This window comes from Massilia sp. CFBP9026 (assembly GCF_034045165.1).
GTDB lineage: Bacteria > Pseudomonadota > Gammaproteobacteria > Burkholderiales > Burkholderiaceae_D > Telluria > Telluria arenae.
On sequence record NZ_JAXCWH010000010.1, the window covers coordinates 114040 to 171710 of the forward strand.

Genomic DNA, 57671 nt, shown 5'->3' on the forward strand with positions numbered 1-57671 from the left:
CGACCATCCGGTGCTGCGCGACCTGCGGATCGGCGTGCGCCTCACCGACCGCGACGCCAAGACCATCGTCTCGAATCCCGACTACCACTGGGTCGGCATCTCGCAGCGCTGGATGATGCCGTGGCAGATCAATAACCTGGCTTATCTAAGCGACCCGCGCTTCCAGGCCCCGACCACCGTCAATCAGTTCAACAACTTCTTCAACGGCGACGCCAGCGTCCCGGCGATCATCTTCCCGGCAGCCTCGGTGACCGCCGGCTTCCCCGCCAGCTACTCCCAGCTGCACAGCTTCCATGACATCCTGTGCGCCGAAGCCGGCAACAGCTGCACGCCATGGACGCCGGCCGCCTTCGGCGAAGCCAACCCGTCGGGCGACAACGAGCAGTCCGAGAAGACCAAGGCGGCCTACGCCCAGTTGCGCTTTGCCTTCGACGACCTGCGCTTCCCGGTGGACGGCAACGTCGGCCTGCGCTACGTGAAGACCGATTCGGATTCGTATGGCTACACCGTCTACAACTCGACCTTCGTCGTTCCGCCGGGCGGCACCACGGGTCTGCCAGTGCCAGTGATCGCCCCGTTCGCCGGCCGCGACGACTACAGGAACAGCTACCACAACTGGCTGCCGAGCCTGAACCTGCGGCTCAAGGCCAGCGACGAGCTGCAGTTCCGCTTCGCCATCGGCAAGGGCATGTCGCGCCCGAACTTCGACCAGCTGCAGGCCTATACCACCCTAAGCCAGAACGTGACCAGCACCACCACCGGCACCGGGGCCGGGCAAGTCACCAACGTGACCTCGATCGGCCATGTCGGCGAGGCAAAGGGCAACGCGCTGCTGCGTCCGATCACCTCGCGCAACATCGACCTGACCGCGGAATGGTACTTCGCCAAGGCCGGCTCGCTCACGGTCGGCCTGTTCGACAAGCGCCTGCGCGACATCATCATCAAGCAGAGCTCCTTCTATCAGCTGACCGACTCGGCCGGACGTGCAATCGATTTCAATGTCTCCACGCCGGTGAACGGCGCACGCGGCAGCGCGCGTGGCGTCGAAGTCGCCTACCAGCAGTACTTCGACCGCCTGCCGGGCTGGCTGGCGGGCTTCGGGGTGCAGGCCAACTACACCCACGTCAAGACCAAGCGCGACCTGTACAACCCGGTGTTCTCGCCCTGGTGCACGGCTGGCAACAATGCGGCCAACCTGAACCTGAACCTCAACGGTTGCGACACTGACGGCCGCACCTTCGGCGACCTGCCGCTGGAATACATGTCGCGCAACTCCTACAACCTGGCGCTGCTGTACGACCGCGGTCCGTGGTCGGCGCGCCTGGCCTGGAGCTGGCGTTCCAAGAGCCTGCTGGGCAACAATAACAACGGCACCAATGGCACGAACGGTGTCGACAGCAACCCGGACAGCCCGACCTTCGGACAGAGCGTGGTCGCCTGGGGCCTGCCGATCTGGGCCGACGACTATGGCCAGCTCGATGGCGGCGTCAGCTACAAGTTCAACGACAACTACCGCATCGACTTCCAGGCGCAGAACCTGACCGACGCGAAGTACAAGCAGATCATGACCCACCACATCGGCGACAAGGGCCGCGCATGGTTCGTGACGGGGCCGCGCTACAGCGTGCGTCTTGGAGTGTCGTTCTAAGTTGAGCAAGCCGGCCGCGCGCGTCCTTCATGGGCGGCGCGGCCATTAAACAAGAAAATAAGGAGACAACAATATGCAGCAAGCTTTGCCGAACGCCCGCTGGGCCATTGCCCTCGCCGCCGCCTGCGCCGTCCAGTGCGCGCAAGCGGCCCCCGACGACGCCCAGCAACGCGCGGCAAAACTGGTGAGCCAGATGACCATCGACGAAAAGATCGGCATGGTGTTCGGCCAGTTCGGCACCGAATTCCAGGGCAAGCAGCCGCCCGCCGAGGCGCTGGTGCAGTCGGCCGGCTACATCAAGGGCATCGAACGCCTGGGCATCACGCCGCAGTGGCTGACCGACGCCGGCATCGGCGTCGCCTCGCAGCCGGGCAAGCAAACGCGCCTGCGCACCTCGCTGCCGGCGGGGATCGCCACTGCCGCCACCTGGAACCCGGCGCTGGCTTTCAAGGGCGCGGCCATGATCGGCAAGGAAGCGCGCCTGTCGGGCTTCAACGTGATGCTGGGCGGGAGCGTCAACCTGGCGCGCGAGCCGCGCAACGGCCGCAATTTCGAGTACACCGGCGAAGACCCGCTGCTGGCCGGGATCATGGCCGGCGAACAGATTCGCGGCGTGCAGTCGAACCATGTGATCTCGACCGTCAAGCACTATGTCTACAACGACCAGGAGACGGGCCGCAACCACCTGAACGTCAAGATCGACGACGCGGCCGGCCGCATGTCCGACCTGCTGGCCTTCCAGATCGCCATCGAGCGCGGCAATCCGGGTTCCGTCATGTGTTCGTACAACCGCATCGGCGGCGTGTACGGCTGCGAGAACGATCACCTGCTGAACAAGGTGCTCAAGCGCGACTGGGGCTACAAGGGCTATGTGATGTCCGACTGGGGCGCTGTGCATTCGACCATCCCTGCGGCGCTGGCGGGCCTGGACCAGCAGTCCGGCTACCCATTCGACAAATCGCCCTACTTCGATGGCGCCCTCAAGGAGGCGGTGCAGAACGGCCACGTGCCGGAGCAGCGCCTGGACGATATGGTGGCGCGCATCCTGTGGGCGATGGGCACGCATGGGGTGCTGGATAATCCGGTGAAGGTGCGCGACAAGGACATCGACTACGCCGCCCACGGCCGCATCTCGCAGGAGGACGCCGAGGAAGGCATCGTCCTGCTCAAGAACGCGGCCAATGTGCTGCCGCTGGCTCCCAGCTTGAAACGCATCGCCATCATCGGCGGCCACGCCAACAAGGGCGTGCTGTCCGGCGGCGGCTCGGCCCAGGTCTATCCGCGCGGCGGCATGGCGGTGCCGAACGAGGGACCGGCAGCCTGGCCGGGGCCGATGGTTTATCTGCCAGGATCCCCGATGCAGGCCCTGGCGCGCCGCAGCAAGGCCAAGCTCGACTGGCATGACGGCAAGGATGCGGCAGGCGCCGCGAAGGTCGCCGCCGGGGCCGACGTGGTGCTGGTGTTCGCGACCCAGTGGACCTCGGAGGCGAATGACGTGCCGAACCTGTCGCTGCCGAATGCGCAGGATGCGCTGATCGCCGCCGTGGCGAAAGCCAATCCGCGCACGGTGGTGGTGCTGCAGACCGGCACTCCGGTGACGATGCCGTGGGTCGACCAGGTCGCCGGCGTGGTCCAGGCCTGGTATCCGGGCACGAATGGCGGCGAAGCGATCGCGCGCGTGCTGAGCGGCGAAGTTGACGCCTCGGGACGCCTGCCGCAGACCTTCCCGCTGTCCGAGAACCAGCTGCCGCGGCCCAAGCTTGATGGCCTCGACCTGCCCAAGGACAGCCGCTTCGACGTCGACTATGACATCGAAGGCGCGGCGGTCGGCTACAAATGGTTCGACCTGAAGGGCATCAAACCGCTGTTCGCCTTCGGCCACGGCCTGTCGTACACCAGCTTCACCTACACCAATCTCAAGGCCGAGGCGGTGGACGGCGGCATCCAGGTCAGCTTCGACACCCTCAACAGCGGCGCGCGCGCCGGCAAGGCGGTGCCGCAAGTGTACGTCTCGAAGGTCGGCGCCGGCTGGGAGGCGCCGAAGCGCCTGGGCGGCTGGGACAAGCTGGCCCTGAACGTCGGCGAGCGCCGCGCCAGCAAGGTCGCGGTCGATCCGCGCACGCTGGCGGTGTTCGACGCCGTGTCGAACCGCTGGAAGATCGCGGCCGGAGAGTATCGCGTGATGCTCGCGACGGCGGCCGACGCCCCGGTGCAGACGGTGACCGTGCGCCTGGCGGCGCGCGAGTTCGCGGCCGGAGCACGCTGAGGAGTCGCCATGCACGCCTTCCAACGCCGGGCGCTGCTGGCCCTCGTGGCGCTGCTCATGGCGAACGTCCTCATTGGCCTCGCAGGCTATCGGCGCAGCTTCCTCGAAGTCGCGCTCTTGAGCGGGCCGGGAGAGGGCCAGGCGGCCTGGCGTGTCCGTCCGGGTGTCGATGCCTCAGCCGGCGGCGCCTCCAGCGTGCGGGTGCTCGACGACGGCCGGCGCCTGCGCATGGCGCTGAACGTCGCCAGCGGCACGGCCTATCCGTACGCCGAAGCCAACCTGTTCTTCCTTGGACCGGACGGAGAACCGGCACACGCCGACCTGACGCGGTTTGCCTCGGTGTCCTTCGTCGCTACCTGCGCGCCACGGAACACCCTGTCGCTGGTGACGCCGACCTTCGAGGAGGGGCTGTCACGGCGCGGCGACCCGGCCAGCTACCGCGCTCCCTCGAGCTTCTTTTCCTGCACCGAGCAAGGCAGCCGGGTCGAACTGGACCTGACGCGGATGGAGACACCGCAATGGTGGTTCGCCCATGCGGGGCTGCCGCTGTCGCGCCAATCCTATCGCCTGGACCAGGTGCCCAAGCTCGCCATCGGCAGCACCTTCCAGACGCCGCGCGACGTGCCGCTGGTGGTCGACGTCAGCAGCCTGACCTTGCATGGCCGCGACATGCGCTGGATCTTCGCCCCCGGCGCGCTTCTGCTGCTGGCCTGGGCCGGCTTCGGCCTGTGGCTGTTCCGCGCCCACGCGCGCGCCCTGTGCTGCGAGCTGCAGGACAAGCTGCAGAAGGACTTGCCGATCGTGGCCTACCAGCAGCTCTCGCTCGAACTTCCGCTCGAGCCGCGCCGCGACCGCGAGAAGGCGGCCATCCTGCAGGCGATGGCAAGCCGCTATGCCGAGGCTGACCTTGACCTGGAAGCCGTGGTGCAGGCCGCCGGCGTCAACCGCAACAAGGTCAACGAGATCCTCAAGGCCGAACTGGGTTTTACCTTTACCGGCTACCTGAACAAGCTGCGCCTGACCGAGGCGGCGCGCCTGCTGGCCGAGAAGGGATCGGCCACGGTCGCCGAGATCGCCTACACGGTCGGCTACAACAACGCCTCCTACTTCAACAAGCTGTTCAGGCAGGAGTATGGCTGCACCCCGAAGGCGTTCCGCGCTTCGCTGGCCGGCGCGCCCGATGCGGCCCAGCAAGCTGAAACGTCCGGCACGATTGCTTCAACTATCCGCATGGACCACGCCGTGAGAGCCAGCCCGACGTATGCTGGCACTTCGTCCTGTTCACCATCAGAGAGTTGACCCATGAAACAGAAGCGCCTCCTGCACGCCGTCGTCGCGGCGCTGTGCGCCCTTCCCTTCGCCCTCCCCCTGGCCGCGCAGGCGCAGCAGCGCACTATCGACGTCGACGTCACCCAGGTGCAGGGCAAGCTCGATCGCATGTTCAACCTGTCGGTCGGCGCGGGCCGCGCCAACGAGGGCTTGCGCGCCGACTGGCAACAGCAATTGGCCGAGATCCGGCGCGATGCGGGCTTTCGCTACATCCGCTTCCACGGCCTCCTGACCGACGACATGGGCGTGTACAAGATCGATGCCCAAGGCAAGGAACAGTACAATTTCCAGTACATCGATTCGCTGTTCGACTACCTGCTGTCGATCGGCATCAAACCCTTCGTGGAGCTGGGCTTCATGCCCAATGCCATGGCCAGCGGCAGCAAGACCATCTTCTGGTGGCGCGGCAACGTCACGCCGCCGCGCGACTACGGTCAATGGGAACGCCTGATCGAAGCCCTGACGCGGCACTGGACCGAACGCTACGGCCGTGACGAGGTCGCAAGCTGGTACTTCGAGGTGTGGAACGAACCAAACCTGGACGGCTTCTGGGCCGGCACCCAGGACGAATATTTCAAGCTGTATGCGCATGCCGCGCGCGCGGTCAAGCGCGTCGATCCGTCCTACCGGGTCGGCGGGCCGGCCACCGCCGGCGCGGCCTGGATTCCCGAGATGATCGCCTATGCCGACAAGAACAAGGTGCCGCTGGACTTCGTCAGCACCCATTCCTACGGCGTGAGGCAAGGCTTCCTTGACGAATTCGGCACCACCGGGACGATCTTGAGTCGCGACGATATGGCGGTAGCCAGCGACGTGCTCAAGAACCGCAAGGAAATCGCAGCCTCCAGCATGCCGAAGCTCGAGCTGCACTACACCGAGTGGAGTTCGTCCTACACCCCAGCCGATCCTACCCACGACAGCTACCACCAGGCCGCCTACATCCTCAAGAAGCTCAAGCAGAGCAGCGGCGCGGTGCAGTCGATGTCGTACTGGGTATTTACCGATATCTTCGAAGAGCCCGGTCCGCGCTTCGAGGCCTTCCACGGCGGATTCGGCCTGATGAACACCCAAGGCATCAAGAAGCCGGCCTACTTCGCCTATCAGTTCCTCAATCAGCTCGGCCACACGGAGTTGAAGAACGCCGACAAGGATTCCTGGGCCACGCTCGACGACAAGGGCAATGCCCAGGTCCTGCTATGGGACGTGACCCATACGCTGCCCGACAAGGTCAACAACCAGCAGTTCTACATCAAGGACTTGCCGCCTAAATCCAAGGGCCAGGTCGCGGTGGCGCTGCGGGGCCTCAAACCGGGCGCCTACGCGATGACGGTGTCGCAGGTCGGCTACAAGCAGAACGACGCCTTCACCGCCTATATCGGCATGGGCTCGCCGAAACAGCTGACCCGGCAGCAGGTCGCAACGCTCAAGGCCCAGGCCACCGGCAAGCCGTCGCAACAAAAGACGGTCACCGTCGGCGCTGACGGACGGCTGGCCACCAGCCTGCCGCTGCGCGAGAACGACGTCTACCTGCTGCAGTTCTCTCCGGCGAACTGATGCCTCAGCCTCTCGCCAGGATGGCGGCGATCGCCGCATCGGAGCGTTTATAGAACGCCGGCCATTCCTGGTCATAGCTCGCCCGCGCCTTTTGCGTGAGCGCACCTCGCGAGGTGAATATGTGCAGCAGACTGCCATCGCGCTGGACAACGACCTCGGGCGTGACGATCTCTGACTCGATGACCTTCTCGCCCGGGTTCTTCGCGATCGGTGTGAATCGGCCGGGGACCTCGACAACCTGCACCCGGCCGTCCGCTGCCTGCCTGATATGGATGATCTTGGTCTCTCCCGGCCCCATGCCGTCGCGTATCCGGGCGACGCCCGCATGCGCCTCGCGCGCCGCGCGGGCATCGAAGCCTCTTTGCAGCATGTCGACCACGACACCGAAGCCGCCGAGGTATTTCGAGATGGCCGGGTCGACCGGCTGCGGCCGCTGGAGACCTTGCCAGGCCATGCCGAGCATGTCGACCATGGCAGCGCTATCGAGCCCGGTCGCGGCGACCGGCGCGGCGACGTCCGGCGCCGGGGCCGGGGCCGTCGCCACGGCGGCGGCGGAAGTTTCGGTCGAGCTGGCAGTCACGGTCGACCCGGCATCGGGAGTACGCGGATATGTCGCCGGACTGCCCGCAGGTTCATCCGCGGACTGCGGCGTCTTTACGTCCGCTTTGGCCGTCGACTGCGGCCACCAATCGAATGCTGCGCAACCTGTCAGCCCGAGGACCGAGCCGGCGAGCACGATACGCGCCAAGAGCAATTTCATCGCGACCTCCCTGAATATGCGTCGATAGAGGGAGCATCATGACGCGCAGCGCGGGCAGCACCTTATATCTATAACAAGCCAAGCGCCGGTTGGCACATCCTGGTCGTGAAGCATTGGCCTCGACATCCGACTACGTTAGAATCGTGCAACGCTGATCGCATCGATCCAGCGCTCACTGGTCACGCAACAATACGGGAAACGATATGGCAAAGAAAGAAGAAGAACTGGACGAAGAAACATTGGCGTTCATCCAGTGGTGCATCGAAGTGGAAGGTTTCCTGGTTGCCGGTGGCGCCACCGTCAAGGAGGCCCAGGATCACATCGAGGAAGAGATCGAATGGTTCACCGACCAGTTCTACGATTCGCTCACGCCTGAAGAGGCCGCGAAGGAAGCGCTGGCCTGAACAGCCCTCAGCGCGGGTAGGTGAAGCCGGTGCGGATATCCATCGGCGCCAGCTTCTCGCGCGTGCGCACCGTCAGCCGCTGCGGCGGCTCGTCGCCGGCCAGGGCGCCCGGCGTGAACGGCAATCCTTCGGCCTTGCGCACCAGCGCATCGCATCGCTCGTAGACGTTCGGGCAGCCGGTGGCCGCCAGCAGCGCCTGCACCACCGGCACCTTCCACAGGTCGACGCCGCCGGCATTGAACTGGCAGACCAGGTAGCCGTCCGGGCCGCCATAGCCCTGCACCACCAGGCCGGACAAGCCATCCTTTTCCCCATTGATCAGCTGGATCAGCGCATCCGGTCCTATCGCACGCCAGGTATCGGCGCGACGCTCGATGGCGGCCTGTACGCGGCGCTTGATGAGCGCATGGTCGATCGCTTCATCCTCGCGCAAGGTCCAGACGCGGGCCGCGATCTGCGACTTGCCGTTGTAGGCGGCCCGCGCCAGAAAGTGGCGCGAGGACGACTGCACGACGGCGGTGACGCCGATCTTGTTGCGCTCGTGCGGCTTGCCCTCGACTTTTTCGATGGCGGACTGGTAAATCCAGGGGTCGCCGGCAAGGATCGACTTCTCCTTGCCCTGCTTGATGGTGATGATGAGCATGTGCGGCTTTCTTGACTAAGGGCGGCATGATACCGCACTCGCCTACCAGCCCATTTTTTGCCGTACGAATGCGGTCAGCAAGTCCGCATTCGCCTGGTGCTGCGCCACGCGCGGGTGCTTGCCATAGCCGGTGAAGGGGAAGAACAGCGTGTCGATGCGTGCGTCACCCGCCGTCCGCAGATTCTTGACGGCAGTCTTGACATACCCTGGCCAGGGCGAACCGGCCTTCGTCGCATCCATGCTGCCGAGCGCGCACACGATATAGGCCTTCGGATACAGCGACCGGACGCGCGCGACGAATGCCTGGTAGGCGGCGATCCGCTGCGCCTCGTTGGGTTCCGGCTGAAGCTTGTGGTCACGCCCGATCAGCCAGCTGTCGTTCTGCATCAGGTTCACCACCACCACGTCCGGCGTCCAGCGCGAAAAGTCCCAGCGGCTGTCGTTGTCGCCGACGGCGCTCAGTTGGTCGTAGAAGTCGGGCATCGTGAACGGGAACCAGCTGATCATGATGCCGATGCCGCCCTGCGAGGTGAAATGCGCTTCGGCGCCCAGCTGGCGGGCGGCGATCGCGGCATAGGAGCGGTAGTTGTTCTTGTCCTTGCCGTGGTGGTCTTCGCCATCGTCTGGCGCCTCGTTGCCCATGCCGCTGGTGATGGAGTCGCCGAAGAACTCGATCCGCCGTCCCGGCCTGGCCGGCGTTGCTTGCAACGTCGCTTTATCGTCCAGCTCCAGGCCGAGGAAGACGGTGGCGCCCTCCTCACCCTCGGTGCGCTTGGTCAGCAGGATCCGATGCGCGCCGGGCTTCAAACCGTTGGCCACCAGGTAGGTCTTCTTGCCCTTGTCGAGCTGCAGGATGATCGGCCGCTCGGTGTCGCCATCGAGGAAGACGTTGTAGTAGTTTTTGCCGTGCTGGTCGTCGAGGACGATGGACAGCGAGGTGCCGGTGAAGGTAGCAGCCACCGACGTGCCGGGCCAACTCAATACCGGTGCACGCCGGTCGCTGAAGTCGATACGGCCCGTGTACTGCAGGTGCTGATGGTCCGGCGCCACCGTGTCAAACGCGTGGGCAGGCGCCAGCGCCAGCAACCCGGCCAGGACCAGGCCTGCGGCGAAGGGAATGATGTTCATGGGTTTCAATCGAAAGTGCCGGGCACGCGCACGTGCCCGGCGGGTAATTACAGCTTGATGCTTACCGGTTTGCCGTCATACACCACCGACTTGTCCGACGCATCCATGTCGGCCGCGGTCGACACGCCCGGCTTGATCAGGCGCACCTTGAACTCGCGCTTCTCGACCATGCCCTGATAGCGCCCGGCGCGCTCGCCGATCTGCACCACGCCGGCCTTGTCGTCGTAGCTGATCGGGATGCGGCTGGCTTCACCGCGCTGGTAGCCATTGGAGACGCCATCGTCCTCGTACAGGGTCGCCACGCCATTCGCTCCGGCGTACACGAACACCGTTACCGGCGCATCCGGCTTCTCGTCGACATACTGGGTGACCGGACCGGCCGTGATCACCGAGCCGGCCTTGACGAACAGCGGCATGCGCTCGCGCGGCGCCTGGATGGTGGGGGTCGCGCCGCCCTGGTGGCGCTCGCCGGTGTGGAAGTCGTACCAGTCGGCGCCGGCCGGCAGGTAGACCTGGCGCTGGCGCGCCTTGTACTCGTACACCGGCGCCACCAGGAACGAGGGCCCGAACATGTACTGGTCCTTGACGTTCTTGGCCTTGTCGTCGTTCGGGAAGTCCATCGCCAGGCCGCGCATCATGGTGCCGGAGCGGTAGTGGGTGTCCGAGGCGACGGTGTATATATACGGCATCAGGCGATAGCGCAGCTTCAGCCACCACACCATATTGTCGCGCATCGCGTCGTCGCCGGCGGCGATGTTATAGATCTCGCGCTTGACCACTTCGCCGTGCGAACGGAACAGCGGCGTGAAGGCGCCGAACTGGAACCAGCGGTGATTCAGCTCGCGCCACTCTTCCATGTCTTCCGGATTGGCCTTGGCACGGCTGGTGACGCGGTTCTCCTGGGCCGAGCCCACGTCGCCGGTCTGGAACCGCACCTCCTGGGCATAGCCGCCGATGTCGTGGGTCCAGTTCGGAACGCCCGACATCGACATATTGGTGCCCGACGCGATCTGGTCATACAGATTGTTCCAGCGTCCGACCGTGTCGCCGCTCCACACCGCCACGGCATTCCTCTGGATGCCGGCGAAGCCCGAACGCGACAGGATGAACTGGCGCTTGTCGGGCTGGTCGCGCTTGAGACCATCGATCATGGCGCCCGTGCTCACCAGGCTGTAGGGATTGAAGGTGATCTCGCCGGCGCCGTAGACGGTCGGCCCGATCAGCTCCTTGAAGTCTTCCAGGCGGCTGTTGGACAGCACGTCCGGCTCCGTATTGTCCATCCACCAGGCGTCAAAGCCCAGGTCGACCAGCTTCGGTTTAAGCTGGCGGTAATAGATGTCGCGCGCTTCCTTCGTGTACGGATCGTAGTGGCTGTTGAGGTAACCCTTGCCGACCCAGTCGCGCGAGCCATTCTCGACGTTCTTGGTCCACATATGGCCCTTCGATGCAAACTCCTTGTAGTTATCGGTATTGGCGTAGAACTTGCCCCACACCGACAGCATGATGCGCGCATTCTGCTTGTGGACGGCATCGACCAGGCCTTTCGGATCCGGGAAGCGCGTCTTGTCGAAGTCGTGCGAACCCCAGCCATCCTCGGGCCAGTAGAACCAGTCCTGCACGATATTATCGAGCGGCCAGCCACGCTTGCGGTATTCACCCAGGGCGTCGAGCAGTTGCTGCTGGGTCTCGTAGCGCTGGCGCGACTGCCAGAAGCCATAGGCCCACTTCGGCATCATCGGCGCCTGGCCGGTCAGGTGGCGGTAGCCTGCAATGGCGCCATCCATGCTGTCGGCGCTGATCACGTGGTAGTTGATCGCCTCGGCGATCTCGGACGACATCGTCAGCGAATGGCGCTCCGCGCTCGGCAGCGGATTATTGTGGGTGATGGCCACCATGCCGCCCGACGGCTTCCACTCGAGGTGCAGCTTGACCGGTTTGTTCCTGTCGAACTTGACCTCGAAGTTGTGGTACCACGGGTTCCAGCCCATGCGCCACACGTCCATCACTTCCTTGCCGTCCACCGTCAGCCTGGCGTAGTCCGACGAGTACAGCTGCATCTTGTGCACGCCCGGCTTGTCGCTGCTCATGGTGCCTTCCCACACCACGCGCACATTCTTGAGGTCCTTGGCTGGCTTGAGTTCTTTCGGCCAGTTCTCGTCCACGTCCTTCAGGTACTGGTAGTCGATGTCCTTTTCCTGGCGCGTCAGCGCCAGCTTGCCATCGACGTAGTAGCGCGCGGTCAGGCCGGCCTGCTTGCCGTCCGGGCTGCGCAAGACCAGGTCGCGCGACATGTGGTCGTAGGGCGTGGCGTCGCCGAAGCGCGAGATCGAGTTGTTGTCCCACAGGAGACCATAGCCCTTGTCCGACACCACGAAGGGCACGGCGGCGATCATATTGTGCTGGGCCAGCAGCACGTCTTCGCCGTTATAGTTCATCTGGTTGTTCTGGTGCTGGCCCAGGCCGTAATAAGCGTCTTTCGTGCCGTGGTTGAAGCCCTGCTTGATCGCCAGGAAGGGTTTGCCGCCCACGTCGACCGGCTGCATCGACTCGGACGCCTGGGCCAGGAAGCGCTTGCCGGCGGCGTCGAAGAATTGGACCTGGCCGTCTTTGAGGGAGACGGAGGCCGCAATCTTGCCCGCCTTGAGCTGGACATTGTCTGTCGTAGGCGTGACCGTGAACGCGCATTTTTCGGCGCACGGGGTGGCCACCGTCATGAGCGAGGGCGTGAGCGTCTTGTTGTCCTGGGCGAGCTTCACCACCTGGATGATGTTGTCGCTCATGAGGTTCAGGCGCACCACCTTGGCGCCGGTGTCGGGCCTGACCTCGATGCCGGTGGCGGTCTGCTGGAAAGTGCCCGCATGGGCCTGGAGCCCGGAGGCGAGGAACAGCGCCGCGGCTGCCACCTGTGTCATACGCATTGTCGATCTCCTGTAATAATCGTTGTTATTCCTGGTACGTCCCGAGCCTGACCTTCAGCACCACCGGCGTCGCCGGCAGGTTCAGGCCATAGTCGGTCTGGTCGCCGTTCCAGTTGCGCTCCATGACCCAGCGGCCATTGGCGTCGAAACGGCCCTCCTCCACCCGCGCCAGCAGCGAAGGCTTGCCTGCATTCGGGCCATCGCCCGCGAACTTCACTCGCGCCTGCTGGCCAACGAGCACGAACTCGCTCTCGCCGACCTGGGCGATGGCCACGCCGCCGCCCGGCTTCTCGGTGCCTTCCTTGTATTCGCTCTTGTCCTTCAGGTACTGGCGCTCGCCGAACTGGAATTCGCGGAACGACACGGTCGCCTTCCAGCCTTTCAGTGCCACCGTCTGCGGCGCGCGGTCGTCGCCCTCAGCCACGCCGTGGGTGCGGCCCTCGAAGGCCCAGCGCGCCCACTGGCGCTGCATCGGCGCGAACACGCCGTACACGGTGGCGAAAGGCTCGATCATGCGGCGGTCGGTGTACTTGGAGCCCAGCGGGTAATTGCTGTACTCGAAGTAGTCGAGCCCGAACGGCGCCACGCCCAGCGCCCCCATGCCGAGGATCTGGTACACATAGCGCGCATAGCCCGCCGCATTGCCCATCTCCGGCACCATCAGCGCGTTGTCGGGCCGCTGGTAGGATTTCAGCACCGTCGTCACCTTGTTCGACTCCGGCATATAGATGTCGGGCGCCGCCAGGTCGATGTGCGGTGCGGCGGCCTTGTAGATGTCGATCACGTCCCAGGTCGGCCCACCGCTGGCGAAGTTCGATTTCCACGGCGCCGCCGGCTTGCCGTCGAGCGAAGGCTCGCGCAGGGCGGCGTTGACGAACATCGGCAGGTCGTACACCGCGCGCCCCGCGCTGGCGATCGACTCGATATAGCTGGCAATGGCCCAGGAATGGAAGTACTGGTCTGCGTAGTCGCCATACACCTGGCGCCAGCTGCCCTGCGTCACGCCCGCCACCTTCGGCTTCTGGCGCGCCAGCACCGCGGCCGGCACCGGCTGGCGGAAGGCCGCCTCGGCGCGTTCGCCATGGTCGCGCGGGACGCCATAGGTGCCCACTTCGTTCTCGACCTGCACCATGATCACCGTGCGGTGGCCGCTGTCGATCTTCTTGATGTGCTCCATCATCTTTACGAAGGCGCGGCGATCGAGCGCCAGGGTCTGTTCGCCGAACGGCGAATGGCTGTAGACCGTCTTGCCGTCCTTGTCCTTCATGCGCGGGAAGCGCCCGTTATCGAACTTGACCCACTCCGGCAGGTAGCCCGGCCCCGTGTTTTTCCAGGTACCGAACCAGACGATGACGAGCCTGATATCGTTTTCACGCGCTTGCGAAACGAGGGCGTCGAGGAAGCTGAAGTCGAATTCTCCTTCCTTCGGCTCCACCTGTTCCCAGGCGATCGGCATCTCGAGGGTGTTGGCGTGGGCATCCTTGAGCGCTGCCCACACCTTGGGCAAGGCGCCCGGGTAGTTGCTGGAATTGTGGGCCTGGCCCGCCAGCATCAGGAACGGCGCGCCGTCCACCATCAGCGCGTGCCGGCCATCCTTTTCGACGAGGCGCGGCAGCTCGGGGGCGGCGGCCGCTGCGCCGGCACTGGCCAGCAGCAGGCATAGCGGCGCGAGCGTCGGTGCCAAGCGGCGCGCGATCTGAGTCATGGTCATGCTGGTTGTCTCCTTGGTTGTCGTTCTTGTCGTTAGCGGAACTGCGCCGCGTCCAGGCTGCGGCTCTGGCCTCTCGCCAGTTCGACCTCGATGAGTTTCGCGCCGTAGCGGACCTTGACGGGACCGCCCGTCCCCGCAAGTGCGCGCACGGTGGCGCCAAGCAGGCGGCCCCCAGCCCAACGCAAATCCACTTCGTATCCACCACGCGCACGCAATCCCTTCACCGAGCCGCGCGCCCACGTCGACGGCAGCGCCGGCAGCAGATGCAGTTCGCCGCCCTGCGATTGCAGCAGCATTTCGACTATCGCCGCGGTGGCGCCAAAATTGCCGTCGATCTGGAACGGCGGGTGCGCGTCAAGCAGGTTCGGATAGGTGCCGCCCGCATTGTTATGCTCAGAGAAGATGCCGGCCTGCTCGGCCGCACGCGCACCGGGCGCCGCCAGCAGGCCGCGCAGCATGCGGTGGGCCCGGTCGCCGTCGTGCAGCCTGGCCCAAAAAGCCATCTTCCAGGCCATCGACCAGCCGGTGCCGGCGTCGCCGCGGGCTTCCAGGGTGCGACGCGCGGCCCGCGCCAGTTCCGGCGTGCGCACGGCATCGATCTGCCGTCCCGGGTACAGCGCGAAGAGGTGCGACACGTGGCGGTGGGTGTCCTGTGGCGTGTCGAGCACCGGGTCCTTCTTCTCTTCCAGCCACTCGAGTAGCTGGCCCCAGCTGCCGATGCGCGGCCCGGCCAGGCGGTCGCGCATCGAGGTCAACGTTGCGCGCAGCTCCGGGTCGATCCGCAGGATGCCGGCCGCCTCGACCGTGTTGTTAAACAGGTCCCACACGATCTGCTGGTCGTAGGCGATGCCATCCTCGACCGGGCCGTGTTCCGGCGACCAGCCCTGTGGTGCGACTAGGCGCCCGTCCGGCAGTTCTTTCAGATAGTCCTGCCAGAAGGCGCTGGCCTCCTTCATCATCGGATAGGCCACCTCGCGCAGGAAGCGCTCGTCACGGCTGAAGGCGTAGTGTTCCCAGAAGTGCTGGGCATACCAGGCGTTGCCGGTCTTGTTCCACAGATAGCCCATGGCGCCGAAGGGATTCGACTCGGTACGCAGGGTCCAGCCGCGCACAGGCTGGCCGTCGGCGCGGCGGAACTCCTCGGCCGTGGCGCGGCGCCACACCGGAGCCACGCCGTTCACGAAATCGAAGAACGGCAGCGCCAGCTCACCCAGGTTGGTCACCTCGGCCGGCCAGTAATTCATCTGGATATTGATGTTGGTGTGGTAATCCGAATTCCACGGCGGCGTGAGGCTGTTGTTCCACAGGCCCTGCAGATTGGCCGGCAGCGAGCCGCGCGAACTGGAAGCCAGCAGGTAGCGGCCGTACTGGAAGTACTGGGCCTCCAGCTCCGGATCGCCTCCCTCCTTCGTATAGGCCAGCAGGCGCGCATCGGTTGGCAGCGCGCGGCGCGCGGCTGGTGTCTCGCCCAGGTCGATCGCCACACGTTTCAAGAGGCGCCCGACATCCTCAACGTGTTCCTTGAGGAGCCCCGCTGGCGCTCGCTCCGCGGCCTTATCTACCTGTGCGGTCACGCGCGCCAGCGGATGCCCACCCTCGAAGTTGCGCGCGGCGTCGAGCACATAACTGGTGCCTGCGCCCAGGATCAGGGTCAGTCCATCGGCGCCCGCGAAAGCGATGCGCTCGCCGTCGGCAACCAGCTTGCCGCCATCGCTGATCACCTGCACCTGGCTTGCGTAGGACATCACGTTGGCGCTCGGCGCCTGGTCCGGCAGCGCGAAACCGGCCAGCGTGCCCGACGCATACAGGCGTCCGTTCGCCACCGCGAGGTGGCCGCCATGCCGGTCGGTCAGGGCCACGGCGCCGGTATAGCGGCCAGGCCGGTCGGCAGTCAGGCGCAGCACGATCACCTGGGCCGGGTAGCTCGCCCAGGCCTCGCGCCGGTAGCGCACGCCGCCATGCGTGTAAGTCACCGTGTGCACGCCGCGCTCGAGGTCGAGCGTGCGGCGGTAGTCGGTCACGCCGCTCTCGTGGCCGGGCAGCTCGACCAGCAGGTCGCCGAAGGGTTGAAAGGCGCCCATGGTCCGGTCGTCGCCGGTCCACAGCGTGATGTCGTTGAACTGCAGGTGCTCGCGACCAGGCTGGCCGAACACCATGGCGCCGATGCGGCCATTGCCGATCGGGAGCGCCTCTTTCTCCCAACCCTGCTCATTGTCCTGCGCCGGCCGGTCGTAGCGCAGCACCATCTCGGGCGCGGCGCTGCTGCTCGCCGCCAACGCGAAGGCACAGGCGCCGAGCAGCAGGCGCAGGGTGGAGAAGATCGTCATATCGGGCCAGGCCTTCCATAGACGATGCCGCGGCCGGCGGTGCTCATATAGACCACGCCGAAGCGGTTCATGTCACCGACGATGAAGTGGCCATCGCCAGGACCACCGTACTGGTGGGCGTCGTCGTTGATGCGCTGCCAGCTGCGCCCGAGGTCGAGCGAGCGGTGGATGCCGCGCACGCCCTCGATGCTGCCCCAGATGTACAGGGTCGGCTCAAGCTTGCCTGGGGCGGCCTTGCCGAAACCGACCGCGCCGCAGTAACCGACGCCGGCCAGCGGCACGAAGCTGGCGCCGCCATCGAGCGAGCGCACCAGGCCGCCGTCCTTGAGCGCCACCCACACATCTCCCTCGCGGCCCGGCAGCGCGCGAATCAGTGCCGCGCCTCCCGGCGGCAGGCTGGCGCGCGGCGCGAAGCTGGCGCCGCCGTCACTGCTTGCCATCAGGGCCTTGCCGTCGTAGGCATAGAACACCTTCGGGTTGACTGGATCGGCGACGGCGCGCAGGTCGCGGCCCGCCAGGCCCGCCACTTGCGTCCAGCTGGCGCCATCGTCACCCGACCGGTACAGGGTCGACGAGCCCTGGGGCGTATGGACGAGGATCGCGCCATCGCTCGACATCGCGATCCTCCCCCGCTTGCCCTGCAGTGCGGGCGTCCGCGTCCAGGTAACGCCGCCGTCGCGCGTGATGAGCATCGCATCGCCCACCCGCACTATGCTGCCCGGTCGGCGGGCGGCGGCATCGAGTCCGGTCGTAGTGCCAATCTCGGGCCGGTGGATGCGCCCCGGACGCGCCGGGTCGTCGTGCACGAAGCCGTCGTAGTCGCCGATGGCCGAGACCAGCGGCGCCCCCGGCATGCTGACGAGGCCGAGCGGCACCGTCTCTTCCAGGCCTTTCACGGTAAAGGCCCAGGTGGCGGGCGTGGCCTCGATATCGGGGGTACGAAACACCCCGTTGCCGGACGTGACCCACACCGCGCGCGCATCGAGCGGATCGAATTCGACCGAGCCGGCCCAGTGGATCGCATGGCCTTCGAGCCAGGGCACGCCCGCCGCGTCGCGCTGGAAGCCGCGCGCGATCACGTCGACCCAGTTGGCGCCGGCATCGTGCGACACGAAGATGCGGTCGCCACGTGCATCGCCCTGGGCGATAAAGGTATTGATGGTGGAGACCACCAGCCGCCTGGGATTGCCCGGGTCGACGCTGATCCCGGCGAACGGTCGGCTCGATCCAACCGGCGTCACGTTGCGCCAGGCGCCGCTGGCGATCTCGTATTGCCATACCTGCCCACGGTCGATCGGCTCGCTGCCGCTCTTGTCCGGGTGCGGGCCGGCGCCGTTGGCATAGGTGATATACAGCTTGCCGGCGCCGTCGAAGGCAGCGCGTTGCGGCATCAGCCCGGCCGGGCTTCCCGCCACCGGCACGAAGGTCGCGCCGGCGTCGTCGCTGCGGTAGAGGTTCGGGCCAACGCTGCCGAAGCGCGACACGCCGATGAACAGGCGCTGCGCGCGACCGTTCTTGACGCTGGCGGGATCGGGCAGCACGATATTTAGGCCCACGTCGTTCGGTGTGGTCGTCACCGCCAGCGCCGGGTTGCGCTGCCAGCTGCTGCCGCCATCGGCGCTCTCGAACAGGCCATCGCGGCGCGAGCCCAGGTAGAGGCGCTTGCTGGCCCCCGGATCGACGGCCAGCCGTTCGCCGCCCTGGCGTCCGAAGCCGTTGCCGTGGGTCTTGAACTGGCTGCTGACGTCGACCACGTCGAAGGTCTTGCCGTAATCGTTCGAGCGCAGGATGGCAGTGCGTCCGCCGTTCAGGTAGGCGATCCCCGCCAATAGCCATACATTTGCGGCGTTGTCAGGGTCGATCGCCATCGCGTCGATGCCCAGGAAGCCCGTCTGGTCCTCGCCCACCCAGTCGAGCAGCGGCGTCCAGCGACCTTCTTTTGCCCGCCACAGGTAGGCGCCGCCAACGTCGGTGCGGGCGTAAGCGACGCCCGGTTCGCTGCGGCTGGGCACGATCGCGGTCACGAAGCCGCCGCCGCCGATGGCGACGCTGTCCCAGACATAGCTGGCGCCGTCCGGGGCGACGGGGGCGGCCATGGCCGCGGCGGCGACGCACACGGCCGCAACCACACCCATGGTCGAGCGCCAACCCATGCCGGGTCGACGGGCGATCGTGGTACGCATCTTGTCTCCTGCCTGTATTTATTATTGGCTTGCTTGCAACCATGCTAATCAATACAGAGGGGCGTTGCAACTAAAATGTTCGCGCTAACAGAAAACGTTATCATTCAGGCTGAATGTTTTATCGGCGATCCCGCAACTGCGTTTGATTGCGTACGACATCGACGGCTTTCCAGCCTCCCCCATCAATTCTAACTAGGAGATCCACCATGAATATCAGCGGCGAAATGATCATCGGCCACCAGATCCTGCGCGGCAGCGCCGGCGTCGCGCGCGCCTACAATCCCGCAAGCAAGCAGGACCTCGAGCCCGAGTTTGGTCTTGCGACGCCCGCCGACCTGGCCCGCGCCTGCGAACTGGCCGATGCCGCCGTCGAGCCGTATCGCGCCCTGCCCCTGGAACTGCGCGCACGCTTCCTGGAGACGATCGCCCAGCGCATTCTCGACCTGGGCCCGCTGCTGATCGAACGCGCCGGCCAGGAAAGCGGCTTGCCGGCCGCCCGCCTCGAGGGCGAACGTGGCCGCACCGTGAACCAGCTGCGCCTGTTCGCCAAGGTGGTCCGCGACGGCCACTTCCTGGGAGCGACCCTGGATTCGGCGCTGCCCGAGCGCACGCCGCCACGCTCCGACCTGCGCATGCGCAAGATCCCGCTCGGCGCCGTCGCCGTCTTCGGCGCCAGTAACTTCCCGCTCGCGTTCTCGGTGGCGGGCGGCGACACCGCCTCGGCGCTGGCCGCAGGTTGCCCGGTCGTGGTCAAGGCCCACAACGCCCACCTCGGCACCTCGGAGCTGGTCGGCAAGGCCGTGCTGCAGGCCGCGCTCGAATGCGGCATGCCGGAAGGCGTGTTCTCGCTCTTGATCGGCGAAGGCAATCAGATCGGCGGCGATCTGGTGAGCCATCCGGCGATCCGCGCCGTCGGCTTCACCGGCTCGCGCGGTGGCGGCCTGGCGCTGGCGCAGATCGCCGCCAAGCGCAAGGAACCGATTCCCGTGTATGCCGAGATGAGCAGCATCAATCCGGTCTACCTGCTGCCGGGCGCGCTCGAAGCGGGCGGCGCCAAGCTGGCCGGCGCCTTCGTCGATTCGCTGACCATGGGCGTCGGACAGTTCTGCACCAACCCAGGCCTGGTGATCGGCCTGGCCGGCCCGCAGCTCGACGCCTTCCGCGACGCCGCCGCTGCCGCGCTGCAGCTCAAGCCGGCCGGTACCATGCTCACGGCCGGCATTCATCAAGCCTACGACACTGCGATTGGAAAGCGTACGGGCGTGAGCGGCGTGCAGCTGGTGGCCAACGGCAGCCAGGAAGGCCCCGGCTGCGCCGCGCGCGCCGCCCTCTACCAGTGCGACGCGGCGACCTTCCTCGCCAACCCGGCGCTGGAAGAAGAGATTTTTGGACCAGTGTCCCTGCTAATCGCTTGCCACAACGAGGACGAGATCCTGGCAGTCACCCGCCACCTGGAAGGCCAGCTGACCGCCACCGTGCACGCAGTGGAGACCGACCATGCGCTGGCCGGCGCCCTGCTGCCGCTACTGGAGCGCAAGGTGGGCCGCATCCTGTTCAACGGCTTCCCGACCGGCGTCGAGGTGTCGTACGCGATGGTGCACGGCGGGCCATTCCCGGCGACCTCGGATGCGCGCAGCACCTCGGTCGGCGCGACCGCAATCGAGCGCTTCCTGCGTCCGGTGTGCTATCAGGACGTGCCGGCCGGCCTGCTGCCGGAAGCGCTCAAGGACGGCAATCCGCTCGGCCTCGTGCGCCTGGTGGATGGTGAAGTGAAGCTGCCTGCGTAAAGCCCGTAGGGTGGGCGGCTACGCCGTCCACGCGTTCGACCGACGTGGAATGGCCTCGCGGTCTTGACGCATTGATTGAACGCGTGGACGGGAAACCCGTCCACCCTACCGGTCCATTAGCGTGTGCTTCTACGCGTGGCCACGTCCAGCCAGACAGCGAGGGTCAAAATCAGGCCCTTGACGATCATCTGCCAGTAGGCGTCGACGTCGAGCATCGACATGCCGTTGTCCAGGCTGGCCATCACCAGCGCGCCGACCAGGGCGCCATGCACGGTGCCGGCGCCGCCGCGCATCGAGGTGCCGCCGATGAAGCAGGCCGCGATCACGTCCAGCTCTGCCGACACGCCGGCCGACGGCGAACCGGCCGCCAGGCGCGCCGTGTTGATCAGGCCCGCCAGCGCGCACATCAGGCCCATCAGGCCGAAGATCCACAGTTTCACCTTGCGCACGTCGATGCCGGATAGCCGCGTCGCCTCCATATTGCTGCCCACCGCATAGATGCGGCGCCCGAACACGGTCTGGCGCGCGATGTAGCTGAACACGCCCAGCAAGGTCAGGAGGATCAGCACCGGCAGCGGAATGCCTTCGTAGCTGTTGAAGGTGGAGATCAGGCCGGCCAGCGCCACACCGACCAGCGCCACGCGAGCCACCGAACGCCACAGCGCGATTACCGGCAGTCCGTAGCGCGCCTGGTTGACCCGCTGGCGCCAGGCCAGCACGCCTGCCAGCGCGAACAGCAGCACGCCCAGTCCGATGCCCCACGCCGGCGGCAGATAGGCCTGCCCGATCTGCTCGAAGCCCGGAGAGACCGGAGCCACGGTGGCGCCGTCGGTCAGGCCCAGCACCACGCCGCGGTAAGCGAGCATGCCCCCGAGTCCGACGATGAAGGACGGTATGCCCGCATAGGCCGTCAGATAGCCATTGAGGAAGCCGCACAAGAGGCCCGCGCCCAGCACCACCGCGATCGACAGCGGCAACGGCATGCCGTGGGTGACGTCGAGCACTGCCGCCATTCCGCCCAGCAGGCCCAGGAGCGAACCGATCGACAGGTCGATCTCGCCGGCGATGATGACGAATACCATGCCGCAGGCCAGGATGCCGGTGATCGACATCTGGCGCATCAGGTTCGAGACGTTGCGCGCCGAGGTGAAGCCGCCCTCGGTCATCCAGTGGAAGAAGGTCCAGATCAGGGCGACCGCCACCAACAGGGCCAGGATTTTATATTGCGTGAACAGCCGCTTGAGAGTCGTTGTATCCATGGTGTCGTTTGCTTGTCAGGACTGGCCCAGGGCGGCGGCCAGCACCGTCTCCTGGCTCAGGCCATCGTTGAGAAAATCGCCGCGCAGCCGGCCCTCTTGCAGCACCAGCACGCGGTCGGACACGCCCAGCACCTCGGCCAGCTCGGACGAGACCATGACGATGGCGATGCCCTGGGCCGCCAGCTCCAGCATCAGGCGGTAGATTTCGAACTTGGCGCCGACGTCGACGCCGCGCGTCGGCTCGTCGAGGATCAGCACCTTGGGGCCGGTCAGCAGCATCCGCGCCAGCACCGCCTTCTGCTGGTTGCCGCCCGAGAGCGCCGTGATCGGCAGCGCCGGGCTGGCCGTCTTGAGCGCCAGGCGCGCGATCTGCTCCTTGACCGCGCTGGTTTCCTCGCCGTCGTCGATGCGGGTCAGGTGCGCATAGCGCTGCAGCACTGACAAGGTGATGTTTTCGCCCACCGACAGGTCGCGCACGATGCCGTGGTGCTTGCGGTCCTCGGGCACCAGGGCAAAGCCGGCGCGGATCGCCTTCAGCGGATCGGAGGTATCGACCCGTTGGCCGTCGAGCCAGACCTCGCCCTCGTGGCGGCCCGGATAGGCGCCGAAGATCGCCGTCACCAGCTCGGTGCGGCCGGCGCCGACGATGCCCGCGATGCCGAGGATTTCGCCGCGCCGCACCTGGAACGACACGTCGTCCACCTTCTTGCGGCGCGGGTTCTCGGGGTCGTAGCAGGTGATGTGGCGCGCTTCCATCACGACCTCGCCGATCGCGTGTGGCAGCGACGGATACATCTGGTTCATCTCGCGCCCGCACATCTGGGCGATGATGCGGTCCACGCTCATCTGCGGCATCGGCGTCGTGGCGATGTGCTTGCCGTCACGGATGACGACGATGGTGTCGCAGATGGCGGCCACCTCTTCGAGCTTGTGCGAGATGTAGACGCAGGCCACGCCGCGCGCCTTCAGGTCGCGCACCGTCCCGAGCAGCACGTCGATCTCGGACGCGCTGAGCGAGGCCGATGGCTCGTCGAGAATCAGGAGGCGCGCATTCTTGTTCAGCGCCTTGCCGATCTCGATCAGCTGCTGATGGCCGCCGCCGTAATGCTTCACCGGCAGCACCACGTTCACGTCAGGCAGGCGCAAGCCGCGCAGGATTTCCTCGGCGCGCCGGTTCATGGCCGGATAGTCGAGCCGGCCGCCGGGCAAGGTGATCTCGTTCCCCAAAAAGATGTTCTCGGCCACCGACAGCTCGGGCACCAGCATCAGTTCCTGGTGGATGATGATGATCCCCGCCTTTTCGGTCTCGCGCACCGAGCGCGCGCGCAGCGGCTGGCCGTCCCACACGATCTCGCCATCCCAGCTGCCGTGCGGGTAGACCGCCGACAGCACTTTCATCAGGGTCGACTTGCCGGCCCCGTTCTCGCCGCACAGGCCGACGCACTCGCCCGGCCGGATCGCCAGGTCGATGCCATCCAGCGCGGGCACCCCGTCGAATCGCTTGGCGATTCCCTTCATTTCAAGCAGATAGCCCGACATCGCAAGACTTCCAAGGCGTGAAAAAATCCCCGGACCGCAAAGCGGATACGGGGAAAGGAGAGAAGAAGGCTTATTTGCCGGCCAGCTGGCCCTGGGTATAGAACCCGTCCTTCACCAGCATGTCGACGTTCGACTTGGTCAGCAGGATCGGCTTGAGCAGCACGGTGCTGACCTGCTTGTAGCCATTGTTGATCTGTGAGTTATAGGCCGGCTTCTCATTGCGCACCAGTTGCACGGCCAGGGTGGCGGCGCTGGTGGCGATGGTCTTGAGCGGCTTGTAGACCGTCATGGCCTGGGTGCCGGCGATCACGCGCCGCACCGCGGCCAGGTCGGCGTCCTGGCCCGACACCGGCACCTTGCCGGCCAGCTTCTGCGAGGCCAGCGCCTGGATCGCGCCGCCGGCGGTAGCGTCGTTGGAGGCGACCACCGCGTCGATCTTGTTGCCGTTGGCGGTGAGCGCATTCTCGACGATGGACATCGCTTCGGAGGCGCTCCAGTCCTTGACCCACTGGCGGCCAACCACCTTGATGTCGCCCTTGTCGATCAGCGGCTGCAGCACTTTCATCTGGCCTTCGCGCAGGATCTTGGCGTTGTTGTCGGTCGGCGCCCCGCCCAGCAGATAGTAGTTACCCTTCGGTTTCAGGCCGACGATCGACTGCGCCTGCAGCTCGCCCACCGCCTTGTTGTCGAACGAGATGTAGGCGTCGACGTCGGCATTGAGGATCAGGCGGTCGTACGACAGCACCTTGATCTTGGCCTTCTTGGCTTCGCGGATCGCATTGTTCAACACCGTGGCGTTGTAGGGCACGATCACCAGCACGTCGACGCCGCGCGAGATCAGGTTTTCGATCTGGGCGATCTGGCGCTGTTCGCTGGCGTCGGCCGACTGCACATAGACCTTGGCGCCGAGCTTTTCGGCGGCGCCGATAAAGTAATCGCGGTCGCGCGTCCAGCGCTCCAGCCGCAGGTCGTCGATCGAGAAGCCGATCTTGGGATTCTTGGCATCGGCCATGCTCGGGGCCGACGTAAACAGCAGCGCGCAACCGAGTCCGATCGCGGCGCCCATCTTCGTGATGCTAACCTTCATGCTTGTCTCCTTTATTGTCGGCGCGCGCTTACGCGACGCGCCGTATTGACATTCTATTCGAGTCACGCGCCGTACCAGCCGGCGTCGACGAAGTATTCGCGGCCGCTGCAGCGGCGTGCATTGTTCGACGCGAGGAATAGCGACAGCGCCGCCACGTCCTGCATCTCGACCCGCGCCGGCAGGCACTGGCCGGCCAGGATGCGGTCTTCTTCGGCCGGCGTATGCCACAGGGCTTCCTGGCGCGGGGTGCGCACGGCGCCCGGCACCACGGTATTGACACGGATGTGATCCGGCCCCAGGTCGCGCGCAAGGGCGCGGCTCAGGCCCTCGATCGCGGCCTTGGCCGTCATGTACAGCGCCAGCTCGGTGTGCGGCAGATGCCAGGAAATAGAACCGAAGTTGAGGATCACGCCGCCCTGCTGGCGCCGCATCGAACCCACCGCCGCCTGGGCGCAAAAGAACTGGTGGCGCAGGTTGACCGCCATCCGGTTTTCCCAATAGGCCGGTGTCACGGCCTCGATCTGGTGGCGGTCGTCGTTGGCGGCGTTATTGAGAAGGATGTCGATGCCGCCGTCCTCCTGCTCGACGGCGGCGAAACTCGCGGCGAGCGCTTCGAGGTCGGTCAGGTCGCAGTGCAGGAAACGTGGTCCATGTGGCGCGCCGTGGAGCTCGGCGGCCAGCGCACGACCGGCGGCTTCCGCGATATCGAGGAACCAGACGCGCGCCCCCTGCCCCGCAAACGCCCGCACCAGTTCACTGCCGATCCCGGAGCCGCCCCCGGTGATCACGACCCGCTTGTCGCGCAGGTCGGGATAGGTCGCGTAGCCCAGCGTCGGGGCAGCAGCTGCCGTCATGGTCGTCTCCAGATTATTCTGAGTATTATGGATGCGCCGGACACTCCCTTAACAAGAGTGTTAGCGCAATCATCTCAGTCTAATCGGGGCTTCCGACGGTTGTCAACGAATTACTGAAAAGGGTTTCACAGAGATTGGATTTGCCGGATATCAGCGTGCTTTCGCCACCGATGGCAGGCGCGCCGGAGGGCGGATGCGGGGGGCGGCGTCGGACTGGCGTCGCACCAGTTCGAAGTCCATATGGGTCTGCTCCGGCTCGGCCGGCTCGTCTTCGCGCAGTGCGCGGACACGGCGCACCAGCGCCTGCACCGCCTCGCGCGCCATGCCGGCGATCGGCTGGCGCACGGTGGTCAGTTCGGGCCAGATCGTGGTGGCGAGCGCCGTATCGTCGAAACCGGTGACGGTCAGGTCGCCCGGCACGTCCAGGCCCAGGCGATGTGCGACCGCGACCGTGGCGGCCGCCATATCGTCATTGCTGGCGAAGATCGCCGTCGGACGATCCTGCAGCGCCAGCAGCTGCTCGGCCGCGTCCAGGCCGGAACGGTAGGTGAACATGCCCTGCACCACCAGCTCGTCCGAGGCGTCGGCGCCCTTCTCGGCGATCGCCTTGCGGTAGCCGTCCAGGCGGCGCGCGCTGGCGGTCTGGTTCGGATGGCCGACGATGAAACCGATGCGCTGGTGACCCAGCGCGATCAGGTGCCGCGCCATGTAGCGGGCCGCTTCGTAATCGTCGATGCTGACCGCCCCGACGCTCGGCGCCGGCGAGCCGCAGGCAACGACCACCGCCGGAATCCCCGCCTTGGCCACGCATTCGAGCACGGCCACGCTGTCGCACAGCGGCGGCGGCAGGATCACGCCATCCAGGCCGTTATTGATCAGGCGCTGGGTATGCGCGATCTCGTGGTTGCCGGCTTCGCACTTCTCGACGAACAGCTGGACGTTGTTCAGGCCCGACTGGTTGAGCAGGCCGACGAGGAATTCGCTCAGGTAGGCGGCGCTCGGATTGCTGTACAGGAAACCGACGCGGATCGGCTTGGAGCCGGCCAGGTTGCGCGCTTCCTGGTTCGGGGTGTAGTTCAGCGCCGCGACCGCCTCGGCCACCTTGCGCCGCGTGCTTTCACGCACCAGGCTCTTGCCGTTCATGACCCGCGACACGGTCATCGCGGACACGCCGGCGAGCTTGGCAACGTCCACCATCGTGGGTTTGCCCTGCTCCATCGATTCGCGGACGGCCTCGATGCTGGTTTTGTTCATGTGCGTAAATTTCTTTAGAAGTTAGTAATGTTGGTCGATGTTAGCATGATTACGGTTTTGCCATGGGGACCGCTTCCGATTTTGCGGGTAAGGTTTGATTCCCGGGCGAAACGCGCGAATGCGTCGCGCGTTTGCGCTAACATAGGCGACACAGAGTCATGATATCCCTAGCCGCGCAGCGCCGCGAGCGCTTCGCGGGCGGCCGCCTGGCCCTCTTCCATATGGCGCGCGATCGACAGCGCCGAAAAATCGTAGTCGCGCGCCGCCGTCTCGCATTCGCTACCCTTGCGCACGATCCGGGTGATGCTGGGCCCGGCATCCTTGTCGCCCATCAGCTGGATATAGGTGGGCCACTGCCGCACCTGATCGGCCTGGGCCGGCGAGGTAGCGTACGCCAGGATGCCCTCGACCAGCTTGCGAAAGTCGCGCACCAGCGATTGCTCGGTACTGTCGCGCCGAATGCGCTCGGCGAACACGATCTCGTCGCGCCGGCCCAGCACTTCCATCAGGCTGGTGGGCAGCGAGCCGGTTTCTGGATACAGGTCGACGATGAAGATACGTTTGCGCGCCGTACCCGAGTGCTCCAGCAGTAGCTCGAGTGGCGAATTGCTGATGATGCCGCCATCCCAGTAGTGCTTGCCGTCGATCGTGGTCCAGGGAAAGCCCGGCGGCAGGCTGCCGCTGGCCAGGATGTGGTCGGGGCTCAGGTCGTCGACGTAACTGTCGAAGATTTCCAGACGCGCCGTCTCGACATTAACCGCGCTGACCAGTAGCCGCACCGGGCTGGATTTGAGCGACCCGAAATCGACGTAGCGTTTCAATAATTCCTTGATCGGCGTCGGGTCGTACAGGCTGGTCCATGAAAGCGGCTCCATGCCAGTGAAAATGCCGCTCCAGCGCGGCCGAAAGAAGGCCGGTACGCCGAAGGCGAGCGTCTGCCACGAACCGAGCAGGCGCCGCGCACGGTCGTCGAGCAGCGCGTACGCCGCCCCCGGCATGTCGAGCGACAGCCTGCGCCAAAAATCCTCCAGCGCCTCGGCCGCATGACCCGGGTTGCCGGCCATGATGACGCCGTTGAAGGCCCCGATCGACACCCCGGCGATGACATCGGGCTGAATGCCCGCGTCTTCCAGCGCGCGGGCGACGCCGCATTCGAAGGCGCCCAGCGCCCCGCCGCCCTGCAGGATCAGCGCGGTCTGGCTGGGGATGCGGGTGATGGAAAAATCCGGCTCGTGCAGGCGCTTGCAGGCCCAGCCGATATTGGTGCGGTAGCGGATCAGGGATTCGATCGCGCGCGTCTCGATCGCCGGCCGCCCCGTGGAGAACAAGGCGCGCGGCACCTCGTGGTCGAGGTAGAGACAGGCCCAGGAGCGAGTTTCGGGGCGGCCCAGCCGGGCATGCTGGTGGCCGGCGTCCGGCTGGCCCAGGAACTGGAAGCCCTGCCCGAACAGATCGCAGGAGAAATACGGCACCTCGTCGTAGCGCAGCCGCATGCCCAGCATATTGCGGGCCGCCAGCCGTCCCTGCTTGACGGCGTTGTCCCAGTGCTCGATGCGGTGGCGCAGGCGGAACACGGGATCCATGAAATTGGCGACGTCGCCCGCCGCCCACACCAGCGGATGCGATGCTTGCAGGTACTGGTCGACGCACACGCCGTCGTCCAGCGCCAGGCCGCTGTCGTGCAGCCAGCCGAGATCGGGCGCGACGCCGATGCCGACCCCGACCAGCTCGCACGGCAGCCGGCGCCCGCCTTCGGTCACGACCATCTCGACCCGCCTGTCGCCATGGAAGGCGGCGGCGCTGTCGGCCAGCACCTCCACGCCTTGGCCAACGTACAGTGCGCGCAGGTAGTCGCTGATGCCGTGGTCGTGCAGCTTGTCGAACAGGATGCCGTGGCGCGCCAGCACGGTCACCTCTATACCCTTGCGCGCGAAGGCCGCGGCCATCTCGAGGGCGATGAAACCGGAGCCGACCACCACGGCCCGCGCCGCGCCCTCCATCGCGCCGCGCAGCGTGCGCGCGTCAACGGCCGTGCGCAGGTAGTGGATACCGGGTAGCCCAGCGCCCGGTACGTCGAGGTGAATGGGACGCACCCCGGTGGCGACCAGCAGCCGGTCATAGCGGATCGTGCCGGCGTGATCGGTGCGCACCAGCTGGGCCTCGGCATCGAGGCCGGTGGCGCGCACGCCGGACAGCAGGGTCACGCCATTGTCATGGAAGTACTCGGGCGGCAGCACTGTTGCCAGTGGCGGCGCGATATCTCCCTCAAGGAAGCGCGTCGAGAGTTGCGGCCGGTGATAAGGCGGGTCGCGCTCGTCCGCCACCATCACGATGGCGCCCTGCGCGCCCTCCAGGCGCAGCGTCTCGGCGGCGGTGGCCGCGGCCAGGCCACCGCCGAGCAGGAGGTAGCTCGCATGCCGCGTGTGGTCCTGCCCGGCCGGCTCCCCGGGGTGTGGCTGATCCGCCATCGGCCATCCTTTCGCAAGCGGCGTCGATGCGGGTTGGACCGCGTCCGGGCTGCGGCGTTCGCTCAAGATGGTTTCATAGTGACAAGACGCCACACTGCGCATGACGCGCAGGCCTCATCTCGCTATAATCTCGTCCTTCGCCCCAAAGGAAATACCATGTCCCTGCTTGCCCACGAGCTCGAATTGCTTTCGCCCGCCAAGACCGCCGAAATCGGCCGCGAAGCGATCCTCCACGGCGCCGACGCCGTGTACATCGGTGGACCGGCCTTTGGGGCGCGCCACAACGCCAGCAATCCGCTGGAGGACATCGCGGCGCTGGTCAAGTTCGCCCACGGCTACCGTGCGCGCATCTTCGTGACCATGAACACGATCATGCACGACAGCGAACTCGAGCTGGCGCGCAAGCAGATCTGGCAGCTGTACGAGGCCGGCGTCGATGCGCTGATCATCCAGGACCTGGGCCTGCTCGAACTCGACCTGCCGCCGATCCAGCTGCACGCCAGCACCCAGTGCGACATCCGCGGCGCGGAGAAGGCGAAATTCCTGGGCGACGTCGGCTTTTCACAGCTGGTGCTCGCGCGCGAGCTGACGGTCGAGCAGATCCGCAAGATCCACGCCGCCACCGACACGCCGCTCGAATACTTCGTGCACGGCGCGCTGTGCGTGGCCTATTCGGGCCAGTGCTATATCTCGCACGCCGACACCGGCCGCTCGGCCAACCGGGGCGATTGCTCGCAGGCCTGCCGCCTGCCCTACACCCTCTCCGACGGCCAGGGCCGCGTGGTCGCCTTCGACAAGCACCTGCTGTCGATGAAGGACAACGACCAGAGCCGCAACCTCGAGGCGCTGGTCGATGCCGGCATCCGCTCGTTCAAGATCGAGGGCCGCTACAAGGACATGGGTTACGTCAAGAACATCACGGCCAACTACCGCCTGCTGCTGGACGAGCTGCTCGAGCGCCGTCCGGAGTTCGCGCGCGCTGCCAGCGGTCGCACCCGCGTGATGTTCACGCCCGACGTCGACAAGAACTTCCACCGCGGCCACACCGAATACTTCGCCCAGGGCCGCCTGACGGACATTGGCGCCTTCGACTCGCCGAAATACGTGGGCGTGGAACTGGGCATCGTGGCGCGCCTGAACGGCGACAGCTTCGACATCGTCACCACGGCGCCGATGGCCAATGGCGACGGCCTGAACTACATGAACAAGCGCGACACCTGCGGCATCCAGGCCAACCGCGCCGAGAAGCTGGGCGAGGAAGCCGACGGCCAGCGCTGGCGCGTGTTCCCCAACGAGCCAATGCAGTCCCTGGTCGGGCTGAAGGTGGGCACCGTCATCCACCGCAACCGCGACCACCAGTGGGAAGCCACGCTCAATAAAAAATCGTCCGAGCGCAAGGTAGCGGTCGACCTGATCCTGAGCGAAGTACCCGGCGGCCTGCGCCTGGACATCGTCGACGAAGACGGCATCGCATCGAGCGCCGAAGCGATGCTCGAGCTGCAGCCGGCCCAGCAGGCGGCCCAGGCCGACGCCGGGCTGCGCGCCAGCCTGGCCAAGCTGGGCAACACGATGTTCGAGGCCGGCCACGTCGCCCTGCATCTGAGCCAGCCGTGGTTCGTGCCGAGCGCCGCTATCAACGCCCTGCGCCGCGACGCCATCGCGGCGCACGAGGCGGCGCGCCTGGCGGCCTGGGAGCGCCCGCAGCGCAAGGCGTCGGTGCAACCGCCGCCCGTCTACCCGGACACCCAGCTGAGCTACCTGGCCAACGTCTACAACGAGAAAGCACGCGCCTTTTATCACAAGCACGGCGTGCAGCTGATCGACGCCGCGTATGAAGCGCACGAGGAAGCCGGCGAAGTGTCGCTGATGATCACCAAGCACTGCCTGCGTTTCTCGTTCAACCTGTGCCCGAAGCAGGCCAAGGGCGTACAAGGCGTGCAGGGCCAGGTAAAGGCCGAGCCGATGACGCTGGTCAGCGGCGACGAGAAGTACACGCTGCGCTTCGATTGCAAGCCGTGCGAGATGCACGTGGTGGGCGCCATGAAGACGAACATCCTCAAATCGCCGCCGCCGTCGAATGTGGCCTATACGCCGTTAACCTTCCACCGCCAGCGTCCGCGCGATCAAGCGCCGAAGGCTTAAGCGGCTGCATGTGGCAGGGTAGGCGCTCGAGTTAGCGTAGAAACGTCGTTCCCGCGGAGGCGGGAACCTAAGTTTTGCAAGCGTTTCGACTACGTCGAAGACTTGGGTTCCCGCCTTCGCGGGAACGACGTGGTGGCTGATCATAATTTGACGGCGGGCGCCTGCGGGCGCCCTTTTAACATCCGGAGGATCGTGCAATCCATGCAGAGTAATCGGCATGGGCGGCGCGGGCCGCCGCGTCCATACTGGCTCCACTGTCCAACCACACAATGGAGCCCACCATGAAAGACCAACTGTCCAAAGTCGTCCTGATCACCGGCGCCAGCAGCGGCATCGGCGAAGCCACCGCCCGCCATCTCGCCACGCTCGGCCACCGCGTGGTGCTGGGCGCGCGCCGCACCGAACGCCTGGTGGCGCTGGCGGCCGATATCCGCGAAGCCGGCGGCAAGGCCGACGTCGCCCAACTCGACGTGACGAGCCTGGAAAGCATGCGCGAGTTCGTCGACTTCGCCATCGAGCGCCATGGCCAGGTCGACGTATTGATCAACAATGCGGGCGTGATGCCCCTGTCGAAACTCGATGCACTCAAGATCGACGAATGGAACCGCATGATCGACGTGAATATCCGCGGCGTGCTGCACGGGATCGCTACCGTGCTGCCAGGAATGCAGGCGCGCCGCAGCGGCCAGTTCATCAATATCGCCTCGATCGGCGCCTACACCGTCAGCCCGACGGCGGCCGTCTACTGCGCCACCAAGTTCGCGGTGGCGGCCATCACCGAAGGCCTGCGCCAGGAAGTGGGCGGCGACATCCGCGTGACCCTGGTCTCGCCCGGTGTGGTGGAGTCGGAACTGGCCGATTCGATCTCGGACCCGCTGGCGCGCGACACGATGCGCGAATTCCGCAAGGGCGCGATCAAGCCGGAAGCGATCGCGCGCGCCATCGCCTTCGCCATCGAACAGCCGGCGGACGTCGACGTCAGCGAGATGATCGTGCGCCCGACGTCCAGCCCATACTGATCCACGGCGAAATCAGGACGGGATCTTGAGTCCCTTCTTGACCGAGGGGCGCGCCAGGAAACGCTCCAGCGCGTCCCTCACATTGCCGAAGTCTTCGGCGCCGATCAGGTCCTCCGCCTCGTAGAAATTCAGCAAACCATTAATCCAGGGGAATACCGCGATGTCGGCAATGGTGAAGTCGTTGCCCGCGATCCAGGTGTGCTGGGCCAGCTGCGCGTCGATCACGCCGAGTAGCCGGCGCGATTCGGCCACATAACGGTCGCGTGGGCGCTTGTCTTCGTAGTCCTTGCCGGCGAACTTGACGAAGAAGCCGAGCTGACCGAACATCGGTCCCACCCCGCCGATCTGGAACATCACCCACTGGATGACGCGATAGCGCCCCGCCGCATCTCGTGGGATCAGCTTGCCGCTCTTCTCGGCCAGGTAGAGCAGGATCGCGCCCGATTCGAACAGCGCCAGCGGCTGCCCGTCCGGGCCGTCCGGATCGAGGATGGCGGGAATCTTGTTATTCGGGTTCAGCGACAGGAAGGCCGGCGAATTCTGCTCGTCTTTCGCGAAGTCGACCTTGTGCACCTCGTACGGCAAGCCGATCTCTTCGAGCATGATCGGAATCTTGACGCCGTTCGGGGTGGGCATCGAGTACAGCTGCAGCCGTTCGGGATGTGCCGCCGGCCATTTTTTGGTGATAGGAAAATCGAAAAGCGTGGTCATGTCGTTGGCGCCTCATGAAGAACCGCCGCGGCGGCAGAGTGCCAAGATACCAAAGATTCAATATGCCCGCTGCTTGCCAAGCGGCAGCGGGCCGGATCGCGTGGATCAGCCGAACAGCTTGTTGGCGGTCTTGGCGATCAATTCGCCTTGGTGGCGGGCGCCGCCCAGGTCTTTCTCGCTCGGCTGGCGCTGGCCCTGGCCGCCGGCGATGGTGGTGGCGCCGTAGGGGCTGCCGCCGACGATCTCGTCCAGCGTCATCTGTTCCTGGTAGCTGTACGGCAGGCCGACGATGGTCATGCCGAAGTGCAGCAGGTTGGTGATGATCGAGAACAGCGTGGCTTCCTGACCGCCGTGTTGCGTGGCGGTGGAGGTGAAGGCGCCGCCCACCTTGCCGTTCAAGGCGCCGCGCGCCCACAGGCTGCCGGTCTGGTCGAGGAAGGCCGCCATCTGGCCCGGCATGCGGCCGTAACGGGTCGGCGCACCGACGATGATGGCATCGTAGTGCTCCAGCTCGGCGACGGTGGCGACTGGCGCGGCCTGATCGAGCTTGAAGTGGGCACCCTTGGCGACGTCTTCTGGAACGGTTTCGGGAACCCGTTTCACGTCGACCGTCGCGCCCGCACTGCGCGCGCCTTCGGCGACAGCATTCGCCATCGTCTCGATGTGGCCATACGACGAGTAATACAGAACCAGTACTTTTGCCATCGACTTCCTCCATGTGTGGGATTCAGGACGGCCATTGTAGCGACAATGGCCGAATGTCCGTTTTCGGGAACACAGGGATTGTGCAGGCGTGGCCGCCTGCACGCACTACGGCTTAAGTAGGATCAGATCCAATAGATGAAGGCGGCCAGCGCGATGACCAGCGCCACGCGGGTGATGTTGTAGGCGGTCTTGTTCCAGGCCTTGAAGCGGCGACGGTACTGGCCGGCATAGAAGGAAATGCGGAACAGCTTGCTCACCAGGCCGACCTGGTCGCCGGTTTCATTCGGCGAGGCGGCGGCGGTCATCACGGTGCGGCCGAACCAGCGGTTGAAGGCCTGCATCCAGCGGTAGCGCATCGGGCGCTCGACGTCGCAGAACAGGATCACGCGGTCGCTCTCGCTGCCGTTGATTGCCCAGTGGATAAAGGTTTCGTCGAACACGACGCCCTCGCCGTCGCGCCAGCTGTGACGCTCGCCATCGACGTCGATGAAGCAACGGTCGTCGTTCGGCGTAGCCAGGCCCAGGTGGTAGCGCATCGAGCCGGCGAACGGATCGCGGTGCGGGTTCAGCTTGCCGCCCGGCGGCAGCTCGGCGAACATCGCCGCCTTGACCGAGGGGATCGATTGCAGCAGCGCATAGGTTTGCGGGCACAGGCGCTCGGCCGACGGATGACTGGCGTCATACCACTTGAGGTAGAAGCGCTTCCAGCCGTTCTTGAAGAAGGAATTGAAGCCGGCATCGTCGTTCTGCTCGGCGGCCTTGATCTTCTTGAGCGCCAGCAGGTTCTCGGCTTCGGCGCGGATGATCGGCCAGTTCTCTTGCAGGCGCGCCAGTTCGGGGAACTCGCTCACCGGGATGAAGGGCGTGTTCGGCACCTTCGAGAACTTGTGCATGAAGATATTGATGGGCGCCATGAACGACGAGTGATCGAAGATCTGGCGACGGAACGGCAGACGCACGCGCCCGCGGAAATGGATGTGCAGGATAGACAGAATATAGAAACCTACCACGACCCACTTCATCACTTCCTCCATCGCAGCCACCCAAGCGGCTGACTCCCTTGATCAAGGACGCAGGATACCACAACGGCTACTGGGCCGTGGCGGCCCCGCCGACTTCCTGGAGAGGGAGGATGGCGCCGGCGCACGGGCTGGAAAGCCCGCCCGCCGGCGCTGGCGGTGGCAACACCGCCAGGAAAATGTCAGTGCAGCACCGACGTCATCGCATACCCTTTTTCGGCGATCTGGCCGCTCAGGTTGTCGATGTCGAAATCCTCGATCTGGTCGGCGTTGTCGTCGACCTCGAAGGCACGGGCTTCGATCTCCCAATCGGTATTGGTGGCTTCTTCGGGGATGTTCTTGGCTTCGGGCACGGCCAGGTACGAGAACTTGCCGTCGTGTTCGGCTCTGCGGTAAATATCCAGGCGCATAGTCATTTTCCTCTATTCAATGCGCGCTTTCCGGATGAAAGCGCGCAGCTCCACAGTAGAAGATCAAGTGGCCATAGTCTGTTATCTGCCGAACATTCTGCCGAAGACTTAAGCAGGCTCGTCAGCGCGCCGGATTGTGACCGAGCACGCGCGCGGGCAGCATGACAATCGCGCGCAGCAGGTTGAACACGGCATCGACGCCGATCCCAAGCAGGCGGAACGGCAACAACAGCAGCCACACCACAGGATACAGCAGCAAGGCAAGCAGCGCGATTGGCCAGCAAAGGAACAGCAGCAGCAACCATACCAGGAAACTCAGCATCGTCTTTCTCCATGAAGAAGCATCATGGTGAATGTAGGCCGAAAGAGGTGCTGGGGCCAGCGGGGTGCGATAAACGGGAGGAAATGTGGGCTGAACGGTAGCAACGACCGATCAAGCCGCCGCATGCACGTCGCCCCCGCGGAGGCGGGGGCCTAAGTTTGCAAGCATAGCGATGACGCGTGCAGAACTTAGGCCCCCGCCTTCGCGAGGGCGACGGGTAGCGCTAACTCAACAATTTCGTGAAACTAGACGCCTGCGCCGACTATACCGGCCGGCACCGAGGAATCAGGCGTAGGTGGCAGTTTCCTCCACCGTCGGCGCATGCGCCTCGGTGGCCGCCTGCTCGGTCACGACCTCGACCTTGATCGACGCTTGCAGCGACGGGATCGAGCCGCCAGCGCGGTAGGCGAAGGAGATGCGCAGCAGGTCGCCGGCCTTGACCTCGACCGGACGGTACAGCGGCAGGGTCATGTAGTGGTTGAGCCAGTCGATCGTGGTCGCCTGCTCCTGCACGATGGCCAGCACGTTCTTGGTCACGAAACGCATCGCGTTCAGGGTGCCGCCCTGCTCCACCACCATCGAGCCTTCCCAGGCGATCAGGCTGTCGACCGGCTGGCTGAAGTCGAGGATGCTGTACACGGCGGGCTGGGCCAGCTCGGCCGTGCCTGGCTGGACCACGCCGGTTTCCTGGAACTGGACGATCGGGGCATAGAAGCCGTCGAAATCATACGCCTGCTGGATCGGCTGGACCGCCATGATCACGGCTTCCGGCATGAACAGCGGCAGCGGGCCGCCGAACTTGGCCAGGTAGCGGCGCTTGAACGATTCGATCACCTCGACCTGCTTTTCGCGCAGCATGCCGACGTGGATCATTTCGCAGATCACGACGTCGACCGGTTCCGGCGGCAGGTAGTCGAAGGCGTCGGCGTGCACCACCTCCACCTTGTGGCCATTGGGGTTCATCGCCAGGAAGCGGCGCGCTTCCTGGACCATGTCCGGGTTGAACTCGACGCAATACACTTTCGAGGCACTCTGGGCCGCGAAGAAGGAAAGCACACCAGTGCCACCGCCCAGTTCCAGCACTTTCGCGCCGGGGAGCACGGAATAGTGGATGGCATTCTTGAAGCTGTGCATCCGGTTCTGGTCCATCAGCATATTGTGATGGTAGTGGACTGGAATGAACTGCCCCAGGTAGCAGCTTTCGATTTCGCGTTCGTTGAGCATGGGTATCCTTGGTAATCGGTGGTCGTTTGACCGTAGAAGCATTATGGATACCATTGCCCTTGCGCAATTGGTCGAGCTAAGCGCGTTTTACCGTCCAATTCAGGATCGAATTGTCACGCGGGAAGGTTCAGCGGGTAGCGCCGCCCAGTTCCCTGGCCAGTTCGTCGCGTCCCGCCTGCTTGGCGATCTGGGCCGCGGTATGGCCTTCCGTATTCTTCAGCGCGGTATTGGCGCCGCGGGCGACCAGGAGCCTCGACGTCGTATCCTTCCCTTCGCGCGCCGCCATCATCAATGGCGTAAATGCGCCGCTGGCACGTGGCGACACGGCGTCGAGCTTGGCGCCATGTTCGATCAACAATTGCGCGATCTTGTCGTCGCCGCTGGCGGCCGCGTAGTGCAGCGCGGTCCAGCCCGGCTGATTGACCTTGGCCCCTTTTTTCAACAGGGCGCGGACGACCTCTTCGTCGCGCTTGAAGGCGGCCATCATCAGCGCCGTATTGCCATTGACCGCCTTGCGCTCGAGGTCAGTACCCGGATGGCGCAGCAGTTCGAGGATCACCTCGCGCGAGCCTTCGCGGATCGCCAGCACCAGGGCCGGCTCGCCGCCCAGGGGATTGAGCTCATTGGCATTGACGACCGCACCGACCATCTTGCGCACCGTGCTGGCGTCATCCATCTGCACGGCGCGGAAGAAGGAACTTACCTGCTGCGGCGTGGGCGGGAGGGCGGCGTGGGCGCCGGCAACTACAGCAAACAGCAAACTGGTGGCAAGCAAGCGGCGGATCGGCACGTGTCAGCTCCTGGCGGTCTGGAACAAGTTGAAGAAATTCTCGCTGGTGCGGTCGGCAACCTCGCGCAGCGAGACGCCCTTGAGCGTGGCGATGTACTCGGCCACATGGGCTACATAGCCCGGCTCGTTCATCCTGCCGCGGAATGGCACCGGTGCGAGATACGGCGAATCGGTCTCGATCAGCATGCGCTCGAGCGGCACGGCTTGCGCCACCGCCTGCAATTCCTTGGCGCTCTTGAACGTGACGATGCCCGAGAACGAAATATAGAAGCCCTGGGCCATGGCGGCCTCGGCCACGGCCAGCGATTCGGTGAAGCAGTGCATGACGCCGGCCACGCCTCCCGCCTCCGTGCCGGCGCCCTCTTCCTTCATCAGGCGGATCGTGTCTTCGCTGGCGGCGCGGGTATGGATGATCAGGGGCTTGCGGGTTTCGCGCGAGGCCCGGATGTGCACGCGGAAGCGCTCGCGTTGCCATTCCAGGTCGCCTTCGAGACGGTAATAGTCCAGGCCGGTCTCGCCGATGGCGACGATCTTCGGGTGGTTGGCCAGCTCGACCAGTTGCTGCACGGTCGGCTCCGCCGTGTCTTCATAGTCGGGGTGGACGCCGACCGAGGCGAAGATGTGGGGATGCTGCTCGGCCAGGGCGAGCACTTGCGGGAAGTCAGGCAGATCGACCGACACGCACAGCGCGTGCGTCACCTTGTTCTCGGCCATCTTGGCCAGGATTTCGGGCATCCGGGCTGCCAGTTCCGGGAAATTGATGTGGCAATGGGAATCGATAAACATCCTGTCATTGTAAAGCCAGGCGGCGGGGAGCGCCATGCAGGCCACTACCGCACAGCCGCTTCACTTCCCGTCTGGGGCCGGGAACCCAATGCGGGGAAACGGTGGTCTATGCGGCAAACGTGGAAAACTTGCAACAACGTAAAAAGATCGAATCGTGCGCGAAACAAAATTCTTCACTTATCTTAGTATGTGTCATATCAATTTTTTAACAACCGAAGAAATATCGCGATGAAAACTGTCTCACTCCGCCTCCTGCCCAGCCTCGTCCTGATGGCCGCTTCGCTCTCGGCCTCGGCCGGCCCCACCGTGACCAGGGCGCTTGAAGTCAAAGGCGTATTCAATGAAAAAGTCGGTCCCGCGACGCAATGTGCGTCCACCCTCGGCGGCAAGCTTGCCGGCCATGGTGAGACGGCCGACGGAACGCCAGTCGCGTTCGTCGGAGGAGATTGCTTCGCCCAATCTGGCACGACATTCACCTTCAGCAACGGCAAGTTCGTCCTGCTGTTTCCGAACGGCGACCAGATCTTCGCTAACTACGGTGGCCAGTTCCTTCCCACCGGCGCAGGCACTGCCTACGTCATGAACGGCGGCACCTTCACCATCACCGGCGGCTCCGGCACCTATGCTCGCGCAACCGGCGGCGGCTATTTGAGCGGCACCGAAGACCTGTCCACCGGCGCCGGCACGATTGCGTTATCTGGTCGCGTTTCCTACAAGCCGAAATGATTGCTGAAACAGCGCCAGGCTGCGCTGACACAGCGTTGTAACGGCCCAAAGAAAAAAGAGCGGTATCCATCCCGCTCTTTCTACATCAGTCTGCGACGCGCTTGCCCAGAATAATCAGGTCGCGCTCGATCCCGTCGAGATTGGCCACGCGCGGGAAATTAGCCCACGTCTCGAACCCGTATTTGCGGAAGAGCGCCAGGCTCGGCTGGTTATGACCGAAGATAAAGCCCAGCAGGGTATGCACCTTGACCTCAGGCGCGAACGCCATCGCCAGCTCCAGGCAGTAGCGCCCCAGACCCTTGCCACGCGCGCTTTCGGCGATATAGATCGACACCTCGGCCGTGCCCGAATACGCCGGACGGCCATAGAAGTTCGAGTACGACAGCCAGCCCAGCACTTCGGGATGCTCGCTCTTGTCCTCGGCATCGTGGATCACCCACAGCGGACGCCGATCGGGCGTGTGGTCATTGAACCAACCCACGCGCGACTCGACCGTAATAGGTGCGGTGTCGGCAGTGACTTCACGCGAAGCAATGGTGGAATTGTAGATATCGACGATGACCGGCAGGTCGTCGCGTTGGGCCAGGCGATGGACGTAGGATGGCATGAAACGAAGGTGGTGGTTACAGGGTATGGGTTGCGCGCGACGACCGCAGCGCCGCGCCGAGAATCTCTTCGATACGGGCCTTGGCGCGCTGTCCAGCCTCGTCGGCCGGGAAATGCACGCCGATGCCTTGCGCCTTGTTGTTATTGGCGCCGCTCGGGGTGATCCAGGCGACAGTGCCGGCGATCGGGTATTTGTTCGGGTCGTCCATCAGCGCCAGGATCAGGTAGATCTCGTCGCCGATCTTGTAAGGTTTGTTGGTGGGCACGAACATGCCGCCATTTTTCAGGAACGGCATATAGGCCGCGTACAGCGCCGCCTTTTCCTTGATCGCCAGCGACAGCACCGACGGCCGCGGGGCCTGGGCTGCATTCGTCTCTGGCTGGGTGACGCTCATCGTGGTCCTTTCATGTGCAGCAAGCAGTGTACTCAAGCAGCATATCTTCGACAAACAATTTTGCCGACAAAGGATGATCCGCCACAGCGCGCCGCTCGTTCACGGCCTTGATCACGCGCAGCAGGCCCGGCGTCTGCACGCGGCCGGCCAGCGCCGCCAACTCCTTCTGGTAGCGCGGGTAGTAGCGAATATTGCCTGACAACTTGTACGAAAACACATCGTACAGCCAGCGCTGGGTCCACGACACCAGGGCCGGCAGCTCGGCCTTGGCCAGCTTCTCGGCGGCGCGCAGCGCGGCGTCCGGCGCGGGCCGGGCCAGGAAATGCAGCAACGCTTCCATGTCCTCACGGCTACCATTGGTCGACTCGGCCAGGGCCGCCAGCGGCGCGCCGCCCTGCTCGCGCAGCCAGCTGTCGGCGTCCGGCACGCCCTGCTCCTTGAGCCAGGCCAGGGCCTCGTCGTGCGACGGCGTCGGCAGCGCGAACTTGCGGCAACGCGACAGGATCGTCGGCAGCAGCCGGTCGAGGCTGTTGGAAGACAGCAGGAACACGGTGCCAGGTGGCGGCTCTTCCAGCGTCTTGAGCAGCGCATTCGAGGCCGGCATGTTCAGCGCCTCGGCCGGATACAGCACCACCACCCTTAAACCCTGGCGGTGGGTCGAGATATTCATGAAATCCGACAGATTGCGGATCTGCTCGATCTTGATCTCTTTCGACGGCGCCTTGGTCGATTTCGACTTGGCGCCCGCTTCGCCGTCCTCGCCGTCGGCCGGCAGATCGTCTTCGAATACCTCAGGCCGCACGCGGCGGTAATCCGGATGGTTGTGCTGCACGAACCAGCCGCAGGACGCGCAGGCCCCGCAGGCATGCCCGTCAGGCTGCGGGCTCTCGCACAGCAAGGCCTGGGCAAAGGCTTCGATAAAATCGGCCTTGCCGGTGCCGGCCGGGCCATGGAACAGGATCGCGTGCGGCATGCGCGCGCGCATCTGCTGCAGCCGGGACCAGGCGGCCCCTTGCCACGGGTACATCGTCACAACAATTTCTCCAGAACTTGGGCCAGGCTGGCCTGGATATCGGCAATGCTCCTGGTCGAGTCGACCACGACGAAACGCTCGGGGAATTGCTCTGCGCGGCGCAGGTACTCAGCGCGGCATTTCGCAAAGAAGTCGGCCTGCTCGCGCTCGAATTTGTCCAGCGTGCGGGTCGCGTCCAGGCGCTGGCGCGCCACCTCGAGCGGCACGTCGAACAGCAGGGTCAGGTCGGGCTGGAGTTCGGGATGCACCCAGGCTTCCAGCGCTTCCATCTTGGCGCGCGGCAGGCCGCGGCCGCCGCTCTGGTAGGCAAAGCTGGCGTCGGTGAAACGGTCCGACAGCACCCATTTGCCGGCGGCCAGATTGGGCGCGATCACTTGTGCGATGTGTTCGCGGCGGCTGGCGAACATCAGCAGCGCCTCGGTCTCCAGGTGCATCTTTTCGTGCAATAGCAAGTCGCGCAGCTTTTCGCCGAGCGGCGTGCCGCCCGGTTCGCGTGACGAGACGATCTGCTTGCCCCGCGACGCGAGAAAATCGGTGACGAAGCCGATGTGAGTCGACTTCCCCGCCCCGTCGATGCCTTCGAAGGTAATGAACTTGCCCTGCATGTGCTGCCTTGCTTCGTGTTAGTGGGATTCGGTCAGTGGACCGTTGGTGATGCCACGCTGGAAACGATTGACCGCCCGATTATGGTCCAGCAGGTTATCCGAAAAGTGGCTGGTGCCATCGCCGCGCGCCACGAAATACAGCGCCGGCGTCTCGGCCGGCGCAAGCGCCGCATTCAGCGACTGCAACCCCGGCAGCGCGATCGGCGTCGGCGGCAGCCCGCCGCGCGTATAGGTATTGTAAGGGGTATCCGTCAGCAGGTCCTTCTTGCGGATCTGGCCCGCATAGGCTTGGCCCATGCCGTAGATCACGGTCGGGTCGGTCTGCAGCAGCATACCGGTCCGCAGACGGTTGACGAACACGCCGGCGATCATATTGCGCTCGCTCTTCTGGCCCGTTTCCTTCTCGACGATCGACGCCATGATCAGCGCCTCGTACGGCGTCTTGTACGGCAGATCCTTGTTGCGCTTTTCCCAGGCTGCGTTCAGGTGGTCGATCATCGCCTGGTGCGCGCGCCGGTAGATCTCGATTTCCGACGAGCCCTTGGCGAACAGGTAGGTATCCGGGAAGAACATGCCCTCAGGGTCTTTGAACTCGGTCGATATCTTGCCCATCAATTCCTGGTCGGACAGCTTGACGGTATCGTGCTTGAGACGATTGTGCGAGCTGATGGCCTGGCGCATCTGGCGGAATGTCCAGCCCTCGATGATAACGATCGCTTCTTGCGCGAACTCGCCGCGCACCAGTTGGGTCAGCAGGCGCCGCGGGCTGGTATCGGGTTTGAGTTCATAGCTGCCGGCCTTGATGCGGGCGGCGTCGCCCGTCAGGCGCGCCAACAGCACGAACATGGTCGGGTTGATCGGCACACCGGCCGCCACCATCTGCTGCGCGCTCGATGCGACGCCGCTGCCGGGATTGATCGTGAATTCGATCGGCTCACCGCCCGTGGTCAGCGAGTGCTTGGTCCACCAGGAGAATCCGCCTGCGGCTGCCAGCGTGACCACGACGCCGGTAACGAGTAATTTTTTTATGAATGCCATGTGGTGTGTGCGGGTTCAAACACGGATGCCAATGCGGATTGCGGCGCTCCCGGCGCGATTTCCCCGACAACTCTATAATGAGGCCGTAATGATAAAGCCTAATTGCCAAAATATTTCGGAATTTCATGAGTAACTGGACTGATCACCTCGCCACGCATGGCGCACGCTTTCATCTCGACGAAGCCACCCAGGTCGAGGACTTCGGCGCGCCCCTCGATAGCGACGCGCTCGCGGCCGGTTTTGTCGCCACCGTGACCGACCAGGGCCTGATCGCCGTGGCCGGCGAAGAAGCCGCGAAATTCCTGCACGCGCAGCTCACCAACGACGTCGAGCACCTGCAGCAAACCGAGGCCCGCTTCGCTGGTTTCTGCACGCCGAAAGGCCGCCTGCAAGCGAGCTTTTTGATGTGGCGCGACGCCGATGCTGGGCTCGATACCGTGTATTTGCAACTGCCGCGCGCCATCCAGCCGCCGCTGCAAAAACGCCTGTCGATGTTTGTGCTGCGCAGCAAAGCCAAGCTGCGTGATGCCACCGACGAAGCACCATTCATGGCCGTACTCGGCCTTGGCGGCGCCAAGGCGCAGGCGGCGCTTGGCCGTTTCGTCAATACGCTGCCAGCCGCGCCGATGGGCAAGACCAGCGGCGAGTTCGGCACCGTGCTGCGCCTGCATGACGCCTTCGGCGCGCCGCGCTACCTGTGGATCGCATCAAGCGAAACCGCCAGCGCGGCCCTGCCGGTGTTGAAACAAGAACTGGCACTGGGCGGCAACCAGGCCTGGCGCCTGGCCACCATCCACGCCGGCGAGCCGCAGGTGAGCGCCGCGACGCAAGAGCAGTTCGTGCCGCAGATGATCAACCTCGAGCTGCTGGGCGGCGTCAATTTCAAGAAGGGCTGCTATCCGGGCCAGGAAATCGTCGCGCGCACCAAATACCTCGGCAAGATCAAGCGCCGCACCGCGCTGGCCAGCATCGAGAATGCCGCCGCGCGCGCTGGCGACGAAGTCTTCTCGGCGGCGGATCCGGATCAGCCCTGCGGCATGGTGGTCAACGCCGCGCCGAACGGCCGTGGCGGCGCCGATGCGCTGGTCGAGATCAAGCTCGCGGCGCTTGGCGAAGATGTCCATCTGGGCTCGGCCACCGGCGCGCCGCTGCGCTTCCTGCCCATGCCCTATAGCCTCGACGCGATCGACGACTAGCGATGGTCGACCTATACGTCTACTACAAGGTACGCAGCGAGGACGCCGCACGGCTGGCGCCACTGGTGCACGCCATGGCTCGCCGTCTGGAGCAGAACGTGGGCGTGCGGGTAGCGCTCAAGCGCCGTCCCGAAGACAAGGACGGCCTGCAGACCTGGATGGAAGTCTATCCAGGCGTGACTGACGCTTTCGATGCAGTGTTGAAGCAGGCGGTCGTCGACGCCGGCATTGAGGCCCTGCTCGCCGGGCCGCGCCGTCTTGAAATCTTCACGGACTTGCCGCCATGTGCCTGATCGTCTTCGCCTGGCACGTCGTTCCCGGCATGCCCGTCATCGCGGCCGCCAACCGCGACGAATTCTATGACCGCCCCGCCGCCCCGGCCGGCCCCTGGCCGCAGGCGCCGCACGTGATCGCGGGCCGCGACCTGCAGGGCGGCGGCAGCTGGATGGGCGTGTCGCTCACCGGCCCGACCGGCCCGCGCTTCGCGGCGCTGACCAATATCCGCGCCCCGCAAGAGCGCCGGCTCGACGCACCGTCGCGCGGCGCGCTGGTGGCCGACTATTTGCGCGGCGAGCTCGATGCGGCGGCGTATGTGGCCGAACTGGCGGCACGTCCCGACCTGTACAACGGCTACAACCTGGTGCTGGGCGACCGCGATACGCTGTACTGGTACTCGAACCGCGGCAAGGATGATCCGCGCAACGGGCAGCCTTTGGCCCGGGGTCGCATCTACGGAATCTCCAACGGCCTGCTCGACACGCCGTGGCCCAAGGTGCTGCGCACCAAGGCCCAATTCGCGAGCCTGCTGTGCCAGGGGGCGCCCGAGGATGCCTACTTCGAGATGCTGGCCGATACCACGCGCGCGCCGGACGTGCGGCTGCCGGAGACCGGCGTACCGATCGAGATGGAACGCATGCTGTCGCCGGTGTGCATCGAGTCGCCCGAATATGGCACCCGCACCTCGACCGTGGTCAAGCTGTATCGGGACGCGGCGCCGGAGTTACATGAGCGGGTGGTTCAGCCGGGCGTCGTCGCCGCGGCGTGAGTTGAACGCGTGGGCGGGAGACCCGCCCACCCTACCGTCGTCCTTTCATTCCGGCTTTCAGGATCTCTTTCAAATGCGGCGTCGCCGCATACGGATCCGCCGGCTGCCGCGCATGGACCAGGGCATCCATGCGCTCGGCCACCGCGCCCAGCGCCTGCGGGTGCGAGAACACATAGAAACGCTCTTCGCGGATCGCGTCAAAAGTAAGGCGCGCCACGTCCGCCGCCGACACCTTGCCGGAACCAACCGCCTTTTCGGTGAGCGCCTGCGCCGCCATCTGGCTCGCGGTCATGATTTCGTCGGTACGCAATTCGTCCGGCCGGTGCCGGTGCGACTGCGCGATCGCGGTCGGGATAAAGTACGGACACAGCACCGAGGTGCCGATCGGCGCATCGACCAGCTTGAGATCGTGGTACAGGGTCTCGGTGAGCGACACCACCGCATGCTTGGACACGTTATAGATGCCCAGCGCCGGCGAATTGAGCAGCCCCGCCATCGAAGCGGTGTTGACGATCCAGCCGCGATAGCCCGGGTCTTGCGCCGCGCATTCGAGCATCGTACGAGTGAACACGCGCACACCATGGACCACGCCCCACAGGTTCACGCCCAGCACCCACTCCCAGTCTTCCTCGGAGTTCTCCCACACCAGGCCGCCGGCGCCCACGCCGGCATTGTTGAACACCAGGTGCACCGCGCCGAAACGCGCCATCGCCGAATCGGCCAGTTCCTGTACGTGCTCGCCCTTGCGCACGTCGCATACCATGGCCAGCACCTCGGTCTGCTTCGCCAGCTCATCCGCCGCCTTTTCGAGGGCCTTGGGCTGGACGTCGGCCAGCACCAGCTTCATGCCCAGGCTGGCGGCCAGGTTGGCGAACTCGCGCCCCATGCCGCTGGCGGCGCCCGTGATCACCGCAACCTTATCGTGAAACTCGTCCATCCCTGCCCCTCCCTAAACTAGACCGCCGTCACCCCACCATCCACCGCCAGCACCTGGCCGGTGATGTGCTTGCCAGCATCCGAAGCGAACAGCACCACGGCGCCTTTCAGGTCTTCGTCGTCGCCCAGGCGCTTGAGCGGGGCCGCAGCGGCCAGCCCATCGGCGCCATAGGTGGCGAGCACGCCTTTCGTCATCTTCGACGGAAAGAAGCCCGGCGCGATCGAGTTGACCGTGATGCCGTAGCGCCCCCACTCGCCGGCAAGCGTACGGGTGAAATTTACCACTGCGCCCTTGGACGTGTTGTACGCCAGCGTCTGCATCGCATCGGGCGGGTTGCCGGCCAGGCCGGCGATCGATGAGATATTGATGATGCGTCCGTAGCGGCGCGGAATCATCGACAGCTTGCCGACCGCCTGCGACACCAGGAAGATCGAGCGCACGTTAAGGTTCATCACCTTGTCCCAGGCCTCGAGCGGATAGTCCTCGGCCGGCGCGCCCCAGGTGGCGCCCGCATTGTTGATCAGGATGTCGACGTGCCCGAGGCGCGCGATCGCCTGTTCAACCAGCGCCTGCGCCTGGCCAGGGTCGGACAGGTCGCCCGCGAAGCAGCTGGCCTCGATGCCGAGGGCGTGCAGCTGGGCCACGGTGGCATCGAGTTCCTCCTGCTTGCGCGACGAGATCACCAGCCGCGCACCCTGCTCGCCGAGCGCCTGCGCCATCTGCAGGCCGAGCCCGCGCGAGCCACCGGTCACGATGGCGGTCTTGTCCTTCAGTGAAAACAGCTCCTGCGTGGTGCGCATGCGGTCTCCTGGTTTTTATGATGAAAGGCTCAGACCTCGTAGTCCATGCACTGGCGCCCTTCGCGGATGGCGCCGATGAAGGGCACGACCGCCTGGTGGGTCGGATGCTTGATGTAAGCCTCGAGCGCGGCGCGGTCGGCGAATTCCGAGTACAGCACCACGTCATAGGTCGCCTCGAGATCGGGCTGGGCCAGAGTGACCTCGAAAGTCAGGATGCCCGGCACGATGGTCGCGCACTCGTCGAGCCGGCGCTTCATCTCGCGCGCATTGGTGGCGCGGTCCGCGCCTTCGGCCTGTTCCTTCAGCTTCCACATCACGATGTGCTTGATCATTCTGTTTCCTGTCCTATTCATGGTGGGTGATTGCCTTCCCTGCCGTTGCCGGAGAGGGAAGCCGATCGAGCATAGCATAGCGACAGCACGACCGTTCGCGAAGAAATATCAAATTCATATCCGGGACTAACTAGGATGAATCTCTCCTATGAACGGGGAGTAGTCCGACAAGGAGACGCGAGACCAGGGAACTTACCTGTAAGCTAGCTGTAAGCAATATGCAAGATTCGCGTAAGGTTTCAGGCGCACAGTGAAGTTAGCTGACCAACAATCAGCATTTCCGGTTACACAAAATTAATTACGGAGACACCCATGGCTATCACACCCGGCAATACTGTCGGAGGACAAGCTGCACCCACCTCCGCCGGACTCACCAAGGAAGAACGCAAGGTCATCGCCGCGTCTTCCCTCGGCACCGTTTTCGAATGGTACGACTTCTATCTCTACGGTTCGCTCGCTTCCATCATCGCCAAGCAGTTCTTCATCGGCGACCCGAATACCACCTTCATCTTCGCCCTGCTCGCCTTCGCCGCCGGCTTCATCGTGCGCCCGTTCGGCGCGCTGGTGTTCGGCCGCCTGGGCGACATGATCGGCCGTAAGTACACCTTCCTGGTGACCATCCTGCTGATGGGCGCCTCGACCTTCCTGGTCGGCATCCTGCCGAGCTATGCGCAGATCGGCATCGCGGCGCCGATCATCCTCGTCACCCTGCGCATCCTGCAAGGCCTGGCGCTGGGCGGCGAGTACGGCGGCGCCGCCACCTACGTGGCCGAGCACGCTCCGCACGGCAAGCGCGGCCTGTTCACGGCCTTCATCCAGACCACGGCCACGATCGGCCTGTTCCTGTCGCTGCTGGTCATCCTGGGCACCCGCACCCTGACCGGCGAAGAGGAATTCCAGGCCTGGGGCTGGCGTATTCCCTTCCTGATCTCGGTCGTGCTGCTCGGCATCTCGGTCTGGATCCGCCTGTCGATGAACGAGTCGCCGGCCTTCGCCAAGATGAAGGCCGAGGGCAAGACCTCGAAAGCGCCGTTGTCCGAAGCCTTCCTCAAGCCGAAGAACGCCAAGGTCGCGCTGCTGGCCCTGCTCGGCCTGACGATGGGCCAGGCCGTGGTGTGGTACACCGGCCAGTTCTACGCCCTGTTCTTCCTGACCAAGACGCTCAAGATCGCCGACCCGACCGCGAACATCCTGATCGCCATCGCGCTGCTGCTGGCCACCCCGTTCTTCATCGTGTTCGGCGCGCTGTCGGACAAGATCGGCCGCAAGTGGATCATCCTCGGTGGTTGCGTGATCGCCGCCGCCACCTACTTCCCGATCTTCAAGGCCATCACCCACTACGGCAATCCCGCGCTCGAAACCGCGCTGCAGACCGCGCCGGTGGTCGTGGTAGCCGATCCAAATACCTGCAGCTTCCAGATCGACGCCACCGGCACCAAGAAATTCCCGAACTCGTGCGACATCGCCACCCGCATGCTGACCGCGGCCTCGGTGAGCTACAACCGCGTCGATGCGCCGCCCGGCACCGTCGCGACGATCAAGATCGGCGAAACCGAATACCGCTCCTTCAACGCGGTCATGACGCCGGATAACCTGAACTTCGACAAGCCCTCGCTGGCCAGCGAAGCAGCACTCAAGGCAGAGGTGAACGGCGCCCTCAAGGCCGCCGGCTACCCAGACAAGGCCGATCCGGCGCAGATCAACAAGCCGATGCTGGTCTTGCTGCTGTTCATACTGGTGCTGTACGTGACCATGGTGTACGGCCCAATCGCGGCGATGCTGGTCGAGATGTTCCCGACCCGGATCCGCTACACCTCGATGTCGCTGCCGTATCACATCGGTAACGGCTGGTTCGGGGGCTTGCTTCCGACCACCGCCTTTGCGCTGGTGGCGTTCAAAGGCGATATCTATTACGGGCTGTGGTATCCGATCGTCATCGCACTGATCACCTTCGTGATCGGCGCCTTGTTCGTGCGGGAGACCAAGGATAATAATATCTACGCGAACGACTGAGATAGCGGGTGTCCAATGAAAAATGCCGCTGGCTAGCCAGCGGCATTTTTTTCGAGCCGGCGAAAGCCGGCGTCGATCCTTACCCGTTGAAGCCCTGGCCGAGTGGCGCCAATCGCGCAAGCAACGGCGCCGGCTGCCACGCCTCGCCCTGACGTCCCTGCGCAAAACGCTCGACCGCCGACAGCACCTGCGGCAAGCCGACGCTGTCTGCATAAAACATCGGGCCGCCCCGATGCAGCGGGAAGCCATAGCCGCTTAGGTAGACCATGTCGACGTCGGAAGCGCGCAGCGCAATCCCTTCCTCGATGATCTTCGCGCCTTCGTTCACCAGTGCGTACACCAGGCGCTCGACGATCTCCTCGTCGGCAACCACGCGCCGCGTCACGCCGATGTCGGCCGAGTAGCGCACCACCATATCGTTCACCGCCTCCGACGTCACTGCCTTGCGCTCGCCTGCGCGGTAGTCGTACCAGCCGGCGCCGGTCTTTTGCCCGAAACGGCCTTGTTCGCACAGCAGGTCCGGCAGCTTCGAATAGGTGAAGCCCGGCGACTCGATGGCGCGGCGTTTGCGAATCTGCCAGCCGATGTCGTTGCCGGCCAGGTCGCTCATGCGGAACGGTCCCATCGCGAAGCCGAAGGTCTCGATGGCGCGGTCGACCTGCTCCGGCAGCGCACCTTCTTCCAGCAGGAACACCGCCTGCCGCAGGTACTGCTCCAGCATGCGATTGCCGATGAAACCATCACATACGCCCGACACCACGCCCGTCTTCTTCAGTTTTTTCGACAGCACCAGCGCGGTGGCCAGCACGTCATTGCCGGTCTGCGCGCCACGCACGATCTCGAGCAGCTTCATCACGTGGGCCGGGCTGAAGAAATGCAGCCCGATCACGTCCTGCGCACGCCCGGTGAAAGCGGCGATCCGGTTGACGTCGAGCGTCGAGGTATTGGTGGCCAGGATCGCACCCGGCTTCATGACCTTGTCCAGTTCGCGGAACACGAGCTCCTTGACGCCCATGTCCTCGAACACCGCTTCGACCACGATGTCGGCCTGGGCGATAGCATCGTAGGACAGCGTGCCCTTGATCATGGCCATGCGCTGTTCGAGCTGGTCGGCCGCCAGCTTGCCCTTGCGTACGCCGCTCTGATACACCATGCGGATCGCGGCCAGCCCATTGTCGAGGGCGTCCTGCTTCATCTCGAGGATAGTCACCGGGATGCCGGCGTTGGCGAAATTCATGGCGATTCCCGCACCCATGGTGCCGGCACCAACGACGGCCGCCGTCGCGATGGCGCGCAGCGGCGTGTCGGCCGGTACGTCGGGCACCTTGCCGGCCGAACGTTCGGCGAAGAAGGCATGGCGCAGCGCCTTCGACTCACTCGTGGCGGTGAGTTGAATAAAGCGCTCGCGCTCGAAGCGCAAGCCGTCCTCGAACGAGTCGGCCGTCACCGAGGCCGCCACCGCTTCGACGCAGGCGCGCGGCGCCGGGAACGGACCAGCGGCGCCATCCACCTGCGCCCGCGCGGACGCCAAGAAGCCGGCCGCGTCGGGGTGTTTCACGGCGCGATCGCGCACCTTTGGCAGCGGACGCGCAGCGGCGACCTTGTCGGCGAAAGCGATGGCGGCCGGCAGCAGCTCGGTGCCGGCGCTGAAGACTTCATCGAAAAGCAGCGAACCGGCCAGCTTCTCGGACAGGATCGGGCTGCCGCCGACGATCATGCCCAGCGCCTTTTCCAGGCCGAGCAGGCGCGGCAGGCGCTGGGTGCCGCCGGCGCCCGGAATCAGGCCCAATTTGACTTCTGGCAGCGCGATCTGCGCGCCCGGCAGCGCCACGCGGTAGTGGCAACCCAGCGCCAGCTCCAGGCCGCCGCCCATGGCCACGCTGTGGATCGCCGCCACGACCGGCTTGGAGGCATTTTCGACCACCCGGATCAGCGAGTGCAGGGTCGGCTCGGTAAGCGCCTTCGGAGAATTGAATTCGCGGATGTCGGCGCCGCCCGAGAAGGCCTTGCCGGCGCCAGTGAGCACGATCGCCTTGACCGCCGGATCGCTCTCGGCGGCCTGCACGCCCTGCACGGCGGCGCTGCGGGTCGCGAGCCCCAGGCCGTTGACCGGCGGGTTGTTCAGGGTGATGACGGCAACGCTGCCGTGGACCTGGTAGTCGGCGCTCATGTCTCTGGTTCTCCTCGTAGGTGGTGCTGGATGAACCGCCCACTATACCGGAGAAAATGCACGAACGTACTATTCAGGCAACAGCCGGCACCGGTCAAAACTCCCGCTGCTGGCGTGCGCGCTCGATCTTCTGGTCGGTCTTGTACTGGCTCAGTGCGTAGACGGCCCAGATCGCTGCGGGCAGCCAGCCGACCAGCGTGATTTGCAGGATCAGGCAGATGATGCCCGCGATCGGGCGGCCGATGGTGAAGAAGGTGAGCCAGGGGAGGATGAGGGCGATGAGCAGGCGCATTGAAGATCCAGTAAGCTAAAGTTATCAAAAGTGATAACAGTCTACCTGTCCGTGCGTCTTCGCCGCGCCCCGTTGGTGTCTGCCGCACCTCTTTTCGCCTCGACCTGGGATACATCAGGCCGTCGGCAGCCTGTGTCCCCCATACGCTTCGCGCAGCTTGTTCTTCTGGATCTTGCCGGTGCCGCCCACCGGCAGGCTCTCGACGAACACCACGTCGTCCGGCGTCCACCACTTGGCCACCTTGCCGGCGAACCAGTCCAGCAACTCCTCGCGCGAGACCTCCATGCCGGGCCGGCGCACCACCACCAGCAAGGGCCGCTCGGCCCACTTCGGGTGCTGGACGCCGATGCAGGCCGCCTGCAGCACCGCCGGGTGCGACATCGCGACGTTCTCCAGGTCGATCGTGCCGATCCACTCGCCGCCCGACTTGATCACATCTTTGCTGCGGTCGGTGATCGCCAGGTAGCCGTCGGCATCGATCGTGGCCACGTCGCCGGTCGGGAACCAGCCGTCCTGCAGTACGTCGCCGCCCTCGTCCCGGAAATAGCCGGACACCACCCACGGCCCCTTGACCAGCAAGTGGCCATAGGTCGCACCGTCCCATGGCAATTCGGCGCCGTCGTCGTCGACGATCTTCAGGTCGACGCCATAGATCGCGTGGCCCTGCTTGCGCAGCACGGCGCGCTGCGCCTCCTGCGGCAAGTCCCTGTGTTTAGCCAGCAGCTTGCAGGCAGTACCGAGCGGCGACATCTCGGTCATGCCCCAGGCGTGCACCACCTGCACACCCAGGCGGTCGATCAGGGCATCCATCATGGCCGGCGGACAGGCCGAGCCACCGATCACGGTGCGGCGGAAGGTCGAGAACTGCAAGTCATTGGACAGGACGTGGTTGATCAGGCCCAGCCAGACGGTGAACACACCGGCCGAAAAGGTCACGCCTTCGGCCTCGAACAGCTCGTACAGCGACTTGCCGTCCAGCGCCGGCCCCGGGAACACCAGCTTGGCGCCCGCCAGCGGCGCAGAGTACGGCAGCCCCCAGGCATTCACATGGAACATCGGCACCACCGGCAGCACCACGTCGGCGCTCGAGACGCTCAAGGCGTTCGGCATCGCAGAGGCATACGCGTGCAGCACCGTCGAGCGGTGCGAGTACAGGGCGCCTTTCGGATTGCCGGTCGTGCCCGAGGTGTAGCACAGGGCCGCCGCCGACCGCTCGTCGAACTGCGGCCACTCGTAGTCGCTGGACTCTCGTTCGATCAGGTCTTCATAGCACAACAGGCCGGGGATTGCGCCGGCCGGTGGCATGTGCTCGCGGCCGCACAGCGCGACATAGGCTTTGACCGTCTTGCACTGGCGCGCCATGGCTTCGATGGCCGGCAGGAAGGTCAGGTCGAAGAACAGGACGCGGTCGTCGGCGTGGTTGACGATATAGGCCACCTGGTCAGGATGCAGGCGCGGATTAATCGTGTGCAGCACCGCGCCCGAGCCGGACACGCCATAGTACAGCTCCAGGTGGCGGTAGCCGTTCCAGGCCAGGGACGCGACGCGTTCGCCCATCCCGATGCCGAGCGCGCCAAGGGCGTTGGCCAGCTGGCGCGCGCGGCGCGCGCAATCGCGGTAGGTGTAGCGGTGCAGGTCGCCCTCGACCCGGCGCGAGACGACCTCGGTATCGCCGTAATGGCGCGCCGCGAACTCGAGAATGCCCGAGATGAGCAGCGGTTCATCCATCATCTGGCCTTGCAAGGGACTCATCGGGTACGAGTGCATCGGCTCTCCGTGAATAGAATGGCAACACGAAAAGTGTCGTTCGCGAAGCGTGCCCCCGTCAATCGGATTCGATGATGCACCGCATCAACTCCTTGAGCCAGATCGGCAATGAGCGGTTACCGGATGTAACGCTGGCCCATATCGCACGGGTGCGCGAATAGAATCGGCCTGGTGCGGTAAAATCCGCCAATCTTGACCACTTTGCCACGGACACTGCCATCACTGCCGACGAACTTCCACTGAACAATTCGTTTGCCGAATTGCCACCGGCGTTCTACACGCGCCTCATGCCGACGCCGCTGCCCTCGCCCCATTTCGTGGCGGCGAGCGGCCCTGCCGCCGCCCTGATCGGGCTGGATGCGGCCGATCTCGCTCGTCCCGACTTTGTCGACGTGTTTACCGGCAACAAGGTCGCGGCGCGTTCGCAGCCCTTGTCCGCCGTGTATTCCGGCCACCAGTTCGGCGTCTGGGCCGGTCAGCTGGGCGACGGCCGCGCGATCACGCTGGGCGAGCTCGCCACGCCGAACGGCCGGATGGAGCTGCAACTCAAAGGCGCCGGCCGCACGCCGTATTCGCGCATGGGTGACGGCCGCGCCGTGCTGCGTTCGTCGATCCGCGAATTCCTGTGCTCCGAAGCGATGGCCGCGCTCGGCATCCCGACCACGCGCGCGCTGATGGTCACCGGCTCGCAGCAGCAGGTGGCGCGCGAGACCATGGAAAGTACCGCGGTCGTCACGCGTATGGCGCCCACCTTCGTGCGCTTCGGCTCCTTCGAGCACTGGGCCTCGCGCGGCAAAGAGACCGAGCTCAAGACGCTCGCCGACTACGTCATCCGCCAGTTCTACCCGCAATTCGAGGGCGCCGCCAACCCGTACCAGGAACTGCTGGCCGAAGTCACCCGCCGCACCGCGCGCATGATCGCGCATTGGCAGGCGGTCGGCTTCATGCATGGCGTGATGAACACCGACAATATGTCGATCCTGGGCCTGACGCTGGACTACGGCCCGTTCGGCTTCATGGAAGCCTTCGACGCCAAGCACATTTGCAACCACACCGACCAGGGCGGGCGCTACTCCTATGCCAACCAGGTGCCGGTCGGCCACTGGAACTGCTATGCGCTGGCCAATGCCCTGCTGCCGCTGATCGGCGAGCCCGAGGCGGCCGAGGAAGCGCTCGACGTCTACCGGCCAGAGTTCGGCCGCCAGCTCGAGACCCTGCTGCATGCCAAGCTCGGCCTGAAGGAAACGCACGACGGCGATGCGGCGCTGTTCGACAATATGTTCACGCTGCTGCAGGACAACCACGCCGATTTCACGCTGTTCTTCCGCCGCCTGGGAGAACTGAAGGTCGACGAGCCGGCAAATGACGAACCCCTGCGCGACCTGTTCATCGACCGCGCCGCCTGCGACGCCTGGACGGGTGAATACCGCGCCCGCCTGCGCCACGAAGGCAGCAGCGACGCGGCCAGGCGCGAAGCCATGCACGGGGCCAATCCAAAATACATCCTGCGCAACTACCTGGCGCAGGTCGCCATCGAACAGGCGCAGAACGGCGATTTCAGTGGCGTGCACAAGCTGCTGGCCGTACTGGAGCGCCCATTCGACGAACAGCCCGAGAATGAATCCTATGCGGCCCTGCCGCCGGACTGGGCGGCCCACCTCGAGGTGAGCTGCTCGTCCTGAGCCTCGCTTGGGCCGCATCCGGGCCCAGCCCCTCACACCACGAAAGAGAATCATGACCGACAAAGTGACCAAGACCGACGCCGAGTGGCGCGACCAGCTCGACCCGATGGAATACCAGGTGACCCGCCACGCCGCCACCGAGCGCGCCTTCACCGGCAAGTACTGGGACCACCACGAACACGGCATTTATCACTGCGTGTGCTGCGATACCCCTTTGTTCGAATCGGACACCAAGTTCGACTCGGGCTGCGGCTGGCCCAGCTATTTCAAGGCCCTCGACCCGGCGAATGTGATCGAGAAGGTCGACCGCACCCACGGCATGGTGCGCACCGAGGTCATCTGCGGCGTGTGCGACGCCCACCTGGGCCACGTGTTCCCGGACGGCCCGCCGCCGACCGGCCTGCGTTATTGCATCAATTCCGCCTCGATGCGGTTCGAACCGATCTGAGGGTGACGCGGTGAAGAAATTTCTGTTCGACCTGTTCCCGGTCCTCCTGTTTTTTGGCGTCTACAAGTACGGCGACAGCAACCAGGAGTGGGCGCACCGCCTGGCCGTCGAGTACCTGGGTGGCCTGATCGCAGGCGGCGCCGTGCCGCCCGCACAGTCGGCGATCCTGCTGGCCACCGCGGTGGCGATCGTCGCCACCGCGCTGCAGGTTGGCTACCTGCTGGTGCGCGGCCGCAAGGTCGACAATATGCTGTGGCTGTCGATGGCCGTGATCCTGGTCGCCGGCGGCGCCACGATCTATTTCCATGACGACCTGTTTATCAAATGGAAGCCGACCATCCTGTACTGGGCCTTCGCCGTCGCCCTGCTGATGGCGCAGGTGTTCTACAAGAAGAACCTGATGCGCTCCGTGATGGAGGCCAATCTCAAGCTGCCCGACCCGGTGTGGAACCGGCTCGGCTACAGCTGGATCCTGTTCTTCGCCGGCATGGGCCTGCTGAACTTGTTGATGGCTTTCGTTGTCTTCCGTAACGACACCAGCGCCTGGGTCAGCTTCAAGCTGTTCGGCTTTACCGGCATCATGTTCGGATTCATCGTGATCCAGATGATGATGCTTTCGAAATACATCAAGGAGGAAGAAGCATGAACACTGCAACTGGCAAAGGCGACCGCGAAGCACGCGTGCGCGCCATTCTCGAGGCCGAACTGGCCCCGGCGTCGCTCGAGATCATCGACGACTCGCACCTGCATGCCGGCCATGCCGGCGCGGCCTCCGGCGGCAGCCATTACACGGTCAAAATCGTGTCCTCCCGCTTTGAAGGCCTCAAGCTAGTCATGCGCCATCGTCTTGTGTATGATGCCGTTCACGATATGATCAACAAGGCGGAAATCCACGCGCTCGCCATCCATGCGGTCGCGCCTTCCGAGCTGTCCTCTACGTCGGCTTCAGGCAGCTTTAAGTAATTTGCCCGACAATTTACACTGCTAGTCACAAGAACACATCTAATCTCGTCCAGCAACTATCCCCGCTACAGGAACACACATGACCTTTAAGCCAGCTCGCCTGCTGTTAGCCCTTGTCGCCGTTGCATCGGCTCCCGCTTTCGCCCAGAACCTCGCAGTGGTGAATGGCAAGGCGATCCCTTCGTCGCGCGCCGAAGCCGTCATCAAGCAGGTCGTGGCCCAGGGCCAGAACCAGGATTCGCCAGAACTGCGCGAAGCCGTCAAGAACGACCTGATCGCCCGCGAAGTGCTGATGCAGGAAGCCGTCAAGCAAGGCTACGACAAGAAACCCGAAGTGCGCGAAGCGCTGGATAACGCCCGCCAATCGATCGTCGTCAACGCCCTGGCCCGCGAATACATCACCAAGAACCCGGTGAGCGACGCCCAGATCAAGGCCGAGTACGACAAGGTCAAGGCCGAAACCGGCGACAAGGAATATCATGTGCGCCACATCCTGTTCACGACCGAGGACGAAGCCAAGGCCGCCATCGGCAAGCTGAAAGGCGGCGCCAAGTTCGAAGAAATGGCCAAGACCTCGAAGGACACCGGTACCGCCGGCAACGGCGGCGACCTGGACTGGGTCACTCCGGGCGCCCTGCCGCCGGAATTCTCGGCCGGCTTCACCAAGCTGCAGAAAGGCGCGATCACCGACGTGCCGGTCAAGACCAATGCCGGCTTCCACGTGATCAAGCTGGACGATACCCGTCCGGTCAAGTTCCCGAGCCTGGACGAAGTCAAGCCACAGCTGACCGAGAATCTGTCCCAGCAGAAGCTGCGTGACTATCAGGAGCAAATGGTCAAAAAGGCAAAGGTGCAGTAATATGTGCTGTCGCCGGCGCTGAGTTTGCGCCGGCTCTCGTCGCCTGCGGCGATACTTATCGTGTTTATATAGGATCTCAACAATGATTTTGAAGCCAGCCCGCCTGTTGTTAGCCATGACCGCATTGGTTGCCCTGCCTGCACTCGCGCAAAACGCTGCAACCGTCAATGGCAAGGCGATCCCGCAAGCGAGGGTCGACCAGCTGGTCAAGCAAGTCGTCGCCCAGGGCCGCGCCACCGATTCCCCTGACCTGCGCACCGCGATCAAGAACGACCTGATCAGCCGTGAAGTGTTGATCCAGGAAGCCGACAAGCAGAACATCGGCAACCGCGCCGACGTCAAGTCGGCCATCGACAACGCCCGCCAGAGCATCATCATCAATGCGATGCTGGCCGACTACGTCAAGAAGAACCCGGTCAAGGATGCCGAGATCAAGGCCGAGTACGACAAGCAGAAGGCCATGATCGGCGACAAGGAATACCACGCCCGCCACATCCTGGTCGATTCCGAAGCCACC

51 protein-coding genes (2 of these 51 only partly in view) are annotated in these 57671 nt (G+C 64.9%); 19 read left to right on the forward strand and 32 right to left on the reverse strand.

Features of this window, described 5'->3' with window-relative positions; translation table 11 throughout:
- The 4 genes from SOM28_RS22100 to SOM28_RS22115 form a co-directional block, all read left to right on the forward strand.
- A protein-coding gene (locus SOM28_RS22100) for a TonB-dependent receptor (protein ID WP_320469468.1) crosses the window boundary here: on the forward strand, positions 1-1648 show its 3' portion. The gene continues 1346 nt to the left of window position 1, outside the view; 1648 of the gene's 2994 nt are visible here — the last part of the coding sequence; its start codon lies off the left edge, out of view; the stop codon is at positions 1646-1648.
- A gap of 73 nt (positions 1649-1721) precedes the next feature.
- A complete protein-coding gene (locus SOM28_RS22105; RefSeq protein WP_320469469.1) occupies positions 1722-3914 on the forward strand; it encodes a beta-glucosidase family protein in 2193 nt (730 codons plus the stop codon).
- 9 nt (positions 3915-3923) lie between these two features.
- Positions 3924-5213 carry a helix-turn-helix domain-containing protein gene (locus tag SOM28_RS22110; protein WP_320469470.1) on the forward strand — a complete coding sequence of 430 codons (1290 nt, stop codon included), beginning with the start codon at positions 3924-3926 and terminating at the stop codon, positions 5211-5213.
- A 3-nt stretch (positions 5214-5216) separates the two neighbouring features.
- The gene (locus SOM28_RS22115) at positions 5217-6797 is read left to right on the forward strand and encodes a GH39 family glycosyl hydrolase (protein WP_320469471.1); all 1581 of its coding nucleotides are present in this window, start codon (positions 5217-5219) and stop codon (positions 6795-6797) included.
- Positions 6798-6801: 4 nt separating this feature from the next.
- Here SOM28_RS22115 and SOM28_RS22120 read toward each other — a convergent pair whose 3' ends face one another.
- A complete protein-coding gene (locus SOM28_RS22120) occupies positions 6802-7557 on the reverse strand; it encodes a hypothetical protein (RefSeq protein ID WP_320469472.1) in 756 nt (251 codons plus the stop codon).
- Positions 7558-7760: 203 nt separating this feature from the next.
- Between SOM28_RS22120 and SOM28_RS22125 the strand changes: the two genes are divergently transcribed.
- Entirely contained in the window at positions 7761-7961 is a 201-nt protein-coding gene (locus tag SOM28_RS22125; RefSeq protein ID WP_123072150.1) for a hypothetical protein, read from the forward strand.
- 7 nt (positions 7962-7968) lie between these two features.
- On the opposite strand, the gene SOM28_RS22130 is transcribed toward SOM28_RS22125, so the two are convergent.
- From SOM28_RS22130 to SOM28_RS22155, 6 genes are read right to left on the reverse strand one after another with little or no spacing between them, the layout of a single operon-like run.
- Positions 7969-8604, reverse strand: a complete 636-nt coding sequence (locus tag SOM28_RS22130; RefSeq protein WP_320469473.1) for a class I SAM-dependent rRNA methyltransferase — start codon at positions 8602-8604, stop codon at positions 7969-7971.
- A gap of 42 nt (positions 8605-8646) precedes the next feature.
- Positions 8647-9732 carry an SGNH/GDSL hydrolase family protein gene (locus SOM28_RS22135; RefSeq protein WP_320469474.1) on the reverse strand — a complete coding sequence of 362 codons (1086 nt, stop codon included), beginning with the start codon at positions 9730-9732 and terminating at the stop codon, positions 8647-8649.
- Positions 9733-9779: 47 nt separating this feature from the next.
- A complete protein-coding gene (locus SOM28_RS22140; protein ID WP_320469475.1) occupies positions 9780-12650 on the reverse strand; it encodes a glycoside hydrolase family 31 protein in 2871 nt (956 codons plus the stop codon).
- Positions 12651-12675: 25 nt separating this feature from the next.
- Positions 12676-14361, reverse strand: a complete 1686-nt coding sequence (locus SOM28_RS22145) for a GH35 family beta-galactosidase (protein ID WP_320469476.1) — start codon at positions 14359-14361, stop codon at positions 12676-12678.
- Between the two features lie 32 nt (positions 14362-14393).
- Positions 14394-16688 carry a glycoside hydrolase family 95 protein gene (locus SOM28_RS22150; protein ID WP_320469477.1) on the reverse strand — a complete coding sequence of 765 codons (2295 nt, stop codon included), beginning with the start codon at positions 16686-16688 and terminating at the stop codon, positions 14394-14396.
- Complete coding sequence (locus SOM28_RS22155) at positions 16685-18871, reverse strand: WD40/YVTN/BNR-like repeat-containing protein (RefSeq protein WP_320469478.1); 2187 nt, start codon at positions 18869-18871, stop codon at positions 16685-16687. Before SOM28_RS22155 ends, SOM28_RS22150 begins: the two co-directional genes overlap by 4 nt.
- 206 nt (positions 18872-19077) lie before the next feature.
- Between SOM28_RS22155 and SOM28_RS22160 the strand changes: the two genes are divergently transcribed.
- Positions 19078-20658 carry an aldehyde dehydrogenase (NADP(+)) gene (locus SOM28_RS22160; protein ID WP_320469479.1) on the forward strand — a complete coding sequence of 527 codons (1581 nt, stop codon included), beginning with the start codon at positions 19078-19080 and terminating at the stop codon, positions 20656-20658.
- A gap of 116 nt (positions 20659-20774) precedes the next feature.
- Here the strand turns inward: SOM28_RS22160 and SOM28_RS22165 are convergent, their stop codons facing one another.
- From SOM28_RS22165 to SOM28_RS22190, 6 genes are all read right to left on the reverse strand, one after another.
- On the reverse strand, positions 20775-21917 hold the full coding sequence (locus tag SOM28_RS22165; RefSeq protein ID WP_320469480.1) for a sugar ABC transporter permease: 1143 nt from the start codon (positions 21915-21917) through the stop codon (positions 20775-20777).
- A gap of 15 nt (positions 21918-21932) precedes the next feature.
- Entirely contained in the window at positions 21933-23456 is a 1524-nt protein-coding gene (gene xylG, locus SOM28_RS22170; protein WP_320469481.1) for a D-xylose ABC transporter ATP-binding protein, read from the reverse strand.
- 70 nt (positions 23457-23526) lie between these two features.
- Positions 23527-24522, reverse strand: coding sequence for a D-xylose ABC transporter substrate-binding protein (gene xylF / locus SOM28_RS22175; RefSeq protein WP_320469523.1), 996 nt, complete (start codon positions 24520-24522; stop codon positions 23527-23529).
- Positions 24523-24605: 83 nt separating this feature from the next.
- Positions 24606-25397: a D-xylose 1-dehydrogenase gene (gene xylB, locus SOM28_RS22180; protein ID WP_320469482.1), complete on the reverse strand. Its 792-nt coding sequence runs from the start codon at positions 25395-25397 to the stop codon at positions 24606-24608.
- Positions 25398-25547: 150 nt separating this feature from the next.
- On the reverse strand, positions 25548-26651 hold the full coding sequence (locus tag SOM28_RS22185; RefSeq protein WP_320469483.1) for a LacI family DNA-binding transcriptional regulator: 1104 nt from the start codon (positions 26649-26651) through the stop codon (positions 25548-25550).
- Positions 26652-26818: 167 nt separating this feature from the next.
- Positions 26819-29119 carry an FAD-dependent oxidoreductase gene (locus SOM28_RS22190; RefSeq protein WP_320469484.1) on the reverse strand — a complete coding sequence of 767 codons (2301 nt, stop codon included), beginning with the start codon at positions 29117-29119 and terminating at the stop codon, positions 26819-26821.
- A 156-nt stretch (positions 29120-29275) separates the two neighbouring features.
- Between SOM28_RS22190 and SOM28_RS22195 the strand changes: the two genes are divergently transcribed.
- On the forward strand, positions 29276-31261 hold the full coding sequence (locus SOM28_RS22195) for a peptidase U32 family protein (protein WP_320469485.1): 1986 nt from the start codon (positions 29276-29278) through the stop codon (positions 31259-31261).
- A 281-nt stretch (positions 31262-31542) separates the two neighbouring features.
- Positions 31543-32280: an SDR family oxidoreductase gene (locus SOM28_RS22200; RefSeq protein ID WP_123071797.1), complete on the forward strand. Its 738-nt coding sequence runs from the start codon at positions 31543-31545 to the stop codon at positions 32278-32280.
- A 12-nt stretch (positions 32281-32292) separates the two neighbouring features.
- Here the strand turns inward: SOM28_RS22200 and SOM28_RS22205 are convergent, their stop codons facing one another.
- The 8 genes from SOM28_RS22205 to SOM28_RS22240 form a co-directional block, all read right to left on the reverse strand.
- Entirely contained in the window at positions 32293-32991 is a 699-nt protein-coding gene (locus SOM28_RS22205; protein ID WP_123071796.1) for a glutathione S-transferase N-terminal domain-containing protein, read from the reverse strand.
- Between the two features lie 105 nt (positions 32992-33096).
- Positions 33097-33696, reverse strand: a complete 600-nt coding sequence (gene wrbA / locus SOM28_RS22210; RefSeq protein ID WP_123071795.1) for an NAD(P)H:quinone oxidoreductase — start codon at positions 33694-33696, stop codon at positions 33097-33099.
- A 122-nt stretch (positions 33697-33818) separates the two neighbouring features.
- Positions 33819-34718 carry a lipid A hydroxylase LpxO gene (gene lpxO, locus SOM28_RS22215; RefSeq protein WP_320469486.1) on the reverse strand — a complete coding sequence of 300 codons (900 nt, stop codon included), beginning with the start codon at positions 34716-34718 and terminating at the stop codon, positions 33819-33821.
- Positions 34719-34897: 179 nt separating this feature from the next.
- Positions 34898-35125: a DUF6139 family protein gene (locus SOM28_RS22220; RefSeq protein WP_123070333.1), complete on the reverse strand. Its 228-nt coding sequence runs from the start codon at positions 35123-35125 to the stop codon at positions 34898-34900.
- 121 nt (positions 35126-35246) lie between these two features.
- Complete coding sequence (locus SOM28_RS22225; RefSeq protein WP_320469487.1) at positions 35247-35447, reverse strand: hypothetical protein; 201 nt, start codon at positions 35445-35447, stop codon at positions 35247-35249.
- Positions 35448-35732: 285 nt separating this feature from the next.
- Positions 35733-36671 carry a class I SAM-dependent methyltransferase gene (locus SOM28_RS22230; protein ID WP_320469488.1) on the reverse strand — a complete coding sequence of 313 codons (939 nt, stop codon included), beginning with the start codon at positions 36669-36671 and terminating at the stop codon, positions 35733-35735.
- Between the two features lie 127 nt (positions 36672-36798).
- Complete coding sequence (locus tag SOM28_RS22235) at positions 36799-37461, reverse strand: ankyrin repeat domain-containing protein (RefSeq protein WP_123070336.1); 663 nt, start codon at positions 37459-37461, stop codon at positions 36799-36801.
- A 3-nt stretch (positions 37462-37464) separates the two neighbouring features.
- Positions 37465-38247: a TatD family hydrolase gene (locus SOM28_RS22240; RefSeq protein ID WP_320469489.1), complete on the reverse strand. Its 783-nt coding sequence runs from the start codon at positions 38245-38247 to the stop codon at positions 37465-37467.
- A 228-nt stretch (positions 38248-38475) separates the two neighbouring features.
- Between SOM28_RS22240 and SOM28_RS22245 the strand changes: the two genes are divergently transcribed.
- Complete coding sequence (locus SOM28_RS22245) at positions 38476-38973, forward strand: hypothetical protein (protein WP_320469490.1); 498 nt, start codon at positions 38476-38478, stop codon at positions 38971-38973.
- Between the two features lie 85 nt (positions 38974-39058).
- Here SOM28_RS22245 and SOM28_RS22250 read toward each other — a convergent pair whose 3' ends face one another.
- Genes SOM28_RS22250 through mltG form a run of 5 tightly spaced genes read right to left on the reverse strand, consistent with a single transcriptional unit; the run spans position 39059 to position 42650 of the window.
- Complete coding sequence (locus tag SOM28_RS22250) at positions 39059-39580, reverse strand: GNAT family N-acetyltransferase (protein ID WP_123070339.1); 522 nt, start codon at positions 39578-39580, stop codon at positions 39059-39061.
- Between the two features lie 16 nt (positions 39581-39596).
- Positions 39597-39974 carry a PilZ domain-containing protein gene (locus tag SOM28_RS22255; RefSeq protein WP_071362970.1) on the reverse strand — a complete coding sequence of 126 codons (378 nt, stop codon included), beginning with the start codon at positions 39972-39974 and terminating at the stop codon, positions 39597-39599.
- A gap of 10 nt (positions 39975-39984) precedes the next feature.
- Positions 39985-41001, reverse strand: coding sequence for a DNA polymerase III subunit delta' (locus SOM28_RS22260; RefSeq protein WP_370663545.1), 1017 nt, complete (start codon positions 40999-41001; stop codon positions 39985-39987).
- Positions 41002-41003: 2 nt separating this feature from the next.
- A complete protein-coding gene (tmk, locus tag SOM28_RS22265) occupies positions 41004-41612 on the reverse strand; it encodes a dTMP kinase (protein ID WP_123070489.1) in 609 nt (202 codons plus the stop codon).
- 18 nt (positions 41613-41630) lie between these two features.
- A complete protein-coding gene (mltG, locus tag SOM28_RS22270; protein WP_183407481.1) occupies positions 41631-42650 on the reverse strand; it encodes an endolytic transglycosylase MltG in 1020 nt (339 codons plus the stop codon).
- Between the two features lie 125 nt (positions 42651-42775).
- Between mltG and ygfZ the strand changes: the two genes are divergently transcribed.
- From ygfZ to SOM28_RS22285, 3 genes are read left to right on the forward strand one after another with little or no spacing between them, the layout of a single operon-like run.
- A complete protein-coding gene (ygfZ, locus tag SOM28_RS22275) occupies positions 42776-43846 on the forward strand; it encodes a CAF17-like 4Fe-4S cluster assembly/insertion protein YgfZ (RefSeq protein WP_320469491.1) in 1071 nt (356 codons plus the stop codon).
- A gap of 2 nt (positions 43847-43848) precedes the next feature.
- Positions 43849-44139, forward strand: a complete 291-nt coding sequence (locus SOM28_RS22280) for a DUF4936 family protein (RefSeq protein ID WP_123070491.1) — start codon at positions 43849-43851, stop codon at positions 44137-44139.
- On the forward strand, positions 44130-44891 hold the full coding sequence (locus SOM28_RS22285) for an NRDE family protein (RefSeq protein ID WP_320469492.1): 762 nt from the start codon (positions 44130-44132) through the stop codon (positions 44889-44891). Before SOM28_RS22280 ends, SOM28_RS22285 begins: the two co-directional genes overlap by 10 nt.
- Before the next feature lie 31 nt (positions 44892-44922).
- Here SOM28_RS22285 and SOM28_RS22290 read toward each other — a convergent pair whose 3' ends face one another.
- From SOM28_RS22290 to SOM28_RS22300, 3 genes are read right to left on the reverse strand one after another with little or no spacing between them, the layout of a single operon-like run.
- Entirely contained in the window at positions 44923-45828 is a 906-nt protein-coding gene (locus SOM28_RS22290; protein ID WP_320469493.1) for an SDR family oxidoreductase, read from the reverse strand.
- A gap of 17 nt (positions 45829-45845) precedes the next feature.
- A complete protein-coding gene (locus SOM28_RS22295) occupies positions 45846-46628 on the reverse strand; it encodes an SDR family oxidoreductase (RefSeq protein ID WP_320469494.1) in 783 nt (260 codons plus the stop codon).
- A gap of 29 nt (positions 46629-46657) precedes the next feature.
- Entirely contained in the window at positions 46658-46960 is a 303-nt protein-coding gene (locus SOM28_RS22300) for a Dabb family protein (RefSeq protein WP_147934325.1), read from the reverse strand.
- Between the two features lie 312 nt (positions 46961-47272).
- On the opposite strand from SOM28_RS22300, the gene SOM28_RS22305 reads away from it, so the two are divergent.
- Positions 47273-48973: an MFS transporter gene (locus SOM28_RS22305; protein ID WP_123071708.1), complete on the forward strand. Its 1701-nt coding sequence runs from the start codon at positions 47273-47275 to the stop codon at positions 48971-48973.
- A gap of 79 nt (positions 48974-49052) precedes the next feature.
- On the opposite strand, the gene SOM28_RS22310 is transcribed toward SOM28_RS22305, so the two are convergent.
- The 3 genes from SOM28_RS22310 to SOM28_RS22320 all read right to left on the reverse strand — a co-directional run bounded on the left by SOM28_RS22310 (position 49053) and on the right by SOM28_RS22320 (position 53202).
- Entirely contained in the window at positions 49053-51143 is a 2091-nt protein-coding gene (locus SOM28_RS22310; RefSeq protein ID WP_320469495.1) for a 3-hydroxyacyl-CoA dehydrogenase NAD-binding domain-containing protein, read from the reverse strand.
- A 94-nt stretch (positions 51144-51237) separates the two neighbouring features.
- On the reverse strand, positions 51238-51435 hold the full coding sequence (locus SOM28_RS22315) for a YqaE/Pmp3 family membrane protein (RefSeq protein WP_109343581.1): 198 nt from the start codon (positions 51433-51435) through the stop codon (positions 51238-51240).
- A 114-nt stretch (positions 51436-51549) separates the two neighbouring features.
- A complete protein-coding gene (locus SOM28_RS22320) occupies positions 51550-53202 on the reverse strand; it encodes a 3-(methylthio)propionyl-CoA ligase (protein ID WP_320469496.1) in 1653 nt (550 codons plus the stop codon).
- A 218-nt stretch (positions 53203-53420) separates the two neighbouring features.
- On the opposite strand from SOM28_RS22320, the gene SOM28_RS22325 reads away from it, so the two are divergent.
- The 6 genes from SOM28_RS22325 to SOM28_RS22350 form a co-directional block, all read left to right on the forward strand.
- Positions 53421-54884, forward strand: coding sequence for a protein adenylyltransferase SelO (locus SOM28_RS22325; RefSeq protein ID WP_422655637.1), 1464 nt, complete (start codon positions 53421-53423; stop codon positions 54882-54884).
- Positions 54885-54936: 52 nt separating this feature from the next.
- The gene (gene msrB / locus SOM28_RS22330) at positions 54937-55332 is read left to right on the forward strand and encodes a peptide-methionine (R)-S-oxide reductase MsrB (RefSeq protein WP_123069774.1); all 396 of its coding nucleotides are present in this window, start codon (positions 54937-54939) and stop codon (positions 55330-55332) included.
- Positions 55333-55342: 10 nt separating this feature from the next.
- On the forward strand, positions 55343-55978 hold the full coding sequence (locus SOM28_RS22335) for a septation protein A (protein WP_320469497.1): 636 nt from the start codon (positions 55343-55345) through the stop codon (positions 55976-55978).
- Positions 55975-56295 (forward strand): BolA family protein, encoded by a 321-nt coding sequence (locus SOM28_RS22340; RefSeq protein WP_123069776.1) that lies wholly within the window; start codon positions 55975-55977, stop codon positions 56293-56295. Before SOM28_RS22335 ends, SOM28_RS22340 begins: the two co-directional genes overlap by 4 nt.
- 79 nt (positions 56296-56374) lie before the next feature.
- Positions 56375-57154 (forward strand): peptidylprolyl isomerase, encoded by a 780-nt coding sequence (locus SOM28_RS22345; protein WP_147934332.1) that lies wholly within the window; start codon positions 56375-56377, stop codon positions 57152-57154.
- An 82-nt stretch (positions 57155-57236) separates the two neighbouring features.
- Positions 57237-57671, forward strand: partial view of a foldase protein PrsA gene (locus SOM28_RS22350; RefSeq protein ID WP_320469498.1) — the 5' portion only. Its footprint extends 342 nt past the window's final position; the window shows 435 of its 777 coding nt (coding positions 1-435); it begins with the start codon at positions 57237-57239; the stop codon falls past the right edge of the window.

Coding starts and splice junctions, on each gene's coding strand:
- SOM28_RS22145 (WP_320469476.1), bottom strand. CDS start 14,361: ATGACCATGACTCAGATCGCGCGCCGCTTGGCACCGACGCTCGCGCCG.
- SOM28_RS22165 (WP_320469480.1), bottom strand. CDS start 21,917: ATGGATACAACGACTCTCAAGCGGCTGTTCACGCAATATAAAATCCTG.
- SOM28_RS22110 (WP_320469470.1), top strand. CDS start 3,924: ATGCACGCCTTCCAACGCCGGGCGCTGCTGGCCCTCGTGGCGCTGCTC.
- SOM28_RS22340 (WP_123069776.1), top strand. CDS start 55,975: ATGAACACTGCAACTGGCAAAGGCGACCGCGAAGCACGCGTGCGCGCC.
- SOM28_RS22300 (WP_147934325.1), bottom strand. CDS start 46,960: ATGATCAAGCACATCGTGATGTGGAAGCTGAAGGAACAGGCCGAAGGC.
- SOM28_RS22315 (WP_109343581.1), bottom strand. CDS start 51,435: ATGCGCCTGCTCATCGCCCTCATCCTCCCCTGGCTCACCTTCTTCACC.
- xylF (WP_320469523.1), bottom strand. CDS start 24,522: ATGGGCGCCGCGATCGGACTCGGTTGCGCGCTGCTGTTTACGTCGGCC.
- SOM28_RS22185 (WP_320469483.1), bottom strand. CDS start 26,651: ATGAACAAAACCAGCATCGAGGCCGTCCGCGAATCGATGGAGCAGGGC.
- SOM28_RS22220 (WP_123070333.1), bottom strand. CDS start 35,125: ATGCGCCTGGATATTTACCGCAGAGCCGAACACGACGGCAAGTTCTCG.
- SOM28_RS22190 (WP_320469484.1), bottom strand. CDS start 29,119: ATGGCGGATCAGCCACACCCCGGGGAGCCGGCCGGGCAGGACCACACG.
- SOM28_RS22160 (WP_320469479.1), top strand. CDS start 19,078: ATGAATATCAGCGGCGAAATGATCATCGGCCACCAGATCCTGCGCGGC.
- SOM28_RS22230 (WP_320469488.1), bottom strand. CDS start 36,671: ATGCTCAACGAACGCGAAATCGAAAGCTGCTACCTGGGGCAGTTCATT.
- mltG (WP_183407481.1), bottom strand. CDS start 42,650: ATGGCATTCATAAAAAAATTACTCGTTACCGGCGTCGTGGTCACGCTG.
- SOM28_RS22240 (WP_320469489.1), bottom strand. CDS start 38,247: ATGTTTATCGATTCCCATTGCCACATCAATTTCCCGGAACTGGCAGCC.
- xylG (WP_320469481.1), bottom strand. CDS start 23,456: ATGTCGGGCTATCTGCTTGAAATGAAGGGAATCGCCAAGCGATTCGAC.
- SOM28_RS22250 (WP_123070339.1), bottom strand. CDS start 39,580: ATGCCATCCTACGTCCATCGCCTGGCCCAACGCGACGACCTGCCGGTC.
- SOM28_RS22120 (WP_320469472.1), bottom strand. CDS start 7,557: ATGAAATTGCTCTTGGCGCGTATCGTGCTCGCCGGCTCGGTCCTCGGG.
- SOM28_RS22115 (WP_320469471.1), top strand. CDS start 5,217: ATGAAACAGAAGCGCCTCCTGCACGCCGTCGTCGCGGCGCTGTGCGCC.
- msrB (WP_123069774.1), top strand. CDS start 54,937: ATGACCGACAAAGTGACCAAGACCGACGCCGAGTGGCGCGACCAGCTC.
- SOM28_RS22285 (WP_320469492.1), top strand. CDS start 44,130: ATGTGCCTGATCGTCTTCGCCTGGCACGTCGTTCCCGGCATGCCCGTC.
- wrbA (WP_123071795.1), bottom strand. CDS start 33,696: ATGGCAAAAGTACTGGTTCTGTATTACTCGTCGTATGGCCACATCGAG.
- SOM28_RS22245 (WP_320469490.1), top strand. CDS start 38,476: ATGAAAACTGTCTCACTCCGCCTCCTGCCCAGCCTCGTCCTGATGGCC.
- SOM28_RS22105 (WP_320469469.1), top strand. CDS start 1,722: ATGCAGCAAGCTTTGCCGAACGCCCGCTGGGCCATTGCCCTCGCCGCC.
- SOM28_RS22310 (WP_320469495.1), bottom strand. CDS start 51,143: ATGAGCGCCGACTACCAGGTCCACGGCAGCGTTGCCGTCATCACCCTG.
- SOM28_RS22150 (WP_320469477.1), bottom strand. CDS start 16,688: ATGACGATCTTCTCCACCCTGCGCCTGCTGCTCGGCGCCTGTGCCTTC.
- SOM28_RS22345 (WP_147934332.1), top strand. CDS start 56,375: ATGACCTTTAAGCCAGCTCGCCTGCTGTTAGCCCTTGTCGCCGTTGCA.
- SOM28_RS22195 (WP_320469485.1), top strand. CDS start 29,276: ATGTCCCTGCTTGCCCACGAGCTCGAATTGCTTTCGCCCGCCAAGACC.
- SOM28_RS22125 (WP_123072150.1), top strand. CDS start 7,761: ATGGCAAAGAAAGAAGAAGAACTGGACGAAGAAACATTGGCGTTCATC.
- SOM28_RS22130 (WP_320469473.1), bottom strand. CDS start 8,604: ATGCTCATCATCACCATCAAGCAGGGCAAGGAGAAGTCGATCCTTGCC.
- tmk (WP_123070489.1), bottom strand. CDS start 41,612: ATGCAGGGCAAGTTCATTACCTTCGAAGGCATCGACGGGGCGGGGAAG.
- xylB (WP_320469482.1), bottom strand. CDS start 25,397: ATGACGGCAGCTGCTGCCCCGACGCTGGGCTACGCGACCTATCCCGAC.
- SOM28_RS22280 (WP_123070491.1), top strand. CDS start 43,849: ATGGTCGACCTATACGTCTACTACAAGGTACGCAGCGAGGACGCCGCA.
- SOM28_RS22155 (WP_320469478.1), bottom strand. CDS start 18,871: ATGCGTACCACGATCGCCCGTCGACCCGGCATGGGTTGGCGCTCGACC.
- SOM28_RS22140 (WP_320469475.1), bottom strand. CDS start 12,650: ATGCGTATGACACAGGTGGCAGCCGCGGCGCTGTTCCTCGCCTCCGGG.
- lpxO (WP_320469486.1), bottom strand. CDS start 34,718: ATGAAGTGGGTCGTGGTAGGTTTCTATATTCTGTCTATCCTGCACATC.
- SOM28_RS22295 (WP_320469494.1), bottom strand. CDS start 46,628: ATGCGCACCACGCAGGAGCTGTTTTCACTGAAGGACAAGACCGCCATC.
- SOM28_RS22135 (WP_320469474.1), bottom strand. CDS start 9,732: ATGAACATCATTCCCTTCGCCGCAGGCCTGGTCCTGGCCGGGTTGCTG.
- ygfZ (WP_320469491.1), top strand. CDS start 42,776: ATGAGTAACTGGACTGATCACCTCGCCACGCATGGCGCACGCTTTCAT.
- SOM28_RS22305 (WP_123071708.1), top strand. CDS start 47,273: ATGGCTATCACACCCGGCAATACTGTCGGAGGACAAGCTGCACCCACC.
- SOM28_RS22225 (WP_320469487.1), bottom strand. CDS start 35,447: ATGCTGAGTTTCCTGGTATGGTTGCTGCTGCTGTTCCTTTGCTGGCCA.
- SOM28_RS22320 (WP_320469496.1), bottom strand. CDS start 53,202: ATGCACTCGTACCCGATGAGTCCCTTGCAAGGCCAGATGATGGATGAA.
- SOM28_RS22255 (WP_071362970.1), bottom strand. CDS start 39,974: ATGAGCGTCACCCAGCCAGAGACGAATGCAGCCCAGGCCCCGCGGCCG.
- SOM28_RS22290 (WP_320469493.1), bottom strand. CDS start 45,828: ATGGACGAGTTTCACGATAAGGTTGCGGTGATCACGGGCGCCGCCAGC.
- SOM28_RS22260 (WP_370663545.1), bottom strand. CDS start 41,001: ATGTACCCGTGGCAAGGGGCCGCCTGGTCCCGGCTGCAGCAGATGCGC.
- SOM28_RS22205 (WP_123071796.1), bottom strand. CDS start 32,991: ATGACCACGCTTTTCGATTTTCCTATCACCAAAAAATGGCCGGCGGCA.
- SOM28_RS22200 (WP_123071797.1), top strand. CDS start 31,543: ATGAAAGACCAACTGTCCAAAGTCGTCCTGATCACCGGCGCCAGCAGC.